This window comes from Ructibacterium gallinarum, from assembly GCF_014982785.1.
Lineage (GTDB): Bacteria > Bacillota > Clostridia > Monoglobales > Monoglobaceae > Ructibacterium > Ructibacterium gallinarum.
In genome coordinates this window covers 1-57,671 of the sequence record NZ_JADCKB010000020.1, presented here as the reverse complement: position 1 = coordinate 57,671, position 57,671 = coordinate 1, and the positions used below count along the sequence as shown (strand labels likewise).

Sequence of the window (57,671 nt, the reverse complement as noted above, 5' to 3'; positions counted from 1 at the left end):
GTATATTCCACATATCAAACGCCTCGTCCATAACCAACATTCCATGCCTGTCGCAGACCTCCAAAAGTGTAAGCGACGGCGGATTGTGCGCGATTCTTACCGCGTTGTAGCCGACGCTTTTAAGCAGGCTGATTTTGCGGTGTATCGCCGCGGGGAACTCCGCGCTGCCGAGGACTCCGTGGTCATGGTGAATACAGCCGCCGCGGAGCTTTGTCGGCTCGCCGTTCAGAAGGAACCCGTTTTTCGCATCAAACGAAATTGTGCGTATACCGAAGGTTACCTCCGCAGTGTCCTCAATTTGACCGTTTGCCCATACCTCGGTACAAAGCGTGTACAGATACGGCGTGTCACAGCTCCACAACTTTGGATTTTTTATATCAAGGCATACATTGCAGCCGTTTTTACCCGCCTTTGCACCAAGGTCAACGCTCTTTTCCGCAACGCATATGCCGTCTGCGTCAAGAGCCTTAACCGTTAATGCCACATCGCAGTCAAAATCCGCACTGACGGTTATGTTCGCATTGATTGCCGCGCTGTCGCCGCGCAGCTCCTTTGTGGTTACAAACATATCCCACGGCTCAATCCTTACGCTGCCGCCCGTCCACAAATAAACATCGCGGTAAACGCCCGAGCCGGAGTACCAGCGTGATGACGGCTGAAGGTGCGATACATCGATGCTGAGCTTGTTGCTCATGCCGCGCCATGCCTTGTCCGACAGGTCAACGAGGTACGGCGTATATCCGTACGGGTGCATATCCAGAAGGTTATCGTTAAGATAAATCCTTGCGCACATATACGCGCCGTCAATATCGAGAATAATGTGCTTTTCGTCCCCGAATTTCATATACTTTGTATAGGATCCCCTTGTCCCGGTAAAAAAGCCTATGCTCGGACCGCCGGGTGAGGCGGCGTCTCTTTTAAGACCTATCACATAATCGTGAGGAATGTCAATGATTTGTTTTCCCTGAATCTCAGGACACGAAAATGTCCAGTCCTTTGAAATACATACCTTTTTCATTTGTTAAAACATCTCCTACAATAAATTTTTATGCCACTTGACTTTGTATTTATATTATGATATAACTATATCATATAAATAAAGACTTATCAATATAATTATTGTTGAAATTATATAATTATATTATCAGAACGGAGGAACTATGAAAACCTATACTTTTAATGCCAAAAAACTGTTTCCGATATATCCGGTTACTGTGGGATTTAATTTTGAGCAGGATGATATAAACCGCCCTCTTGGTGTTGATATGGAGCAGATTTTTGTCGTTTCGGGCGGGATCGGCAGTATAAGCATTGACGGCAGCCGCTCTGCGCTTGAACGCGGGGATATGTTCTTTCTGTCAAAGGGTGTGGCACATTCATACAGCGGAGATGCCGATTTCAGGACCACATTTCTCGGTTTTGACGGTGAGCTGTGCCACAGTATTTTTGAGCATTACGGAGTAAAAAGCAGCAGTGTGTACAAGGGCAAAAACTTTGAACTGTCCCTGCTGCAAATAAAGGAGCTTTACGACGGAACGGAGAGTATGACGGACTCTGCGCTGCTTTCCGCGAACACATACCGTACAGTGGCAGCGTTTTTTGTCGAGGCTCTGAAAAAGGAGCGAACGCCGACCGAGCTTGTGCGCGATTATATAGAGGCAAGTTTCGGCAAGCCGCTGACGCTTGCCGACATTATGGAGTTTTATCCGTATTCCAAAGCAAAGCTGTGCCGTGATTTTTCAGCAAGGTACGGAATAACAATATTTGAAATGCTCACAAAGATACGCCTGGATCATGCAAGGACAATGCTTAAAATCGACCCGTGCATGAAGCTGAAAGCGGTTGCCGCGGCGTGCGGCTTTAACGATACAAGCTATTTTTGCAAAATGTACAAGCGTGTGTACGGAAGAACTCCCGACAGCGAGCGGCAGCGCCGCGGGTTTGAACATAAAGTGGATAAAACATCAACAAAGCGAAATGAAGTAACAAAAGCAAATAATAGTTAAAAGGGCATAGCAAACAAAACTAACGGCGATGGTCAAAAATAATTGGTTAAAAAGTTGTTAGGCAAGTCGTTTTAGAGTTTTCACGCGTTGCGATAAGAAACATCTTTCTTAGTGATAACAGCAGTTAACAGTAACCTTATTCCAATTTGGAACAAGGTTACATTGAAGTTAAACTTTTAGCTAATAAACTCAAAACATGATAATATGAGAGAGCTTGCGGTTAAGCGTTGAAATGTATATGACTAACTGTATATAATCATACAGGCTGACATTTTGTCCAGCGATATTTCCAATTCATTTTCAAGAGGTATAACTTTTGTATTTAGCGGATAAACCGATTTTACCGAACCTCCGCTTATGTTGATAGCCGTTTTGGTTGCTTTATCCGAACAATTCCACAAAATAATATACTTTTTATCACCGGAGTCATATCCAACGCATCTTAAAGGATTATTATATGATGATATTCCGAGCGGAAAAAACGGTATGGAAATTTTTATATCATCTCTGATTTCCTTGTAGAGCGAAACAGCGGTTTTAACGGTGGCAAGCTGCTCTGAACTAAGCTTCATTACTTCGCCGCTGATATACATACAGTTTCGCATAGAGTTCAGCATATTAAATATAATACCGTTTGTATCCTGGCACGCTAACGGGTATGACCAAACTCCGGCTTGTTCGGGCAACAAACCGATGGGCGAGTTGGCAGACACAAGGGAAGTATCGATATAATTCTCCTGATCCGATGTTGATTGCAGATGGAATACGGAAAGAGTAGAATAATCCATACGCATTCCGCCGCTGGCACAGCTTTCGATGATTATTTCGGGGTACTTGTCCATTATTGAGCGAACCCAGTTAAGCATAGCTTTGCCGTGTTCGGACAGTCCGTCGCCAAAGCTGTCGGAATTAAGCTCGGTGCCAACACCTGCGTCAATGTTATAATCAAACTTGAAAAACTTTATATTATAGTCGTTTACCAATCTGTCTACAACAGATGAAAGATATTCGGTAACCCTTTTGTTTCTAAAGTCAAATTGGTAACGGTTACGGTGTATAACTCGCTTGCCGTGACGCATGAAGAAACAGTCGTCGGAGAAAGACGCTGCAACAGGGCAGTGGATCCCCATGACTTCGGGTTCTAACCATATTCCGGGACGCATACCTTTTTCAATAATATAATTGAAAACCTCTTTGAGCTTTCCGTGAAAGCGCGCGCGGGATTCTTTCCATTCGCCGACTCCGTCCCACCAAGAACCATCGCTAAACCAACCGCCGTCAACGCAATAGTATTCCGCTCCTATTTCTGCGGCTGCATCAATGCATGGAATTTCCTTTTCGTATGTTGGTTCCGCCATAAGACAGTTGTTAAAGTCGTTAAATATAACCGGCTGCTTCAGAAAGGCGCTGTTTTTGCCCTTTATTATACGTCGATATTTAGTAATATCCGCAATAACTTCGTTAAAATCTTTGCCGAACGCAACGGTGGATTTAACGCTGCTGAAGGTTTGACCCGGCGTAAGCGTTTTGTGCCAGCCGGTTTCGTCGGAAGGTCCGGAAAGCGACAAATATAGCTCTCCGCAGTCGGCAATTTCCCATTCCCACGAGGTGTTGCTTTCTATTTGCCAAAACATACCGTCAATATATCCGACCGGGAGGTAATCTTTTGTGGATTGTGTTCCGATATTTGATATAAAAATTCTTTTACTTGGCATTCCGTGCGATTTCTTAACTAACCCTAAATCTGCAGGAGAGAAGAAATGCGCGTCAGATTCAGAACACCAACCGTTGTTAACCAACATAATTTTTTCAGGATATTCAATATTGCTCAGGTGAAAGGAGGTAATGTATAAAAGCAACCGATTGCTTTGACTGATATTTTTTACTTCGGTATATGTTTGCAATGCGTTTATTCCGCTAAAAAACTGATAATGTAAAGTGACCTCAAGGTCTTTGCCGCTTAAAACAATTTCAAGTTTTTTGCCGAACTTATTTTGATATTCGTTGTGAGAGCTATAGATATAGCTTTCGCTTTCACTTCCAAATTTTTTGCCCAAAAATCCGTGTCCCGGAACGGTTCCAATGTGAAAAGCGGGCTTAAATTGGTCATTGCTGTTGTCGCTGCCCGCAGCATTCGGATAATTTTCGGTAAGCCCCATATAATCAAGGCAAAATTGATTTTTTGAATTGGTTAAAAAACGTATGGTCAAACCGTTTTCGTTGATTGTTAAATTCATTTGAACACCTCGCATTCTAAGCATTATCGATAATGATTTAACAATTATATAGTAAGTTTAGACTTTTGTCAATAGGTAAAATTTTTGAGTTTCCCCATTTTTTCATCAGCAGCATCGGCTCTTTGTCAAAACCATAACATACAACTAAATTAATGCAATATCTCCTTTGTGGTTTTGTTCAACTGCATTATATCACATTCGGAGTCATATTGCATTATTTTTTGCTCTGATTTCAAATTTTAATTCCTTGTTTTTCGCTTTGTTATGCCGTTTTCAAGACTTCTCTCTTGATTTTTGGGGAAACTCAAAGTAAAATTGGTTTCAAAAAATTAAAATGGTTATTGACAGATAAGACATAATATGATAATATAACATTAACGATAAAGGAAAATCGGAAAGGGGTGTTTACATGGCATTGTGTGACAGCAGCGTTGAATTTTTTGTGCGGATGAATAATTATAACGATCTGAACGCGATGACGCCGGCAAAAAGGTTTGCGAAAAAATTTAGACTTGAATTGGAATCATTGGATTTGGAAATAAAGAATGATGATGAAATCATAGGTTGGTTTAAGTTTGGAAATGAGTGTTCAGATAGGATTTTGTTTGATGATGAAAAGATAGACGAGCATACAAAGGGTATTATGAATATGCCGGAAATATTCGGGAGTAAAACAAATGTTGACAAAGGACATACCCTTGTTGATTATGGTTTTATTTTGAATAACGGACTCGTGGCATACGAAAATAAGATAAATGAAAAAATAAAAAACTATCCCGAAGATGAGTATCTCGCGGCAATGAAAGATACGCTGAGGTCAATTAGGTGTTTTATGGAGCGTATGGCTTCTTTGATTGACGAGCGGATGTCACAGTGTAATTCTGAAGATGTAAAAATGTCTGCAATGAGAGATATGATTAAAAAGGTTCCGTACTACCCTGCGGATACATTTCGCGAAGCGGTTCAATCGGTGTGGATAATTCATTTTCTTTTACCTCTTGCGGAAAATGCATGGTACAGTATATCTCTTGGTAAATTTGATGAATATATGTATCCGTTTTATGCTAATTCACTTAAAAATGGAATGACTCAAGATGAAGCAAAAAAGATAATACACAATTTATATAGACTTCTAAATAGTTATGCTGATGGTGCATGTATGCTTAATATCGGTGGAGATACATATAACGAACTTTCTGAGCTTATTATAGAATGCCAGAAGGAATTTTCTATGCCTGCTCCGATATTGGGAGTGCGTATTGACAGGAATACGCCTGAGCGGATCTGGAATATGTTAATTGATGAAAAATTGTTTTCAATGGGACAACCTACATTTTACGGAGAAGAAGCATGCAAAAAAGCACTTCGGGAGAAAAGTGTAAGCGAAAAAGAAACGGATAACTTTTCAAATAATTCTTGTATGGGGATCAGCATCCCGGCTGAAGAATTTAACAGTATGTGGGGGTGCGTATTTATGGTTCCCGCAGCCCTTGAAGCCGCGCTTAATACCGGTCTACTACTAAGGCATGGATGTGAGATCCGAGTTCCGAATATAGAAGTGCCGGAGAATACAGATGAGGTGTTTGCAAACTTTGAAAAATGCGTGAAATATCTTATGGATATTTGCGTCCGGTCATATGAAGTAAAAGCAGAACTCAGTGAAAAAACAGATCCGGATTGTTTTGTATCAATTTTAACAAAGGGGTGTATAGAAAAGCGTTGCGATAGAATATCGGGAGCAAAATACCATAATGTGACCGTTGAATGCATGGGAATGGCAAATGCTGCCGACGGGATTTGTGCAATAGATAAACTGGTTTTCAGAGATAAGAAATATACTCTTGAAGAAATAAATCAAGCCGTAAAAAGTGATTTTATTGAATACAAAGAGATAAAAGACGATTTACAGTCTTGTATGAAGTATGGGGAAAACTCCGGGGCGGATGAATATGCCGTTAAGACAGCTGAAATAATGCAAAGAATTATAAGAAACTACAATCACGATAATCTGTATTTTCTACCATCACTGCATACATTAGACCATAATGTAATGTACGGCAAAACATGGGGGGCAAGTTATGATGGGCGAAGTGCGGGAAAGCCGTTTGCCAAGAATGCCGGACCTTCAAATGAAGTAAGAAAGAGTGATCCTACCTCAATGGTATTGTCGGCAATAAAGCTGCCGCAATACAAATTTTTCGGAGGGCAGCCAATTGATGTCAACTTTCAGACGGATTTGGTGCGTAATCACAAGAAAGAAATTTCGTCTTTGATTAAAGTATACTTGGAAAATGGTGGGCTGCAGTTTCAGGTGAACTCGTTATCATCAAAACTTTTACGCGAAGCAATCAGTTCCCCGGAAAAATATTCGAATTTGGTTGTCAGAATTGGCGGATTTAGCATCTATTTTAACAGCCTGTCAATTGAATCAAAAAAAGAATTTGCAGAAAGATTTGAGAAAGAAGGATTTTAGATGAAAGAGAATTTTAACAAGATATTTGATCATACAATCTTAAAGCCGTCTGCGACTTCGGAGGACTTGAAAAAGGTTTGCGATGACGCGGTTAAATACGGTTTTTGCTCTGTGGCTGTTAATACGGGCATGGTAAGTAAATGTGCAAAGTATTTGTCAGGGACGGGTGTGCCGGTTGACGCTGCCGTCGGATTTCCGCTTGGAATAACAACCGTTGAGTTAAAATCAGAAGAAACCCGCGAGGCAATCAAGAACGGTGCCGGTGAAATTGATTATGTTGTTAACATAGGCAAGGTCAAGGAAGGTGATTTTGCATATATAGAGCATGAAATGAAATCAATAGTTGAAATATGCCGGAATGCGGGTAAAACAGTAAAGGTTATATTTGAAAACTGCTATCTGAATAATGACGAAAAAATAAGGCTTTGCGAGATAGCAAAGAAGGTAAAACCCGATTTTATAAAGACATCAACGGGGTTCGGTCCGTCATCAGCAACGATAGATGATGTAAGGCTTATGAAAAAATATGTCGGCGATGATGTAAAAGTAAAAGCGGCGGGCGGAATAAGAAATCTTGAAACCTGCCTTGCAATGATTGAAGCGGGGGCAGAACGAATCGGTTGCAGTAACAGCTGCGAAATAGCTGATGAGTATAGAAAGTAATTATTAAGGCATATATTAGCGAGGATACAAAATGAGCATATGTATTATAGAAAGCAATGTTGATAGACTCAGAGATCCATTCGTGTTGGTCGAAAACGGAAAGTATTATATGTATGGAACGGATTGGATAGCATATAAGAGCAACGGAGACTTAACAAGGTGGGAAAAAATAAAAGGTGAATTGGTTATAGTGCCGCCGAATTGCGGAGGAAACAAATGGGCGCCCGAAGTGTATAGGTATAAAGGGGAATATTATATGTTTACCACATATTATTCCTTGTTGACAAAGCATAGAGGTTGTACGGTTATGAAAGCTGATTCGCCCGAGGGACCGTTTTCGGAAATAAGCGGCGGACACATAACGCCTGTTGATTGGGATAGTATAGATGGCACTTTTTTTGTAGATGACGATGGTCAACCTTGGATGGTTTTCGTACATGAGTGGACATCAACAGATGATGGTATTGGGAGAATGGCGGCAGCAAAGCTTGCGGATGATTTAACACATTTTATCTCAGAGCCAATAGAGTTGTTTCGTGCTGATTCTCCAAAATGGTCATCTAATCGTGTGACAGATGGATGTTTCATGTATACTATGTCAGATGGAAGACTGCTGATGATATGGTCTAATTTTGAAGGAGATGAAAACTATTGCGTGGGCATTGCGCATAGTAACAATGGAAAAGTTGATGGGGAGTGGATTCAGGAAGAAAATCTATTATTTTCCAAAAAGATATCTGGAAAATATGATGGCGGACATGGAATGATATTTACAGGTCTTGATGAAAAGAAGTATCTTTCTATTCATTCTCCACAAGATACATCAAATAAGATGTTGAAGGAAAAACCTGTATTTATACCAATAGTAGAAAAAAACGGCAGTATTGAATGCGAAAAAATAGTAAATGAATAAAAGTGATGTTGATAAGGAGGAAATGGAAGTGAAAAGTTATGTGGTTTATAAGGATCAGATGTGTAAAATAGTTGATGGTATGCCGATGCCGAAATATGGAGATTATGATGCGCTCGTAAAGATTGAAAGCTGCGGTGTTTGCAATGGTACTGATACAAAAATTATACACGGTAAATTTAAGGGGATTGACAAGTACCCGGTTGTACTTGGACATGAGGGTGTTGGTCGTGTTGTAAAAAAGGGCAGTAAGGTTACAAGTTTTGAAATCGGAGATTTGGTTTTAATGCCGTACTGGTCTGATGTGCCGGAAGGTTATTCGAGCGGTTGGGGTACATATTCGGAATATAACATAGTAACAGACGCAATGGCACAGGAAAAGGATGGAATTTTACCGGAGGAATTTTCATATGGTCAAAGAAAACTGCCAAAGGACTTTGATCCGGTAAGCTCGGCAATGATTATTACTTTCCGCGAGGTTTTGAGTACAATGAAGGGCTTTGGCTTTTCGGCAAATAAAAGCCTTGTCGTATTGGGACTCGGTCCGGTTGGTTTGAGCTTTGTTCAGTTTGCAAAGCTTACGGGCATGGGGCCGATCATAGCTATAGATATTTCGGATGAAAAGCTTGAGCTTGCTAAAAATCGAGGCGCGGATTTTGTTATAAACAGCAAAAACGAGGATATTGTTAAGTGCGTACGCAGTATATGTCCCGGAGGCGTTGATTTTTCACTTGATGCCGTAGGTGTAACAAGCTTTATTAATACCTCACTCGAAATTATAAAGCCGGATGCAAAGGTTTGTGTTTATGGTATTTCAGAAAATATGACAGAAACGGTAGACTGGAGTAAGTGTCCGTATAACTGGGAACTTCATTTCCATCAGTTCCCTTCAAAAAAAGCAGAGTCTGAAGCACATGATCAGATTGTAAATTGGATTCAAATGGGAATTTTAGATCCATCGGAATATGTATCACATGTATATCCGTTTGAGGATATTGATAAGGCTTTTGAAAACATTAAAAATCATGTTCCCATGATGAAAATGGTAATTAAGTTTTAAGGAATAATATTATGAAAAGATATATATTAGCACATGATTTGGGTACCTCGGGCAATAAGGCAACATTATTTGATGAAGACGGAAAACTTGTTAAAAGTGCAGTCTATCCATATGAATTGTATGTAGGGACAAATAACAGTGCGGAACAGAATGCAGATGATTGGTGGGAGGCTGTATGCGAAACATCAAGGCAACTTGCGGTAGAGGTTGGGAATAAAAATATAGCAGTTGTGTCATTCAGTGGACAAATGATGGGCTGTCTTTGCGTGGATAAATGTGGAAAACCGCTGCGTAATGCGATGATTTGGGCAGATATGCGTACAACTAAGCAGGCGGATTACATAAAGAAGCACATGGATGAAAAAGAATTTTATAAATTAACCGGACACCGTTTGAGCGCTTCATATAGTCTTACTAAGCTTATGTGGATTAGGGATAACCAGCCGAAAATCTATGAAAATACATATAAGATGCTTAACGCAAAGGATTATATAATCTACAAATTGACAGGTAGTTTTGTAACTGAACCATCAGATGCGTCATCAACCTGCATGCTTGATTTGAATACTCTTATGTGGTCGGATGATATTATGAGAGTCAGCGGTCTGGATAAAGATAAATTGCCGGATATAATAAGCTCGGTCGCAATAGCCGGCAGAGTTTCAAGTCGGGCAGCAAAGGAAACAGGCCTTGCGGAAGGAACGGCAGTTGTTTGTGGAGGTGGAGATGGTTGTTGCGCGGCAGTAGGAAGCGGAATTGTTCAGGCGGGGGTAGCTAACTGCTGTCTTGGCACATCATCATGGATATCCGTTGCATCTAAAATACCGATTTACGCCGAAAATATGGAAACATTTAATTTTGCCCACATTGTTCCGGGGTATATTTTGCCATGCGGAACAATGCAGACCGGAGGCGGAGCACTTGGTTGGGCGGTTAAAAACATGTATAGTGGAATTAACGATCAAACCGATTTAGACAATGCTATATACGAAACTATGCAAAATGAAGTTGAATGTTCTTCTGTCGGAGCGAATGGAGTATTGTTTCTGCCGTATCTTATAGGGGAGCGAAGTCCGCGCTGGAATACTAAAGCAAAAGGTGTTTTTAGCGGACTAACTCTAAATAGTAAACGCGGAGACATGATGCGGGCTGTTATGGAAGGTGTAGGCTATAATCTCGATATTATATTGAATATCTTTAAGAACAACGGAGCGAGAATAGATGAACTGATTTTAATCGGCGGCGGTGCAAGAAATAAAATATGGCAAAAAATATTGTGTGATATTTTCAATGCGCCTGTTATAGTGCCAAATTACCTTGAGGAAGCAACTTCTATGGGAGCTGCAGTAGCGGGCGGAGTAGGGGTTGGTATGTTTGAAGATTTTAATGCGATAAGCAAATTTATAGATATAAACGAAAAGAATATACCGGATTTAACAAATGCTCATATTTATTCAAAAATGAAGGAGTTATTTGAGAATACCTATCAAGCGTTAAACGAGATATTTGAAAAAATGTAAGGAGAGTGCCTAAAATGAAAAAATCAACATTATTTGCAAAATTACCTGATTATGTTTCAACTCCGGATGGCATGGCAATTGATAAGGAAGGCAATCTTATACTTGCGTGTCCGAACTATGCTATTCCTGATATGCCGGGTTGCATACTGAAAATTGACAAGGATAAAAATATAAAAAAGTGGTTTGATGTGCCTGCTTGTGAGGAAACAGGAGTGGCGAGACCTATGGGAATTGCTTTTGGTCCTGACGGAGATTTATATATATGCGACAATCAGGGATGGAGCGGTCAGACGGAGTTAGTGAGAAAAGGCAGAATTTTGCGTGTAAGACTTGACAATGACAGAATAGTAAAAACAACTGTTGTGGCAAGAAATATGGAGCATCCCAATGGTATGAGGATTAAGGATGGTTATATATATGTGACACAAAGCACAATGGAGCTTGTAAAGCACCCATCGGGGAAACTGGTTAGTTGTGTATATAGGTTCAAACTTGATGATGAAAACATAAATGTTACAAATACACTGGAAGATAAAAACATTCTGACAACTTTTATTACGCATAATCCTGATGATCAATATGGCGTCGATGGTATAGTTTTTGATCATAACGGAGATTTGCTAATCGGAAATTTTGGGGACGGAGCTATATACAGGATAAAGTTCAACAATGATTTATCGGTAAAGTCGAATGAGATATGGGCGCAGGACCCCGAAAATCTGGTAAGTACGGACGGTATGATCCTTGACGATGACGGCAACATATATATTGCTGATTTTTGCGCAAATGCGATTGTAAAGGTATTGCCTGATGGGACGGTAACAAAGCTTGCGCAAAACGGAGATACGGACGGATTTAACGGCGAACTTGACGAGCCGGGCGAACCGATTATATGGAACGGTAAGCTGATCGTTTCCTGCTTTGATACCGTCACGAACGATATAGTGATAAATACTGCGCATGAGCTTCCGGCGACGCTTGCGCAAATTGATTTGAGGGATTAGAATGTCAAAATTAGACAGATTGAAGGAACTTGTGTTTGAAAGCGACAATGAGGCTTGCTTCATTGAGCGGGAGAGAATACTGAACAGATTGGAAACAGAGTTTTCGGATTATAATGAGCCTGACAGATACGCGCGTATATTTTCTGAACTGATGTCGGAGGTGTCTGTACCGATATATGACTGTGATTATTTTGCGGGTCGGGTACCGGAGGCAGAACCGGATCAAGGAATGAATGCGCCGAACAGGTTGCTTTGTTCAACCGGACATATGAACTTTGACTATGAAACGCTCCTTAATAGTGGACTGAAAGGAATACTTGCGTCTATAAAACATAGTGCGGAAGAAAAAGGAGATACGCAATCAAAGATTTTTGCGATGAATGCGGAGATAGTGGTTGAAGCCATCCGCAATTATGCTGCGAGATATTCTGCAGAAGCGAAAAGACTCGGACGAATGGAAATGGCAAAGGCGCTGGAAGTGGTCCCATACGAGCCGGCTTATGACTTTTATTCGGCGTTGCAAAGTATATGGATCATACATATGATAGCAAGTTGTTATGTTGGAAACCGCGATTATGCTTTTGGAAGATTTGATGAGTATATGCATCCGTTTTATACGCATGCAAAAGAGAACGGAATGTCCAATGACAAAATCTGCGAGCTTTTATCAGGATTTTTTATAAAAACAAATGAAATATGTGGTAGAGGAACATGGAATTATAAAGAAAAACCGGTTTTATGTCAGGCGTCTAAACAGTATATCAATATAGGCGGCGAAACACCTAATGAGTTTTCAAGGGTTGTGCTGAAAGCGGCGGTTATGAATAACATGGCTCAACCGCAGATTACCGTATTATTAAAATCAAATGCTGATGAGGTATTTTTGGAAGAAGTGTTTAAGGCGATGAGCGTGCTGACAGATAAATTGCATGTATATAATTATAACTTAGTTCTAAATACGCTTCTGAAAAAAGGTATTCCATACAATGTTGCTAAAGAGTTTACTTATTCAGCATGCTGCACATTTGATTTGAATTATCATTCGTATCGTTTGGAATATTTTGTGCCGGTGCTTCAGTTGTTTTTGAAGATATTAAAAGAAAATGAGTATTCCAATATAGACGATATAAAGAGGGCATTGAAAACAGCTATACGAGATGATATTCAAAGTGATATATCAGAAAAAGAGTGTTCGTTTTCTGATATGGAATTTGCCAGAAAATATTTTGTTCTGGATGGTCTTTTTCTTACAGATACAGCTGAGGAGAGTAGATATCCTTGTGATGGCAACTCAAAATATGTGGTGTTTAATGTATTTTGCCCAGGAATTGCAACATTGGGAGATTCACTTATGGTGCTTGATAAACTTGTTTTTAGGGAAAAACGGTATACTTATGCTGATTTTATAGGTATATTAGATAGTAATTTTGAAAACAAGGATGAGCTTTGTTGTGAGATAAAGAGTTATACGAAATTCGGTAATGATACAGATATGGACGAATACACTGCTGAAGCAGGGAAGGTTTTTCTTGATGCAGTAGATATGCTTGACCTGAAAGATAACTACTATGTAATAGGCGGATTTTATTCACTAGAAAGAGAGAATGTATGGAAGGTTGGAGCGACACCTGACGGAAGGAAAGACGGCGAGGTATTCAGCGAAAACCAATCGCCAACATACGGAGCAGATAAAAACGGAATAACCGCATTGTTGAAAAGTTTGTCAAAACTTCCGTTTGACAGGACAGCAACAGGAGGATTAAATATTACTTTTTCTCGAAGTGTATCGCCCGAAATTCTGAAGGCACTTACTATATCATATTTTGAACTTGGCGGATTACATATAGGGATAAGTGTTGTTAATTCGGAGGAATTAAAAGATGCCATGAAAAATCCGGACAGGTACAAAAGCCTTACGGTGAGGATGTATGGTTTCAGCGAGTATTTTATAAGTCTGCCCAAGTGGCAGCAGATTGCGATTATAAACCGCACACAATATAAAGCATAGGGTGATTTTATGAACGGAACAGTTTTCAACATACAAAGATTTTGTGTAAATGATGGTCCCGGGATACGGACAACGGTATTTTTGAAGGGGTGTCCTTTGAAGTGTGTATGGTGTCATAATCCGGAATCTCATAAAGCTGAACCTGAACTTATGTTTTATAAGAATAAGTGCGTAAATTGCGGCAGATGCGTTGTAATGTGTAAGTCCGGTTGTCATAGTCTTTGCAACAGCAGTCATATATTTGATCGACATAAGTGTATAAAGTGTTTTGAGTGTACTAAAACAAATTGTAATGCGTTAGAAAAGGTTGGACACGAAATCTCATCTGATGATATAATCACAGAAGTCATGAAAGATAAAATCTTTTATGATAATTCCGGCGGCGGAATAACTGTTTCCGGCGGCGAACCACTTTTTCAATTTGATTTTTTATTGGACATATTAAAAAAAGCGAAAGCACACGGATTACATACTATAATCGAAACTTGTGGTTTTACAACGCAAATTAGAATAAAGCAAATTTCAGAATATGTAGATTTGTTTTTGTTTGATTATAAGGAAACTGACGCAAAATTACATAAAGAATTTACCGGTTTTGATAATATTATTATACTGAATAACTTAAAAACCTTGAATTCAATGGGAAAAAGTATTATTCTTCGATGTCCGATTATTCCGGGATACAATGACCGGGAGGAACACTTTAACGGAATAGCTAATATTGCTGACAGTATGGAAAACATTGTGCATATTGAAATTGAGCCATATCATTCTTTAGGAAGTGCAAAATATGATTCCTTGGGTATGAATGAGAGAAAAATCACATTGCCTGATGAGAACGATAAGAAAATATGGCTTGCAAAGATTTGTGCAGGAACAAGGAAAAAGGTTTTACTTGCTTAATTTCTTTCTTGAAAAGCACAAAAAATAAGGTATTGTTATATATACATTAACGATAAGGAATGAGGCGATGACTATATATGTTAAAAGAATATATTTTGAATAAAGAGCATTATAAATTCAGACGCGAAGCAGGTGTGGTTGACTTAAAAGACAGCGATAGTATTGCGGAACGAGTATGCAAGCGTTTCGAGAAAATGTGTGCGCTTGAAACCCCTGTAATATTACCGGGTGAAAAGATTTGCTTTATTAGGACTGTGAAGAATCTTCCGGAAATTATATCCGATGAAGAGTGGATAGAAATAAAGAAAAAGCATTTTGTTCATGAATCCGGATTTGTGTCTAATATGTGTCCGGAGTATGGTGAAATAATCAAGGATGGATTGCTTAAAAGAGCGGAATTTGCAGATGAATATGGGAAAAGAGAAATTGCAGCTATAATAGATTTGGCTGACAGATATCGTGCCGAAGCTGAAAAGCAGGGACGGACCGATATAGCAGAATCATTGGTGAATATACCGCGGTACGGCGCAGCAAATTTTAGAGAGGCATTGCAGTTTTTGAGAATATTACACTACGCACTTTGGCTTGAGGGGAGCTATCATAATACTGTAGGAAGATTTGATAAATATATGTATCCGTATCTTAAAAAGGATATGGATGGCGGAATATATACGGAGGACAGCGCTCTTGAACTGCTTGAGGACTTTTTTATATCGTTTAATAAGGACAGTGATTTGTATACGGGCGTTCAGCAGGGCGATAACGGACAAAGCATGGTTCTCGGCGGTGTAGACGAGAATGGAAACTATGTGTTTAACTTACTGTCAAAGCTGTGTTTAAGGGCAAGTAAAAATCTGATGATGATAGATCCCAAAATAAATCTGCGCGTAAATAAAAATACACCCATGGAGATATTTGAACTCGGCAGTGAATTGACAAAGGCCGGGCTTGGGTTTCCGCAGTATTCAAATGATGATATTGTGATAGAGGGACTTGAAAGAGTCGGCTATGACAGGCGGGACGCAGCGGAATATGCCGTTGCGGCGTGTTGGGAGTTTATAATACCGGGGAAGGGTGCAGATATTCCCAATATCGGTGCGCTTTCGTTTCCCAAGGTTGTAAACAAGGCAATGTACGAGCATTTGATGTCCTGCGAGACCTTCGATGATTTTGAAGGAAAGGTTTATGATGAGATTGCAAAGGAATGTGACTCGATATGCGGCGAGATAAAGGATATATGGACTATTCCGTCACCGCTTATGAAGGTTTATATGCCCGAAATAAAATATCATAACTTTGGTATACACGGGACGGGAATAGCAACGGCAACCGATTCGTTGTATGCAATAAAAAAGCACATTTATGAGATTCGGGACATACAAAAGGAGGAATTGATTGAGGCGGTGCAGAGCGATTTTGAACTGCACAGTGAGCTTTTGCCCAAGCTGCGATTTCATACAGAGAAGATGGGTAATGATATTGACAGGGTTGATAATATAGCAACCGGCCTGCTGAAATGCTTTTCGGATAATTTAAGCAAGCGCAAAAACTGCATGGGCGGGAGTTTCAGAGCGGGAACGGGAAGTGCGATGTATTATTTGTGGCATGCGAATGAAATCGGCGCCTCGGCAGACGGAAGAAGAAAAGGCGAGCCGTTTGGAACTAATTTTTCACCGAGCCTTTTTGCAAAAATAAACGGACCGTTTTCTGTAATCAAGTCGTTCACAAAACAGGATTTTGTTAATGCGGTAAACGGCGGTCCGCTGACACTTGAATTTCATCACAGTATGGTGTCTGATGATGAGTGTGTAAAAAAGGTTGCGGCTTTGGTTAAAGCATACATAACTTTTGGGGGTATTCAGTTACAGCTGAATGTGGTCAATATAGAGAAAATGAGGGACGCACAAAAGCACCCGGAGAAATATCCGCAGTTGGTTGTGCGTATCTGGGGTTGGAGTGCATATTTTGTTGAGTTGGACAAGGAATTCCAAAATCATGTTATAAAAAGACAGGAATATACCCTATGAACGGAACGATTTTTGATATTAAAGAATGTTCGATGCATGACGGACCGGGAGTAAGAGTAACGGTATTTTTGAAGGGGTGTCCGCTGCGGTGCATGTGGTGTCACAATCCTGAAGGATTAAGCCGTGAACCGCAGTTGATGTTCAAAGAAAATCGCTGCTGTCGGTGCGGAAAATGCCGCATTAAGTGTAATCATGATATTTGCCAAAGATTTAATAGGTGCGTATATGCCTGCCCAAACGATTGCCTGTCGGTCAGCGGAAAAATGATAGGTGACGCGGAGCTTGCCGAGTCTTTACTAAAGCAGAAGAATATGTTACAATTTATTAATGGAGGAGTAACATTTTCGGGCGGTGAACCATTGCTGCAATGGGAGTTTGTTTGTGCGGTTATTGACAGAATAAGCGAACTTAATATTGCAATACAGACAAGTGGTTTTGCGGAAAGCAATGCCTACAGGAGTGTGGTTGACAAGGTAGATTTTGTTATGCAGGATATAAAAATAATGAATCCGGAGAAACATAAGCTGTATACGGGCGTAGAAAATTCCAAGATTTTGGATAACATAGATTATTTAAAAAAAAGCGGTAAGAAATTTGTTTTCAGGGTGCCGCTGATACCGGATATAACGGATACGGAGGAAAATCTTAAAGAGATTTCCAAATTTGTGGGGGGACACAGGACGGAGCTTATGAGATATAATACCTTTGCAGGAGTGAAATATCCTATGCTTGGAATGAAATACAAGCTGTCAGACAGAGAAAGCCGAAAAGACGATTATACAAAATATTTTGAAAATGCAGTATTGTTATGATAAAAGGAGATGGGAAAGCGGATATGAACAGAGTAAACATTTTAAGCAGGCTTTTTGACTTTAAGGTAGTTACTAATACCTGCGACGGAAGAAGCGCGGAAAATAAAATTGATTTATACGAGGGAAAATACGGTAATGTTTCTGCGGTATTTGTAAGCGGAATGGCGGAGAGGGCAGGAGACCTTAGCGAAAACGGTTCGTTTGACCCGGATAACGGAATTGTTATTAAGCTGCACGCAAAGGCTGCACAGGAGGGGTATGTTTCGGTATATAAATACGGTGAGTTTTGGAATGAGCCGTATTTCGGAAATAATCTGAGTGATGTTCCGGACGAAACGCAGCTTTTAATTATCAAAAAAAGTGACAATAAGTATATCGTTTTGTTGCCTGTTTGCGGCGAACATTTTAAGTGCGTTTTTGTCGGCGGCGATCAAGACGGTGAATTATCCGCACGGGTTTTTTGTTGGAAGAAAAATGTTTATGTTTGTGATGATTTGGCGTTTGTCTGTGCCGAAGGCGAAAATCCGTATGTGTTGGTTAAGTCATGTGTTGATACAGCGCTGAAAGCAATGCAAAGTCCCGTGAATACCATAGAAAACAGAAACTATCCCGACATTTTTGAATACCTTGGCTGGTGTACCTGGGACAGTATGCAGATACGCGTATCAGAGGACGGAATTATTGAAAAGTGCGATGAGCTGAAGGAAAAATCGGTACCGGTCAAGTGGGCAATAATTGATGATATGTGGGCTCATGTGAAGGATTTTTATGATCGTGAATATGATGATGATACGGGAATGTTTGACATAATGCACCGTTCGGCGCTGTACGATTTTGAGGCAGACCCAAGAAGGTTTCCGGACGGACTGAAAGAATGTATTTCAAAAATAAAGGAATACGGTTTAAAGGTGGGAATGTGGTATCCGACAACCGGTTATTGGCGTGGGATAGACAAATACGGACCCGCTTATGACAAACTGAAGGACTATCTGATTGAAACGTCAAACGGCTATGTTGTTCCCGATTGGAAGAGAAATAACTCATATATGTATTATTATACCGTATTTGAATTTTTCAAAAAATGCGGGGCGGACTTTATAAAAATCGATAATCAGTCAATGACCAGACGCTATTATTACGGACTTGAAACGGTAGGAAGGGTTGCGCGCGAATATCACGGCGGACTTGAGGCTGCTGCCGGCGAGTTTTTTGATGGTTGTATGATAAACTGTATGGGAACATCAAGCGAGGATATGTGGAACAGGACAACCAGCCCCATTACAAGAGTGTCGGGTGACTTTCTGCCGGAAAATAAAGAGTGGTTTTCCAACCATGTTATGCAGTGTGCATATACATCAATATTGCAAGGACAGTTTTATTACTGCGATTGGGATATGTGGTGGACGGACGACGGACAGAACGAAAAGAACAGCCTGATTCGTGCAATAAGCGGCGGACCTATATATGTCAGCGACAAGATAGGCAGAACAAGGTCTGATGTTTTAAAGCCGCTTATATTAAACGACGGAAGAATTCTCAGGTGCGACAACGTATGTATGCCGACCGAGGATTGCCTTGTAGTAAATGCGTTAGACAGCGGAAAGGCGTTAAAGCTGCAAAACATGGCGAATGGCTGCGGAATAATGTCTGTGTTGAATGTGGACGAAAAAAATCGTGCTGTTGATGCGGAAATAAGCGGAAAAATGGTTTGCGGATTTGAGGCGGACGAGTATTTGGCATACGAATACTTTTCAAGAGAGGTTAAGGTACTCAAAGAAAGAGAATCGTTTAAAATACGGCTTGACGATAATGATGAATATAGGCTTTATATATTTATTCCGCTTAAAGACGGATATGCGCCGATAGGCAGAGTTGATAAGTTTATTACACCAAAATCAATAGAATATGTTTGTGACAAAAAAATCAAACTTGTTGAGGACGGCCCATATGCGTATTATGATAACGGCAAGCTGAATATTGTTGAATAAAAAATTTATAAAGGAGCGATTAAAGTGTTATACTGTAATGTTATTCACAAAATTTCCAATGACAGTTCTGTTGATTATACAATAGAGCCTTTAAAGTTTCAACAGGACGAGGCGCACAAACTCGGATTAAAAACTACGCTTCTTGTCAGCTATGATGTGCTTTTTGTGGAGGATTATGTAAAATATTGCATAGAGCAGTCGGAAAAGTACGGCGATGAACTTGGATTAAATATGCAGTTCTTAATAGGCGAAAAGTATTCGGAATTCAGTAAAACCAGAGAGGGTCAGCTGCATCTGATGCCGTTTGAACAGCAGAAAATTATGGTTGAGGAGCATTTTGAAAGGTTTAAGGCGGCGTTCGGATATTATCCGAAATCGGTTGCGTTTTATTATATGTCTGCACCTATCCTTATTTGGATGAAGGAAAAATATCCGGAGTTTAAGATAGCAATAATGAATTGCTTTGAGGAAGGCATACATATGTACGATGGTAACCGCCACGGCTGGAATCTGTTTTGTGAGGGCAGTCCGTGGGGAGCGTACTATCCGTCAAAGAAAAACAGTATGTGTCCGGCATATGATGAGGCGGACGCTATCGGAATAGTGGCGGTGCCGCACCTTAACAGGGATATGATGATGGCGCACATAGGGCGCGACGACTGCTTTTCCAGTCATTCCGCCAATGTACAGCGCGGCATGGTGAACGAAGGGAACAAATGTAAGTATTTGTATGACTTTTTTGATGAATGGAAAAAGCAGAGCAGTTACAACAAAGCCGTATATTATAATACTCTTGTAAATGCGTTATGGCTTGATGAAGGCAAAAATTTTGAAGAAACTGTTGAGGATTCAAGAGATTTGTATTGTCAGACGCTTAGAATTTATAAAGACAATGAGGATAATGGTGAGGCAAAGGTTTGCACTATGGCAGAGTATGCCGATATACATAATAAGCTGTGTAATTATGACACGGCGGATATTAACCTTTGGAACGATTTGCTCATGGGAAGTAAAAGGCAGCTGTTTTGGTGTTCAAGAAGTGAATACCGAATAACAATAGACCCGAACCTCGGCGGCGCTATTGTTGATTTAAGACCGTATGCGGGAAGATTGAGCATTGTTCCGGGACCCGACAGCGATGTTATGTGGACAGGGAGTTATCCGTATGTGCTGCATAATTGGCACAGAGAATCATGCCATACCTGCTTTATAAACGGCGAGAACCTTTTTGAACATAGGACAACAGCGTCCGTAAAAAAAGAAGAAAACGGGGACATAGCGCTGATATTGGAGCCTGTGGAGCTGGACGTTGACAATGCGACTATTGATGTACAGAGCATATTTTTAATCAAAAAAGATGGCAGAATTGCAATTAGGAGAAAGATTTTGTCATCATCAGAGCCTCAGAAGGAATACAGTGTTAAAGAACAGTTCCGCGGAACTAAAGGAACGGGGGTTCTACCCGAAGATTACAAAGGAACAAGGCTGTATATAGATGATAAAAACGGTGAATTGAGCCTCTCTGCAAATTATGAGGACAGAAAAATCGCATCGAATAATGCGTCATGCGTGGGGTGTTATGTTCCGCAGCTTAATACAACCGTTGAGCTGATAACCGAGGATAAAAATGCGCGCTTTACGGCAGAAGAGGGCTATATGTTCCGTCCGTATTATACAATGATCTGTGAACATACTACGGTTAAAGCGGGAGAGGAGGTTGTGACATGGCTGAAAATAAGGTAATCCGGTGTCCCGAGTGTATGCGCAGGGATATTGATTCGGAATTGTTTTATGATAAGAAGGATGATGAGTATTATTGCAGACTGTGTTGCTATAGCGCTGATGAGGAAACGGCGTTTGGCGACTTAAAAAAATTTAAAACAGAGAAGTATAAGTCATATAAATACAGTAAATAAAACCGTACGGGCGCAGAGCTGCAAAACGGCAAAACGGCGAGAGCATCAAACGCTCTCGCCGCATAACAGACGGGATTAAAGATGTTTATTCTCACAGGTGCTTTCTCTTGCAATCAGCTTTGTCGGCAATATGTGTTGCTGCGGAGCGGTGAGTTCTTTGTTTATCAGACCTACGAGTGTGTCAACGGATTTTAACGACATTTTTGTTTTTGAGGTAGATACGCTTGTGAGAAGAATCGGAAAATGGTATCTTGACGCAATGTTATCAAAGCCGACAACGGAAATGTCGTCGGGAATGTTTAACCCGGATTTTCTTACAAGGTACATGACCTCAAGCGCGATAAAGTCGGAAAAGCAGATGATTGCCGAAAATTTGCCTTTTTCCTGATTTAAAACCTGCTCTATAGAGGCGGTGTCGCTTTTGGTGTCAATTTCTTTTACAATCAGATTTGATACAGGAATATTGTTTTCGACGAACGCCTTGATGATGCCTTGACGACGCTTTTTTGCACTTGATATATATTCGTTGGTGTTAATGTATAATATTTGGGTGTGTTTTAATTTAATAAGATAGTCGGCGGCGGAATACCCGCCCTTAAAGTCGTCGCAAACAACATAATTAGAGTTGTCGTTCTCGTAGTTACGGCCAAAGAATATATAGGGAATGTGCTGCTTGTTTAACAGCTTGGTAACGCTTGCGTTTTTTTGTGTGGGACAGATAATTATGCCGTCCACGTTTTTGCTTATTGCAGATATAACTGCGGACTTTTCGTTTTCGCTGCTTTCGTCTGTGTTAAAAACAATAGCCGTATATCCGTACTCTTTCAGCTTATTTTCCATTTCCTTAATCATTATGGAAAAGTGAGGGTTTGAGATATCGCCTACTATAATAGCGACGCTTTTGCTCTTTCCGGAACGCATTGCACTCGCATAAGAATTGGGAATATACCCCATTTCGTCCGCGGTTTTAACAATGTATTCCTTTGTCTTTTTTGAGATATCGGGTTTATCGTTCAATGCGTGCGATATTGTATTTACGGAATAACCGGTTTTTCTTGCTATATCTGCCAATGTTACACTCATACCAGAAATTGTCATTATTCAGCAATCAGAATATAATGACACTCCTTTCGTTAAAGTTAAATATAAATATCCAATCATAATAATACAGTAATCGGCAGATTTTGTCAATGTTTTATATTGAAAAAGTTTTAAAGCTAGGATGCGCAAGAGTGTTTTTACTCAAAATTTTATTATAAAATTGCTCAAAAAACAAAAAAATATTGTTGACAAATATGTATATATGTGATATGCTAACATTACAAAAAACATTATCGTTAACGTTAATATGGAAAGGCAGTAAAAACATGGAATATAAAAGTATAATTGATGTTATCAGACCAAAGATAGAGCGAAGAATGAATAATAATCCGCCATATTCCGAACTGTATGAAAAAGAATCGGTTAATCAGGATCACAGGTACGAACCGGGGTATTTTAACATGGAGCAGGGCGACGGCTGGACGCGTTCTTTTTTAAACGGTGCGGTAGCGCTTTTATACTTTCACTATAAAGATGAAAAGTATCTTGATTATTTGAAAAAGGCATTGCCAGTATATGAGGAACATTTATATTCAAAGCTTGATGACATAAGTCATGATACAGGATTTACATATACTCTCGGAACAGTCGCTTACTATAAAGTGTCGGGCAGCGAGGCGGCGCGCAGAGTTTCGCTGAAGGCTGCGGATGAAATGATCAAGCGTTTTAGAATTAAAGCAGGTATAATTCAAGGTTTTGGGAGAGTAGATTCGCCGCGTGCTCAAACTATAGTTGATGACATGATGAATCTTGCTATTATTATGTGGGCATATTCCGAAACAGGAAATAAGTTTTACAAACATGTGTTTGAATCGCATATACAAAAGATATATCAATATGTAATGAGAAGTGATTATAGCTTTAGACATTCGTTTTTGTTTGATATATACAGCGGTACCCCGATAGGTGAATTGAATTACTGCGGGTATTCAATCGGCTCGTCGTGGTCGAGAGGACAGATGTGGGCGCTTTATGGCGGAATAAATGCGCTTGCGGCAACATCGGATACGGAGTTGTATTTGCCTACGATTAACGGTGAAATAAATTATTTGTATTCAAAAATAAAAGACCGGTTTATACCGACATGGGACTTTAACTGTGTTGGAGCAAGCACGGATATGATAGATACATCGGCGGCAGCAATAATGGCTTCTGCGCTGCTTAAACTGGGGTATGGAGATAACAAATGTAGGCTTACCGGGCCGGTAGAGAATTGCATTCAATTAGCGGATGACATTTTGTCGGTGTTACTGGCGGAATATATGGCATCCGATGATGCGGATAATATATTGGAAGGGGGTCAGTGCGGTCTGCATAACGCGGGTTGTGTATGGGGAGATTATTTTTTGATTGAAGCATTGATGAGAAAAATCTACAAAAATAATATGCCTGATTTTTGGGCATAAAGAAAGGAAATGAATTTTATGAAGTTATTTAACAAGGTTGTATGTGGAATGCTGGCGGCAGCTCTGTGTGTATCTGTGACAGGCTGCGGTAAAAAAACAGTAAGTGATGAGGTGCCGGAATTTAAGCTTTCGGATAAATATCCAATCGAAACTGATGAAACATTAAGAGTGTATGTTAAGAATTTTACTCCGAATCAATATGTGAGTTCTTTGAATGACACCGAATTCAAAAAATATCTCGAAGAAGCGACCGGTATTAAAACCAATTTTGAATCTGCGCCGGTTGGCAGTGAAGATGATGGATTTAATCTGATGCTTGCATCGGATGACCTTCCTGATGTTATTATATGCGGGGGTTGGAGAAATCCTGAGGCCGACTCGTATCTTGATGATAAAACGCTGACTGATTTAACGCCGTATTTAAGCGGTGGAGCAATGCCCAATTTGAAAAAAATTCTCGATGAGAACCCTGAATACGATAAGCAGACAAAAGCTCTCAGCGGTCGGTATTTTTATGCCCCGATGATTCTGGGTGATGATATTCTCAGAAGCTATATGCTTTATGTAACACGCCAGGATTTGCTTGACAAAGCCGGACTTCAGGCTCCGGAAACTGTTGACGAGTGGGAGAAAACGCTTACAAAGTTCAAAGAAATGGGCGTAAAGTATCCGATAACAATAAGAATAGATAATACTACTGCTCCGTTTTTGAGCGGATTTGGTGTTATGAACGGTTTTTATCATGAGGGCAACACCGTTAAATTCGGAGCCAACGAGGACGGCTATTACGAATATTTAAGAACTATGGCGCGTTGGTATAAAAATGGGTTGCTTGATCCCGAATTTGTTGATCAGACCTCATCAAGAATATCCCAGATTGTTACAAGCGGCGAGTGCGCGTCGTTTTACGGAGCGGTAGGCGGAGGATTAGGCACATATATGAGCGCGGTAAGCAAAGACAGCGGAATCAGATTCGCACCGACAAAGGTGCCGGCGCAGACAAAGGGCGAAAAACCTATGTGGAATATGTCGCAGTCGCGCGTTCACCAGGCAGGTGCCGCAATAGGGTATACCTCAACGAAAAAAGAACTCGCAGCACGCTTTATTGACTTTGGTTACTCAGAAGAAGGACAAAAAATATGGAATTTCGGTAAAGAAGGTGTAAGCTATACAATGAAAGCGGATGAAAACGGAGAAGTATATCCGCACTATACCGATATAATTACCGATCCCGAAAAGCGCATACCGGGAACCTCCATATCTAATGCATTAACAAAATATGCTTCAGTCGGAAATCCGATTTCGGTACAAAGCAAGTGGTATCTGCTTCAGGTAAACAATACCCCGGAACAGCGATTGGGTCTTCAGTATGCAAATGATACGGATGTAGACAAATATATGATGCCGCCGCTTTATATAAGCAGCGATAATGCAAAAAGTATCAATGATTTAACTACACCGATAAACACATATATTGATGAGCAGATTGCAAAAATCATAACAGGTCGCGTTGATACAGAAGAAGGTATCAGCGAAATGCGTAATACATTAAAGAAACTGAAGCTGGATGAGCTTATAAAAATGCATCAGGATGCATATGATACATATTCAAAAAACAACTGATATTTTATAGTGTTGAGAGAGAGGGGCGCGGATGGTGAAGCATGGTTTAACAGCAAGATTGAAACGAGATTTGAGGATAAATAAGGAGTTGTATCTAATTCTTTTAGTTCCGCTTATCTGGTATGTTATTTTTAAGTATATCCCGATGTACGGTACATTGATGTCGTTTCAGAACTATAATATGAGACTTGGTATAAGCGGCAGCGAATGGGTGGGTCTTGAAAATTACAGACGATTTTTCTCTGATCCGTACTTTTCAAGAGATATATGGAACACTATATCACTGAGCTTAAAGGGAATAGTAGTGGGCTTCCCCATCCCCATAATTCTGGCACTTTTAATAAATGAGCTGACAAACAAAACTTTCACAAAGTTTGTTCAAACAGCAACATATATACCGCATTTTATATCTATGGTTGTAATTTGCGGTATGCTGAAAGTGTTCTTGGCAAAGGATGGCGTCATATCATCTATGGTTTCGCTGTTTCCGGGAGTTAGTATAAAAGAGTCACTTTTGAACAATGCAAATTTGTTTGCAACAATATTTATAGGATCTGACATTTGGCAGGAGGCAGCATGGGGATCAATAATATATGTTGCGGCAATAGCAGGTATTGATCAGCAGCTTTATGAGGCCGCTGAAATAGATGGTGCTGGCAAGTTTAGGCAAATGCTTTGCGTTACCTTGCCTTGCCTTGCACCAACAATTATAATAATGCTTATCCTGCGTGTTGGCGCGGTTTTCACAACAAATAATGAAAAGATACTTTTGCTTATAAATTCGCTCAATGCAGAAAAGGCTGAAACATTGTCATATTACATATATAAAAAGGGTATCACGAATGCAGACTATTCATTGTCTGCTGCGGCAGGTTTGTTTAATTCTATAATAAACTTTGTATTTGTAATTGCGACAAACTTTATCAGTAAACATGTATCTGAAACATCATTATGGTAAAAAAGTGAATTAAGTGAGGATTTTATAGATGATTAAGAAAAGTAATTCCCGTAAAGTCTTTGAGGTTTTTAACATTGTTTTAATGTTGTTTCTGTCATTTATTGCGATTTATCCGCTGATTTTTGTTTTGAATGCATCTTTCAGTGATTCAAATGCATTGCTCAGAAACGGAGGCAGACCACTTTGGCTGCCTATAGACGCCAACATTCAGGCGTATAAGATGGTTTTTAGTAATAAGCTGTTATTAACAGGATATATGAATACAATATTTGTAGTTGTTGTAGGTACAATTTTGGATGTGGTTCTGTCGGCTATGTGTGCATATCCTTTATCCAAAAAGGGACCTATGTTAAACTCAATAGCAACAAAGATAATTATATTTACTATGTTTTTTTCCGGCGGACTGATACCAACATATATGCTTGTTAAGAACATAGGTTTGATGGACAACATTTGGGCGTTAATTATCCCTGCCTCAATAAGCACATATAATATGATTATTTTAAGAACAGGTTTTTCTTCCATACCGGAAAGCTTAACAGAGAGTGCGTTGATTGATGGAGCAAGCCAAATAAAGATTCTTTTTAAGATCATGTTGCCGCTTGTAAAACCTACTCTCACAGTTATTGCCTTGTATTATGCCGTAACGCGATGGAATGCATGGTTCGATGCGTCAATATACCTCCAGAGAAATTCTGATAGGTGGCCGCTTCAGTTAATATTAAGACAGATTTTGATACAAAATGATGTCAATACCGGTGAAACAGGTGTTGACCAAATGCAAAATGTTGCAGAATCCATAAAGTATGCGACTATCATTGTTGCTACACTGCCGGTGGTATGTATTTATCCGTTTGTACAGAAATACTTTACCAAGGGTGTAATGATTGGAGCTGTTAAAGGATAGGAGGTTATGTAATGAAAGTATTGAAAAAAGCGGTATGCATGTCGTTGGTAGTTTCAATTTTGTTGGGGACAACAAGTATTGCACCGATAAACGCATATGCAGCAGAAAAAGTTGCGGTTTTAAAGTATGATGGCTTTTCTACATATAAGACTCATCAGAGTATTGATGAATATGTTGCGGGCGCAACAGTAGAATTAGATGGCAATAAAAACAAAGTGTTGCAGATGGTTCTTGGAAGCGACACGAGTGTACTGAGTTGGAACGCCGGAATCCCTCTAATGTCTTATACAGTATCATTCGATATGTATTTAACGAAGAAAACCACTAATGCTGTATTTTTCGGCATTAAGGATAAAAATAATGCTTCGTATGATTTATGTGGAACCAACAAGGCTTGGGACGGTAAAAAATTAAGTGCATATGCTCCGGTAAATAAGTGGTTTCCTGTTGCATTGAGTATAAATACCGAAACAAACAGGTACAGCGTAAGTGTGAACGGCAAAAACATTTTATCAGATTATGTTTTGCCAATCAATAACACGGACATATCGTCAATTTACTCTAACTTTAAAAGTGAAAAGAGCGGAACAATCGTAAAAATTGATAATTTGATGATTAACTCCGGATTAACAAAAGCCAGTGCCTATCCGAGCGAAAAGTATAATAATGAAACGGATGCAGCTGTAAAGGATGAGAAGAAGATACGACAGCCGGAGAATGCGGAATATTTCTTTGAGGATTTTGATAACATTTATGTTCCGATGGAAACAATGCTTAACTATAAAGGTACGCACAGAGAGTTTCAAAGGGTACTTAAATCCGATTCGAACTCTATGAAGGTTTGTACAGAGGAAAACGGGAATAAATATCTTGAGTGTATCAGAAAGGCGTCCGATCCGTACATAAATATTTTGTTTGAGCAGTTATATAACAAAACCGGCAGAATGTTTTACGAGGATATAACGATGTCGTGGGAGGGTTCAAACGGCGGCGAAATATCGCTGTTTACTGCAAAATCCCATGCCGGTGTCGATGTTGGTTTGCTTCATATGACGACAACAGGTGATGTGTACATACCGTCAAACGGCGAGATTATCGGCAAAATTCCGGCAAAGGAATGGGTAAATCTTGTCTGCGAGGTTGACACCGATTTAGGGGTTTATGCAATATATAAAAACGGCAATCTGTTGAAAGGCGAAATTCCACTTAGCTGCGGTACGAACTTTGACACACTGAGACAATGGCGTATTTATATGTGGCCGTACGGAAACGGATCAAAGATTAACATTGATAAGTTGGCGGTATATTCGGCAGAATCAATGGACAAAAGAACGAACGACATGATAAACGGTCATTCATATTACAAGTTTGCCGATGATTCCGTTGCGGTAGAACAAGCGAACGGAGCGGTGGCTTTCAATACATACGCAAAACGTATTTTGGTTAACGGAGAGCGTATTGATGTGTCATCAGCACCTATTTTGGACGATGATGGTTATTGGCTGCCTCAGGAAATTATTGAAAAGGGCTTTAATGCTGCGGTTATTGAGGAAAATGGACAAGTAAAGGTTAACTCGGTTAATGTTAAATCAAAGAAAGTTAATGACTTAATTTATGTCGAAATTGAAGATTTAGCTCAAAATGTGTTGAAACTGAATTACTTTTACGATGGTGAAGGTGCGGAAACAGGGTTTGGTGCAATAGGAAATTCCGATTTTTCAAAATATAAGGAAAATTCATATAACTTCAGAGAAATAAGTAATTATCTTATATTTACAAGACCTAAAAAAGATGAAATTTTAAGGCTTTTTAACAGCATATCAAAAAATCAACATCCAAGATGTGTCTTGGATAAATCCCAGATGGATAATATGCTGTGGCAAATAAAACTGCCCGGTTGGAAAAACACATATGTCAATGATTTGCTTAAAACGGCAGACAGATATGTAACAAGTCCTGAAATCCTGTTGACAAAATCGGATGGAATAAGACTTAGCGACATTGTTACAATCTGGGAGCGGACAATACCGCTTTCGCTTGCGTATTTATACACAAAGGATGATAAGTATAAAAACAGATTATGGCAGGATATGGAACGCATGGGCAGCATGGACGCATGGAATCCGGATCATTTTCTTGATGTTGGCGGCGGTACATTCGGTATGGCAATAGCGTATGACTGGCTGTATGATTATTGGACGGATGACCAAAGAGAAAAATTTGAAACCTGGATATACAATAACGGTATTTCATACGCTTTGCAGGCAGAATTTGATGAATGGTATTATAATATCGTATGGTTGGAGCCAATTGGCGAGGATGATGTACCGCTTGGAAACTGGGCAGCGGTTTGCCAGGCGGGTATGATTATAGGTGCGCTTGCCGTTATGGATAAATATCCGGATGAAGCGGCGCAGGTTATTGAGAGCGGTCTCAGACACATCGAATATATGTGGCCGTCATACGCTCCGATCGGTGCATGGGCCGAAGGCCCGTTGTACTGGGGGTATTGCGGATATTCCGTTGTGAGCTTGCTTGCGGCGCTGAAGTCGGGACTTGGGACAGCGTTCGGTTATGATGATTACAAGCCGCTGAAAAAATCATCGTACTACATGATGGCAATGTGCGGTGCAACAAATATGTTCAATTACGGAGATTGCGATTATTCATGGCAGAACACCACTCCGATGTCGTGGTTTGCAAATGCATATGATGACATAGGAATAGCGGAGTTCAGACTGAACTATCTGAATAAAAAATACGCGGAGGTTGCCGCATACGATTTGGCATTTATGCCTTTTGTTCTCGGTACCGATTCGGTTGAAAAGCTGGCTAAGGATATGTATTTTGAGTATGAAGAAACCGGAATGATGCGTTCGGGATGGACGTCGGAATCCGATTCGTATCTCGGCTATCATTGCGGAACAAATATGGCAGGACACATGAATTATGACTCAGGGTGTTTTGTATATGATATAATGGGAACCCGCTGGATATGCGACTTGGGCAGAGACGGATATAACGGAAATACCTCAACCTATTACAGAATGAGAGCAGAGGGCAACAATGTTTATGTTTTTGACCCGGATGACTCAATGGGGCAGGTAAAGGAAACCTACGGTCAGGGACTTGTTCGGCGCGAGAGCAATGATGAAGATTCTTTTGCTGTTATAGACATAACCGCATCGTATTCAAATGTGGCGAACAAAGCACAGCGAGGTTTCAGACTTACCGATAACCGTAAAGTTGCCGTGATAAAGGATGAGATAGAGCTTAAAGATGATAAAACGCATAAGTTTTATTCATTCCTGCATACCGGAACAGAAATAGAGATTGCGAATTCAAAGACGGCATATTTAAGGGATAAAGGCAAAACAATGCAGGTGAAACTTGATACAAATCAGCCGCTTGAATTTAAGGTCATGGAGGCATATCAGATGGAGACATCGCCAACGCTGGATTATGACCAAAAGGATAACTCAAAGTTTAAGAAACTTGCAATCTGCGGCGAGGTCAAAGGAAACATTGATATCATGGTTACATTGACTCCCCAAATTGGCGGCGTAGATTTTGCATCGGTGCAAAATCAGCCCATGTCCGACTGGGCGCTTGTGCCTGAGAGCGGAACAGAAAAAGCACAGCTGAAACTTGATGGGATTACAATAAACGGCAATCCGTATTCTATGTTTAATGCAGATATCGAAAATTACACCTACTTTGTTTCGGATGGGGGAGGAATCTCGGTTGACGCATATACAACCGATGAAAATGCGGATGTAGTTATAACAAACAATGGCAATGGGGAATATTCGTTTACTGTATATCAGAAAAATTATCCGCTAAACTTTAGAGTATATACGCTTAAAATCATGTCAATGAATACCGGAGTAACCGATGCAACATTGCTCAATCCGTCGGATATTATTGCAAGTCATCAGCCACAGGCGGAAAATGCGATAGGCAATATTATGGATGGTGACAGCAAAACCAGGTGGTCGGCGCAGGGCACAGGGGTATATGCTCAGTATGAATTTGACAAAGAATATGATATATCAAAGATAACGCTTAAAACACATGAAGGAAATAAACGTCAGCAGTTCTTTGATATACAGGCGTCAACGGACGGCATAAATTATACAACGGTTTACAGCGGTAACACAAGCGGGACAACTCTGGATAACGAGGTGTTCGCAATTCCGACAACAAGAGCAAAATTCATTCGCCTTGTTTGCAACAGATGTTATTTCCCCGCAACAGGTGTTTGGAGCGAATGGAATTCTATTATTGAATTCTATGTATATGGTAATTAAGAGGTATAATAATGTCAACCTGTATATGTTTAAGAAAAAACAGAATTTTATTACTTGGGCTGATTGTATTTGTAGTCATGTCATTGTTTGATACTGCCGCTAATGCGGCGGTATCGGACGATGTGACATTCCTGTTCAGACATGATTTTGATGACGCTGTCGATATCGAAAGACTTGGAATTACCGTTGCGGCAAAAGACAGCTTTATCGGATATGATTCGGATGGAATGAACGGAAAATGCATAAGAATGCGGCGCATATCCTCGGATTTATATATAGAAATCGATAAACCGACAAACGCTTCAAAGATTGTTGAGGATGGATATTTTAAATGGAACAACACCGACGGGTATGTCGGAGAGGTCAACTTGTTTGCTGTAAAATATTCCGATAATACCTATTCTGATTTTGTCAAGCTGAAATCAAACGGCAGCTTGGTTACGTATGACGGCATAACAATAGGAAATATCGGCAGCGATTTTGCGCATCTTGAGTGTGTTATAGATTTGGAAAAACAAACTTATGATGTGTACAAGGACGATGTCAGACTTACGAACGGCATACGGTTTAGTAACGGTTCGGCATTTTCAAAATGGCGGCTGTATATGTATAACAAAACCGGAACAGCTAATTTGTATATTGACAAGATTGCGCTGTACGAGGGCGAAAGAAAAGGCAACCTGACATATTCGTCGTACCCGTTTGCGGATAATAGCGTGGCGGTTGCACAGGCAAAGGGCGGTACAGCATTCCACACAATGAGCAAAAAAGCTCTTGTGTCAGGTAAAAGAGTTTCTGTCGAAAACAGTCCGTTTATCGATGATGAAGGCGTGTATTATATTCCGATTGAACTGCTGCAAAAGGGTTTTAATGCGGAAGTAACCGATAACGGCGAAAAAATATTGGTAAATCAAACCGCAGTCGGGTCTGTAAAGAAGGATAACATAACCTATTGTGAGATTTCATCGGCGGCAAAAGCGTTAAAGCTAAATTGGTTTGCAGATACAAGCGGCGCAGAACAAGGCTTTGGAATCATGGGAAAAGGGAGCTTTGACAGTTTTAAGGCTGACTCCCATGAGTACAGGGAATTATCAGGGTATCTTATTTTCGATCGTCCGAAAAGTGAAAAAATACTTGGTGATTTTGAAGACGGCGGAGCGGGACATCCAAGACTGCTTGTCAATAAATCGCAGATGAACCGGATATTGAACGAATGCAAATCAGGCGGCTGGAAGCATACATATGCGCAGCAGTTGCTAAATGAAGCTGATGGATATCTTGATTCAAAGCCGATATATGTCGGCAGGGTTGACGGTAGCGGGCTGGTATGTCCGGATATAGTAACAATTCATAACAGAACTATACCGCTTAGCTTTGCCTACCTTTACACAAAGGACGAAAAATACAAAAACCGGCTATGGGAAGATATGTGTGCCCTTGGGAATGCAGACAACTGGAATCCGGCACATTTTCTGGATACGGCAGGCGCAACCTATGGCATGGCGATAGCATATGACTGGCTTTATGACTACTGGAACGAAAATGAGCGGACAATGCTTGAAACATGGATTGTTTCAAAGGGGTTGGATTACGGATTGCAGGCAGCATACGGTGACTGGCCATATCAGATAAAGTGGCTTCAAAATATCGGTGAAGATGACAAGCTTCTCGGAAACTGGAATTTTGTATGCAACGGCGGTTTAAGTATGGGTGCGATTGCCGTTATGGATAAGTATCCGGAAAAAGCAAGCAAGGTATTGGAAACCGCGCTCAGGAGCATAGAGTATTCGCTTCCGGTATATGCGCCGGACGGCGGCTGGACGGAAGGCGTGTTATATTGGGGCTACGGCGGTTTTCCGCTTGTGTCAATGCTTGCAAGTCTTGAAGCCTCCGCCGGAACAAGCTACGGTTATGCCGATTATCCGCCGCTTTCGCATACTGCGGACTTTATGCAAGCGATGAAAGGCATTGACGGCTATTTCAATTTTGGCGACTGTGCAGATCACGAAATCAGCTCGGCGAATGTTTCGTGGCTGTCAAAGCGTTATTTGAACGACGATCATGCAGCGTTCAGACAAAATGAAATATTTAATGGTAATGCTGCGGTTTCATTTTTTGATTTGGCATATCTGCCGGCGGAAACGGTTGTTGCCGAAAATCAGCCGCTTGACAAATATTTCGTGGGTGTGGAAACAGGTATGATGCGCAGCGGCTTTAGCGAGGACGATTCGTATCTTGGCTATCATTGCGGCTCAAACCTTGATGGACATATGAATTACGATTCGGGGTGCTTTGTTTTTGACGCTTTGGGAACGCGCTGGATATGCGACTTGGGCAGGGACAATTACATTATACCAAATTACGGAGCCGGCACGGCGGAAAATCCGCCTACAGCATACCGCGTCCGCGCAGAGGGAAATAATGTGTATGTCATCAATCCGGATAAGTCCGCAGGACAGCAGCTTGAAACTACAAACCAGAGTCTGGCAGAAAAAAACAGCACATATGATGAAAGCTATGCAATTGTAGATATATCGGATTCATATGCAAATGCAGCCGATTCGGCAAAAAGAGGCTATGCCTTAACAGACAATAGAAAAACCGCGATTGTTTGTGATGAAATCACGCTTAAAAATAAAACGGAAGAAAATGAGTTTTATTCATTTTTCCATACACAAGCGGAGGTGCAGCTTTCCGGAAACACAGCTTATCTTAGAAGAAATGGAGAAACCGTTAAATTTGAGTTTATCTCAAATCAACCGCTTGAGCTGGTCGTTATGGATGCGTATCAGCTTGATACTTCTCCGGCGGCAGATGAAAGGCAATATTCAAATTCGGGCTACAGAAAGCTTGCCCTGCACGGAAGTGTAAAGGGTGATATAAACATAACTGTAAGGATAACGCCTGTTTCCTCAGAGTCCTCGGCTGAACCGATTGAATATATACCGCTTAATGAGTGGAAAAATCAATATTGTACAGAAATAATTGCCTCAAAATTTATATATGGCGATGCGGTGTATTTCCCAAAAAACATGACGGCGGATAAGCTTAAGAGTACGCTTGCGCCGGATAACGGCAATGCGTTAACGGTATATGATTTATCGGATAATGAGGTTGACGGCAGCATTGAAATACAGGACGGATTCAAAGTTGAAGAAAGACGCAGCGGCAATGCATCAACGATATATATTCTCAAAGAGTTGAAAAATTCTATGAGTTTTACAGAAAATTATGATTCCGTGTTGCGCAGCGGGTATGTTGATTTCTCGGATATTGTAACAGAGAATGAGGATGTGGCAATTTATTTTCCCGTCAATCAAAATGGTTCAATCTCTGAATTAAAGAATCAGTATCCGAATATAAAATGGGATTGGTTGAGCGCGTATTCGGTAACGCATGAAGACAACAGTGCAATATCTGTCAAAAAATCGGCTGAAGCAAGCTACCTTGAAATGAATGAGGTTTACAGACCACTGTATTTGAGGATTGCGGAAGAAACAAAATCTGTTAAGGGAAAGTATCTGATTATAGATTACGATTTTGTTTATAACGGAAAGACCTATGAATATGTTTACAATTCGAGCAGTGTGGGTTTAATGAGCTATAACGGTGTGGGACTTGCCAAAATAAGAGCTGCGGACAATATGCTCATTGCCGGTGATGATAAGGAATGCGGTTATATAGACAGCGGCACAGAGTTTCATCTTACCGGAATTGTGAATACGCAGGACAATACCTTTGACTTGTATAAGGACGGTACACGGCTTGCGACCGGTCTGCCTGTAGGCACAAGCGAAAACTTTCGGTACAGTCAGACATATTTGTATGGGGAATCGTACAAAAAACAAGGTAAGAGTCTTATTATCAAAAATATGGGAATATATCGCAGTGACAACGGAAAATACGGAGAATATAACGCTTGTGGGTTTGCTGAAAATGGAACGAAATATAATGTGGATATGCTTTGTATAACCGTTGTGCAGCCGGACTCGTCATTGATTTGCGCGCAATACGATATGGAAGATGTTTTGAAAAAATGCGAGATAAAAGAAATGCAGAAGGTGAATACGCCTGAAACTCCGAAGCAGTATTGCTGGAGTGTTGGAGGCGCAGAAGGAAGCAGTGAATACTTCTTGTGGAATATAAAAAAAATGCTGCCATTGACATACAGCATTAAAAAATGAGAGGAGGAGAAAAATGTACCACGATAAAATAGGAAACGGAAGTGAGTTTGTGAAAAAAGTGATAGCATTCTCTATAATGATTGCCATGATTCTTTCAATGCAAACGATAGCGCTTGCGGAAAACTCAGTGATTTTTTCAGAAAACTATAATGATCCCAATTACGCTTTGGATTGGGAGATGGTAAACGGAAAAAGCTACAAAGTAATGCCAAGCAGGTATTTCCCGGACATGCTCTACATGTCTGAATACCCCGCCAAAGCAGGTGGAACAGTTGATAACAGATGTCTGACTTTCAGCATGAATACAAAGAATATGAAGTTCTTTACCGAGTCAAGCGGAAGTGCGGACACCAATAATGTAAGGCTTCAGAAATCACTTGGCGGTGCCGTTAATTATGCTAAGGACGGAGCTGCCGCGCAAGCGGGAAACGCAGTGGTATATAAGTGGCAGATTATGTTTTCGGCATTTGATTCAATGCAGTTTACGCTTTGCGGCTACAAAGGCAATCAGCGTTTTGCCGTATTTGAGCCGGACGGTACACTTAAAAGCCAGGATGGCGCAGTCGGAACTTGGGAGCCGAATATTTGGTATAATATCGCAGCTGTATATGTATGTGGAAGCGGTAAATACGATTTATACATAAACGGCGATTTGGCGGCGGAGCAGGTGACAACCGCTGATGCAAATTCAACAACCGATGACCGGCTTTACTGTCAGGCCACAGTCAGTGCAAACACAGACTATGACAGTATTGTTCCGTGTAATGTTTATCTTGATAACATATCGGTCGAGTTATATGGCACAAGTGATGATGTTGTGATTCAAAAGCCGTCTGTTAATGCGGAGTATGTTTCCGGTACAAATATATTCTATAAAATGAATGAAGTAAAGACGGCGGCTGATTTAAGAGAGCGGCTAAGCGCTACTCTTTCATCTGACAGTACATTGATTATTAAGGATGAACAGGATCGGCCGGTGGGTGATGAAGAAAAGATTTCTAAGGTTGATGGTTTGTGGGAGGTAACAAAATCGGGCGTGTATGCCTTTAAGGTTATACCGCACTTAACGCTTGTGAATTCTAATCTCGATAAAGGTGATGGGAATGTGGAATTTACGGCAAGCTTGCGGAATAATTCCCGGTCATACGAAACCGCCGTGTTGCTGCTTGCCATGTATGACAGCAGCGGTGCAATGATTGCTGTTACAGCTGCAGAGTGCTCTGCTCCGCCGGGGGCAGAGGTTCCCGTTTCAATAACGCAAAGTCTTTTGGAAAATTGTGATAAAACAGATGTTTGGCTTATTAAGGGATTTGACAGCATAGCGGCTTACTCAAAGGTTATTCAATATTAAAAATATAACATGAGAGGAAGATGTTTTATGAAAAAAATTTGCGCTGTGTGTCTATTGTTAGTTATGTTGATTGGTTGTTTCGGAATAACCGGCTTTGCCGCGGGAACTGAACTGGTAAACGAAACATTTGACATTACCGACCTGACAGGCTGGGATGCTTTTATAGGGAAAGGCGGAAATTATGAGTCTCGTGATTTAAGCAAAATTCCCGGTTTTACTTCATTGGTTTCGGATGATATAGTTGGCAAAGGACTAAAAATTTCGGTTAACAAAGATATTTATAAATCGGTGATAAATAAAAGCGATTTTTATGACAATATCCGAGTAAGAAATAATAATATTACCAGTCTGGGGAATATATTTGAAAAAGGTGATGTTATTACCGTTGAATATCAGATAATGCTGTCTAAAAAAGATGGCATTACCGTTGATGTCAGTCCGCTTAACAGTTGGATGCTCATGCTTAAATTCAATGCAGACGGCAAGATTTATGCGAACAATGGAGCGTCAGCAATATCCGATTGGGAAGCCGGCAGAGTATATAATATAACATATTTATTTAATAACAAATTTGCTTCAAATGAGTTGGCAAATAACCAAAAAAATGAAGTGTCTGTATACATTGACGGAGAAAAGAAAGGAGATATATATTATCTTTGGGGTGCATTGCCGGCAAGTACAGATTCGCCGAATGACGACTATAATAGAATAGTATATTTTTTGCGCCCAACGGCGAATAATTACGAAGAGGTTGGTAGCTGCGACATCTATTTGGATAATGTGCGTGTTACAAGGTATTCAGCAGACGATACGGTTGATATAAAGAAACCGTCATTTAACGCTGATTATGCGTCTGACGGCAAGGTGTATTTCAACGGTAACAATCCGGTAACGGTTAACGAAGTTAAAAATACTCTTAATGCCGCAAGCACATCAACGGTTTTAATGCAAAAGGGTGGAAAAATTCTTAAGGACGAAGAATTTGTAACAGAGGGAACAAAGGTTTATGAAGTAACAGCGGGAAATGTTTTTGAATTTGATGCTGTTCCGGTAGTTAACAAAATGGAAAGAACGGATTCAACTGTAAACACTACCCTTATTACACACCCGAATTTCAGTAAAATGCTGACAGATTCCAATTTAGATAAGATAGAATTTCCGGTGAATGCAACTACCTCAAATAGCACACGGTTAGAAAATGTCAAATCGGTAAGTGAGTTGTATACCGGTACGGATTTTGGTTGGATGAATGATTATGTACTCAGCCAGGATGACGGAAGCACTCTTACGGTAGAAGAAATTGACGCTCAAAAGGCGGCTCTTAGGATTCGTAATAAGTTCCGCGAAGCGTATATTTCATTTAATAAAAATGAACAAACTGTAGATCCTGACAAAAAACTTGTTATTCAGGGAAGCTATATATACAACGCTTTACCTTACAAAAAGTCATGGGATGAACTTAACTCCAATACGCTTATGTCTTACAACGGTGAAGAACTCGTTTCTGTAATGCCGGACAAAAGAATTCAGATAAGCCCGTGGTTTGACAAAATTGATACGGATGTAAAGGTGAGTGACAACACGGAATTCACCGTTGCCGCTATTGTAGATATGAAAAATTGGACCTATGATGTTTATATAAACGGAAGTCCTGCGGCGAAAGATGTCGCAATAAACGGAGTCAACAATAAAAAGGAGTTTGGATATTCAAGAATTTGGCAGAGAGGTGAATCGGCAGGCGAAAATGACAAAAACGAAACATTCAAAGACCTTTATATAACCGATTTCTCGATTTATCAGCCCGACAGCGTTGCTTTGGCGGATATATCCGCGCTGACGCCCGGCACCGCTGCAGCGGCGCCTGTTAAAAAGCTTTCTATTTCTCTGTGGAAAGACACCGATTTGAACAATGTCAGACTTATAAAGTGTTACCGTACGGGAAATGAATTGAATTCCGTAACCCTGGAAAAGCTCGGCAGCAACGGAATTTATTCAGGATACATTATCGGGAATGAACCGGATGGAATATTCCTCTGGGATATGACGGATATCAAACCGTTAACGGACAGTATTAACTGATTACAAGAAGCAAGATTAAAGGCGAAACGCGCAGCATACCGCGGCACAATACCGCGGTATGCATGAAGAAAAGGAGAGTCAGATGAAAAAGATAGTTCAGTTTATTGTATTCTTGATTGTCATCACCATGACAGTGTGTGCGGAATACTCTGTGTCATATGATGAAAACTCATTTGATGTAACTGTAAACGGCCGACTTGACGGAATAAAGAATATATATGTAATTCAAAAGGACGATCCGATAGTTTCGTCCGGGAATATGCCGATATATATCAGGCAGTATGAATTTGAAAATGAAAATTCAAAAACTTTTAATATCGGAAAGAACCTTAAAAATTCTGTTGTATATGCAGTTTATGTTGATAATGACCTTGCGGGTGAATTTGTTTTTGTTGATATAACGGAGCGAAACAGCATTGCAAAAGAGAAGTTTTCTGCGGCGGCGGATGGAAATGACTTGTATTCCATCATAAATGATAACTATGGTAAAATGGGATATGCGCAAAATCCTGTATCGCAGAAGGCAGCAGCTATACTTTATACATTTATTCCTTTTGACGATGCGAAGGACTTTGATGCTAAACTAAAAAAGGCCAATGCTTTAGAATCCTTAAATAATGCAAAAAACAATGAAGAGGTAAAGCAAATTATAGAAGACAATGAAAAAATATTTGGGACGAATATCCAAAGCTTAATAAAAGCTATGACGGAAAAAGAAAGAGGTACTTTCCTTTCTTTGCTTGGAAAGACAAATTTCACAAAGCGCTCTTTTGAGGATGCGGCAGAGGAGTTTGAGGCAGTTGCGAAATGTGTTTCTTCAGAACATTGGACTCAGCTTTCGGATAATTTGAAAAAATATGCTGCAGTAATAAAAAAATATGAGTCGGCACATTCGTTTGATTTGTCTGCATATGATGATTCAAAGATAGAAAAAGTATGTGCAGAAATGATTAAATATCTTTCCGGCGCGGTCAATGCGGATGATATTGTTGATAAGTTCAAAAACAGCCTTAAAACCGTTGAGGGGGCAGGTAACCAGGGCGGTTCGACAAGACCTTCCGGCGGAAATGGCGGAGGCGGAAAAGGCGGCGGTTATGTAATTGATAAATCTTACAATAATGCAACCGATGTTGTTGACCCGGACCGGAATACGGATGACCGGAAGAAATTTTCTGATATGGGTGCATACGATTGGGCGGAAGAAAGCGTTTATGAATTGAATAAGAAAGGTATTATATCCGGAAAAACAGACGATTTGTATGAACCCGGAAGCAACATAACCCGCGCGGAGTTTTCAAAGCTGATATGTAAAATTTTCAATTTTGAAAACAGAAGCGGAAAATTTGCCGATGTTGCAGATGACTCGTGGTATGCGCCGTTTGTATATGCACTTTCATCAAATGGCGTTGTCAGCGGAGCCGATGGAAGATTCTATCCCGAAAATGATATAACGAGAGAGGATGCGGCAGTAATTCTCTACCGTGCATACAATGTTAAAGGAATAAATATCAGCGGGACTAAGTCGTTTGCGGATGATGATAGGGTTTCAGATTATGCAAAAGAGGCGGTTTCGGTTTTGGGAAATGAAAAAGTGATTGCGGGATTTGAGGACGGACGATTTTTGCCGCAGAATAATCTTACAAGGGCGGAGGCTGCAGTTCTGCTTTACAGAGTGTATCGTGAGATAAACTGAGGCTTGGAGGAGAGAGAATGAAAAAAATAATTTCCACAATTTTATCACTTGCAATTTGTTTTACCGTGTTTTATGCTCCGATAAGCGTTAAGGCAGCAGAAATCGAAAATAATGATGAATATGTTCAGATATTGGATGATTTCGGATACAATAATGTAAAGGTCAAGAATGCTGCGCAGCTTTCGAGAGTAGAGTTTATAAAAACACTTTCTATGTTTTTGGGATATACAAGTGACTATGCCATAGATTCGGATCCCTTTGAGGATTTGCATTATTATGATGACGGAGCAAGAGAGGCAGCTTATCTGAAGGGACTTGGGGTTATAAAAGGAGCCGGTGACAACAGGTTTAACGGAAATGAACCGATAACTATGACAGAGGCTTATATTTTTGCGGAGCGCGCTTTGGGATATCTTTATGTGTCAGCTGACAAAATTGGTTTTGGAAATCCAATCACATTGGCTGCAAACATCGGCCTTGACGATGGTATTAAATCAAATGACTCGGTTTTGGTAACATCTGCGACGGCAAAACGTCTTATATACAATATGATGACTGCGGACTGTTTGCAAATTGTGTCGATACAAGATAGCGAGGTTCAATATCAAAGTTCCGGAAAAACTCTGTTTGAAATTTATTATAAAGTAGTACCTGTAGAAGGGATTGTTACAAGAAACACCATAACGGATATAAATTCCCTTACCGGTACTTTAGATGACTTTAAGACAGAAATTGACGGTTATCTGTACGATGATCCGGATAGAAGGTCGCTTGATTTTATAGGGGAAAATGTAAAGGCATTTGTCAATACCGATAACGAACTTTTATACATTTATGAATATAATAATAAGATAATATCTTTAACCGAGGAAGATAAACCGGAGTATGATGATTTCAAAATCAGTTATATGACGGAAAATGGCAAGAAGCGCTCTTATAACCTTAGCAAATCGTATTCATACATATATAATGGTGTGACAAAAGCATTTGATAAAAATGATTTCAATTATGCTTGCGGAACCGTTACTCTTATAGATAATGACCGCGATAATGTTTACGATGTTTTGAAGGTTGATAAATATAATTATCTTATATCAAATGCGTCATCAGTGAAAGATAATGCGATATTTGACTATGAGCGCAAGAGTGTAATCAATTCATCCGGCGAAGCATATGTAATGTTACAGGCGTTTGATGGTAATGATTATACGCCATGTGTGATAACTGATATTGATAACGGTATGTTAATTCAGTATACAGAATCCGAGGATAAGCTTTTTTACAATATTATTGTCAGCAAGAATACGGTAAGCGGTACTTTACAAGAGCTTTCTGACGAATACATGACAGTAAATGAAATAAAGTATAAGCCTGCTGACGGATTTGTAGAAAAAAACAAAAATGTATTGGCTGTCGGAACACAGTATAAGTTTTATTTGAATAATCGTAATTTGATTGTTGATTTTGAGACAAATTTGTCATATGGTGCTTATGATTGGGGTTATTTAATCAATATAAGCCAAAAAAGCAGTTCTATGAATGATGAATTTAAGTGCAAAATACTGCAGTCAGATGGTACAATTAACATATTTGACCTGGCTGACAAAGTGACATTAGATGGTGAAAGACTCAAAAAGGATATAGCAAAGGATGCATTGCTTAAAGATATTGGAGTCAAACGGCAGCTTTTGCGATTTAAGCTGAACAGCACGAATCAAATTGCCGGAATCGATACAGCTGTTTCTGATACTTCTCTGTGGTTCTCCGGTGAGCTGAATGACGATAACAGAAATGTTAAGTTCTATAACAGAGAAAATGTATCTTACAATCCGAGTTGCGGCTTTGAAACACATAAATATATATTAGACAGTACAACAAAAGTTTTTCTGGTCCCGTCAGACATAGGTTTGTCATCTGAAAAGGCAGGTTACGATGATGAAGATTTTAAGGTGATTAGCACAAGCTGGTTCCAACAGATAGCGTATAACTATGATGTTTATAACATATCAAAAAATGGAATTCCGGAGGCGATTGTAGTATATAGTGATATAGACAGAACATTACGCGAGGATAGTCAGTATGCGGTGATATCTGATGTTTTAAGCGCCTTGGATAATGATGGAGAAACCAGGAAGCAGTACACATATTGGAATGACGGGAATTTCAAAACAGCATTTTTATCTGATAACTTATCAAATGAATATGAACCTGGAGATCTGGTAAAATTCGAGCTTGGTTCGGACGGAAAAATCGCCGCTGCAAAATTGATTTATGATCAATCAGCAGAAGCAAAGGCAAGTGATACTTCTGTAAGATTCAGAACATTTCTCGGCAATCCTCTTGTTCTTAACGAAAATACATTAAGGATGAATGTTGACGGTTCATTTATGTTCTTTGATTTATCACAAGCAAATTATGTGGTATATAATAATAGCAGGCAGATTGTAAAGACCGGTAACAAAGAGGATTTAATGAACATTGTCGGATTGGATGACACCGATAAGGTTCGTGTGGCAATAATCTATTTTAATTATAAGGTCACAGGGTGCATAATTTACGATTGATGAATTTTGTTTTATCTGAAAAGAATAGGCAAACGAGACTCGAACACGCATTGCCTGATGATGGATGTTTTTGCAATCTTTCATCTTGTTGGATTTGACAGGCTTGCCGTATTTTCAAGGTGGTTGACGCAATAACGGCGAAAATCTCTGTGTTAAACCAATACGGGTTCGGGTCTCGTTTGCCTAAGCCTTAGGTGTTTGACAGTGAAGACTATGGGGATAGCGAAAACTGTTGTGAAAATCAGAATGTGGTTAAAATCTTCAAATGTTGTATTACAGGGTGATTGACGGTGGTCGGTCACCCTTTTTCTTTAGAAGCAAAAGAAATCCATACTGTGATTATGAAACAAAGCCTTTCTTGTTATATATTACTGCAACCAATTAAATTTTTTGAATTATTTGATTGGAAAAACAAAAACGAGAAAATTCTAAACTTTCCAAAGTTATGAAAGCTTGATACCTTTGCCCTGTATTATAATGATAGGAAATGATGGCAAAGGCTGTGAGAGGTAATTTGGGCGTTTATGAACAGCGTAAAAGTATAAAATCGTTGCTTTCAAAGTGGAGTTTTACCACGGACATGAGGTTAAGTAACTTGCAATATTCACTCTAAATCAGCAAGAAGACATTGAAAAACAACTGCCTTTTCAATTATGGTTATATTTCGACAGCTTTTTCACTCCGGATATGATATAACATGAATATTAAATAAGTTTTATGACTTTTAACAAATAACAGTTTCATTTTATAATAAACGGAGAGTGCAAAAATACAAATAAAAATACGCTGTAAATACAAATCCAGATTACATTATATCCGGCATGGTTAGAACTTGTCGGATTTATTTTTGTCGATTTTTACAGCATTATATACTATCTCAATATATTTTATCAAAATAAGTAGAAAGTGGTGTCTGCGATGCAGCATTTGAAAACAAATCATATGACATTCAAAACTACATATACATAATTTTGGCGTGGCATACCTGCCCGCAAGACATATTCGTTGGGATATGCCGTGCGGTTTGGAGTGAGATTATGACAGGCAATAAGATTATTACCGTGCATAGCATACGACGAGGACGCAGAACACACCGAACAAAAAGAAAAGCTCCTAAACAATCGGACGACTATCACGACGGACATATTAAACACGCTGACCGTACAGCCAAATTTACCCGTGTTTTTCAAACGGGCAAGTTTGACTGTTTTTATTTTCTATGCCTTGTTAAACATAGCCGAGCTCCGCCACGCTCTTTTGTGCAATTTTAACGAAATTTACACGAAAGGGCGATTTTATGAAAATATTTTTTGAAAGTTACAATGGGCTTGTGACATTAGGTGCTACAATGAATTTCGGAAGGAGGTGTAACGGCTGTGACGGGTAAATTGTCTACCTTTGAAAGACGGATAGAAATCCTATTTTTTATAATAAGTTCAAAAAAAGTGACTTTGTCCGAATTATCAAAAAGGTATTCCGTACATAAAAACACGGTATATAACGATATTACCTTTTTAGGTCGTTACGCTCCCATCCGTGCAAAAAGCGGTGTAAACGGCGGAATATTCTTGATGGAGGATTATCACAACAGAGTTTTCCGGTATTTATCCTATGATGAAGAAAGAGTGCTTACTGAAATTATAGACACTCTCGACCAACCGGAGAAAAACATTGTGAGCAACATCATCAATAAGTTTTCAATGCCAAAAACCGCAATATAATTTTTTACAAAGAAAGCACGCAAGATAACGGCGGTGCAGTATAACGGCAAACAGATACATTCCGGTATGGACGAGCCAAGCGGCAGATACGCCAAGACGATAGTTTTTGCTTCTACTTCATCCTTCTTTCAATGATGAAAAATTATCCGAGCGAGAAATATCAATGCCGCAGAGCAAGGCAGCTACCTTGCAGGCGATGACTTTATATCGGGACAATGATACTTCTGCCCAGCCACAGTCCGAGCGGATAACAATTCAGGGCTCCCACAAAAGCATAGCTTTTGTGGGAAAAGAGAGCAATCGCCGATAAGCGATGCTTTTGCCGACAGGCAAAACGAGCCTAAAGGCGAATTGTGAACGCCGTCGCAGGCAATGGGGGCAGCTCGGCTAGAAAAGCGGAGAGGTGAAATTCCTATGGCGTGTTCTTGCAAAACACCGTCTGAAATTGCTTCAAAACAAAGAAAATAAGTTGTACCCGTCTTTCGGGACGGGTACGGCTTAACTTTGATATTAGAAATTAAGGCATTTTATAAGTGCTTTAATTTGTGATATTAAAGCAATGATTTTATGAAGGAGGTTATCGCTATGCTGCCCGAAACAGTAAAACGCAAGGAATATATGAATATGCTGAAAAATTATCCAGATGTGCTGAAAATTAAAGATATGTGCGAAGTTCTCGGCGGTATAAGTGCAAAAACAGGATATAAATTACTTCGTGAAAACAAAATCGAAAGTATAAAAGTCGGTCGAGAGTATTGTATAACAAAAATCAGTGTAGTTGATTTCTTGATGAGAAAAAATAAAACAACATCGTGATTTTTTGCGTTTGGTACCTATTGTTGATATAATAGTAATGTCAATGATAGGTGTTTGTTTTTTCTCTCAAAAAACAAAGGAGGTCTAAAAATTGAGTAAAAATGTAACAGGAACTATACGAGAGAAAAAAGGACTATACTATGCAGTCATAAACTATTATGGAGAAAACGAGGAAAGGAAGCAGAAGTGGTTTCCGACAAAACTCCCCGTGCGTGGCAATAAGAAAAAAGCAGAGGCAATTCTCAAACAGGTTTTATGTGAGTTTGAAATACCGATAAGCAAAGGCGAGAAGGTTAATCTTTGTGTAAATCAAAAAATACAGATTGAGAACACAGGAGATGCCGCCGTAGTAAATGTTAAAAGCGTTATTTCGACAAAAGTGGCAGAGGATATGAGTTTAGATGATTTTCCGAAAGACCAAGTGCAGTTTTTATTGTTTTCGGATTATCTGAAAAAATATGTGCCTTTAACGCTCAAAAGGAAAAAGAAAATCGAAGCGACAACTTATTCAGCTTATGTTGGAAACATAAATAATCCGATAGCTCCTTATTTCGAGGAAAAAGGAATAACACTCGGCGAACTTACCGCCGAGGATATTCAAGATTTTTATGATGTTCAGCTTGAGCGTGTAACGGCAAATACGGTAATTCATTATCACGCAATTATAAGACTTGCGTTGTGCTATGCGAGGAAAATGGGATATATTAAAGAAAATCCCATTGAAGAAGTTGACAAGCCGGAGAAGAATCAATTTGTCGGAAAGTTTTATAACAGCAGCGAATTGAGCGAGGCAATAAGACTGACAAAGAACACAAAATTGGAATTGCCTGTAATTTTCGGAGGCTTTTACGGACTTCGCAGAAGTGAAATCGTGGGACTTCGCTGGTCTGCAATAGACTTTGACAACAATGTTTTCTATGTTAATCACACGGTTACTACGCCGAATATTGACGGCAAAAAGACTATTGTTGCAAAAGACAGGGCAAAAACAAAATCAAGTTTAAGAGCTTTGCCGCTCAATACGGACTTAAAGGACAGACTGCTTGAAATAAAAAAACAGCAGGAGATGTATCAAAAGAAGTTTAAGCGGTCATACGATAAAAAATGGCTTGATTATGTAATGGTAGATGAGCTTGGAGGGTTGATATTACCAGATTATATTACACCGGCGTGGAAACGGCTTTTAGAGAAGAATAATATGCGTGTGATTCGTTTTCACGATTTAAGACATACTTGTGCGTCGCTTCTATTGAACAAGGGCAAGTACGACGGAATAACTCTGAAAGATATTCAAGTATGGCTTGGTCATAGTGATTTTTCAACGACAGCGAATACATACTCACATCTTGATGCAACATCGAAGGTATCGTCGCTCAGCGCATTATCAGGAGCCGTAAGCCTTGCAGGGTGTCCGTGAGGGAACTTTTTGAGGGAACTCATAAAAAAACAAGGTTTTTGCTCTGGGCAAAAACCTTGTAATTGGCGGACGGGGTGGGATTCGAACCCACGTGCCGGAGTTACCGACAAACTGATTTCGAGTCAGCCCCGTTATGACCACTTCGATACCCGTCCTTATATATTTTAGCAGTTTGAAAAAGCTCGTAAAAATGAGGGAACTTTTTGAGGGAACTGCGAAAATAGCAATATTAAATTTTTCAAAAAACCCTTTATTTATGCGGTGTTCAGCCGATAAATGTTCTTAATACATCACTGGATTTCGAGTCAGTCCCGTTATGACCACTTCGATACCACTCCAAATATGAAATTTTGAAAACAGCGTTGTTTGCAGGCGGCTGAACCCGGCCTGAAACGGCGTTTTTTTCTGCCTGTATGGCAACTGTTAAAGTATAGCACAACAGAGATTAAATTTCAAGTGTTTTCCGGAAAATAATTTTTAATCCAAACTAATCCAACTTACTGTAGCAGAGAAAGAAGGAATTCTCTGTCAGACAAATTTCGTTTGGAAGGCAATAGTTATAGTATGTCTGCGGCAGGACGGAAGGGGTTTGACAAACGAGCGGAGATAACATATAATGAAACCAGTTATTTTCTGAAAAACGGCATGTCCGAAAGAAAGGATCGATTTATGGATATTACTCTTGACAGACAGGAGATTCTGCGGTATTTGGGATACCGGGGACAGATGATAGACAACCGCACCCAAAAGGAGCTGGATGGCTGTATGCAGGAACTGCTTGAGACGGCAAAGCCCCGGTATTGCTACCGTATTTTTGAGGTGCGGCAGGATTTGGAAAAGGAAGAGATTGTCCTGCCACAGTGCGATCTTCGGCTTTTGGGCCGGGATATTTATGAGCATCTGCGGGGGAGCCGCAAGTGTGCGGTTATGGCGGCCACCTTGGGGATTGAGGCGGACAACCTCATCCGGATCAGCGAAGCGGAATCCATGACCCGGGCGGTGATTTTGGACGCCTGTGCCGCAGACATGATCGAAAAGGTCTGCGATATGGCGGAAGCGGAGATTGGGGCGCTGGCGGCGGCCGAGGGCTGCGGGCTCACATCCCGGTACAGTCCCGGGTATGGGGATTTTCCCTTGTCGGTGCAGGAGAGCATCAGCAGAATTTTGGATACTGGGCGACAGATCGGGCTGACTGTGACCGAAAACCAGTTGATGATCCCGCGGAAGTCGGTGACGGCGCTGATAGGGTTTAGCCTGCGGCCGGGGTTGAAAAAGAAGGGCAGCCGCTGTGCGGTCTGCTCCATGCGCGGCCGGTGCAAATTTCGGAAGGAGGGGACCTACTGTGGACGTTAGAAAAGCGCTTGCAGAAAAAATATTATTGTTTGACGGAGCCATGGGAACCATGCTCCAGGCGGCGGGGCTTCCAGCGGGGGGACTGCCGGAGATTTATAACCTGACCCATCCGGAGATTGTGCTTGGAATTCATAAGGACTACGTGGCGGCCGGATGCGACGTGGTGACTTCCAATACCTTTCAGGCAGGAGAGCTGAAGCTGGCCGGAAGCGGCTATACGCCGGAAGAAGTGATTGCGGCCGGGGTAAGGCTGGCCAAAGAGAGCGGGGCAAAATACACGGCTCTTGACATCGGCCCGCTGGGACAGCTGATGAAGCCCATGGGCACTCTGTCCTTTGAGGACGCCTATGCCATGTTCCGGCGGCAGATAGAGGCCGGAGCGGCAGCCGGGGCAGATCTGATTTTGTTTGAGACCATGTCAGACCTTTTAGAGGTCAAGGCAGGCGTGCTGGCGGCCAAGGAATGCTGTGACCTGCCGGTGTTTGTCACCATGACCTATCAGCAGGACGGCCGCACTTTTGTGGGATGCAGTCCGGAATGTGCGGCGCTGACCCTTTCTGGGCTAGGAGTGAATGCCCTGGGCGTCAACTGTTCTTTGGGGCCGGAGGAGCTAATGCCTGTGGTGGAAACCCTTCTTGAATGGTCTAGAGTTCCAGTTATGGTACAACCTAATGCAGGTTTGCCAAAGATGAAGGATGGCAAAACGGTTTATGATATTTCCACAGAGGAATTTGCGAATTTGACGTCAGCTTTTGCGGCCAAAGGGGCGGCGGTGCTTGGTGGATGCTGTGGCACTACCCCTGCGTTTCTTTCCGCTTTGCGGAAAAAGATAGACGGTATGGATCGTGTTCTGCCGAAGCAGAAGCCAATCACGGCAGTTTGTTCCGGAACCCGGACGGCGGTGCTGGACGGCGGGGTCAGCGTGATCGGAGAGCGGATCAACCCCACCGGGAAAAAACGGCTGAAAGAGAAACTGCGAGAGCAGGATTTTGACTATATTGCTGGCGAGGCCATCAGTCAGAAACAGCACGGTGCGGATATTCTGGATGTGAACTGCGGCCTGCCGGAAATTGATGAGGCAGCGGTTTTGTGCCGGGCTGTGGAGGAGGTACAAGCGGTTACTGACCTGCCCCTGCAGATCGACAGCTCCGATCCAGAGGCCATCGCCCAGGCGGTACGGCGGTATAACGGAAAACCCATTATTAACTCGGTCAGCGGCAAGGCGGAGAGCCTCCAGACCATTTTGCCCATTGCGGCCAAGTACGGGGCTATGGTGGTTGGACTGACCCTAGACGAGACCGGGATTCCGGAGACAGCGGAGAAGCGGTATGAAATTGCGCAGCGGATTGTCCGGGAGGCAGAAAAATACGGAGTACCCCGTCAGGATATTTTGATCGACTGCCTGGTGCTGACCGCCTCAGCCCAGCAGGAGTTGGTTATGGAGACACTGCGGGCTATTCAGTTGGTCAAGGCGGGACTGGGGGTCAAGACGGTGCTCGGTGTCAGTAATGTGTCTTTTGGTTTGCCCAGTCGCCCGGTGCTCAACAGCGTGTTTTTGGCGGCGGGCTTCGGTGCAGGACTGGATGCGGCTATTGTTAACCCTCTTTCAGAGGAGATCATGCAGACGGTGCGGGCGTTTCGGGTACTGAATGCCCAAGATAAGGATGCGGCAGCATATATTGCAAATGCATCGGTTGAGGAAAAGCCGGTGGTTAAGGCGGAAACGCGCACCTTAAGTGACAGTATTATGGAGGGCAGAGCTGAGGAGACTGCAGCTGGAACCCGGAAGCTTTTGGAAACCACGGCTCCCATGGAGATTATAGATCAATGGTTTATTCCAGCCCTCGATAAGGTAGGAGAGCAGTATGAACAGGGGCAGCTGTTTCTGCCCCAACTGATCCGCGCGGCGGAGGCGGTTAAAAGTGGATTTGAGGTGCTTCGGGCCGCTATGCCTGAAGGTGGTGCGGATAAGGGAACGATTGTAGTGGCAACGGTGGAAGGTGATATCCATGATATTGGAAAGAACATCGCCAAAATGCTGCTGCAAAACTATGGCTACCGGGTGATTGATCTGGGTAAGGACGTGCCAGTGGAAAAGGTGGTGCAGGCGGCCATGGAGAGTGGCGCGCCGCTGATAGGACTTTCTGCCTTGATGACCACCACAGTAACCAGTATGCGGGATACCATTACTGCATTGCGGAAAGCGGGATGTACCGCCAAAATTATGGCTGGTGGCGCGGTGCTCAATGAAGAATACATCCAGTACGTGGGTGCGGATTATTATGCCCGTGACGCTCGAATTGGGGTGCAGATTGCCGCCCAGGTGTTTGGAGGACAGCAGTAGATGAAAAAGTTTGTGGTGGGCCGGAATGATGTCGGGCAGCGGCTGGATCGGTTTTTGGAAAAGCTGATGCCCGGGGTGCCCCGGGGGGAGATTTACCGATCGCTGCGGAAGAAAAAGGTAAAAATAAATCAAAAACGGATAACTGCCCCGGATCTAAGGCTTAAGGAGGGGGATGTGGCAGAGCTGTATATCAGCGATAGCCTGTTCCCGGAGTTAGAGCAGCCTTTTTGGATGGGATTGCGGCCGGAGGTGACAGCGGTTTATGAGGATGCGCATATCCTGATTTTGAACAAGCCGTCGGGGCTTATCTGCCAAGCGGAAGCGGAACCTTCCCTGGAAGGGTATATGCGGGCCTACCTTTGGAAGAAAGGGGAGTTTGACCCAGCAAAAGAGCATGGGTTTTTGCCCTCTCTCTGTCACAGAATCGACCGGAACACGGCGGGGCTGGTGATTGGGGCCAAGGACGCGGAAAGTTTGCGGATCCTGAACGAAAAGATACGGCGGCGAGAGATAAAAAAATTTTATCTATGCGAGACCGAGACGCCGCCCCGACCGGCGGAGGGAGTGCTCTCTGGCTGGCTTTGCCGCGATGAGAAAAGACGGAAAATGGTTCCGGCAAGGGAAGATGACCCCGATGCGGTGCGGTATGAGACTCGCTATCGGGTACTGCGAATGTCCCGGCCCGCGCTGGTAGAGGCGGAGCTGATGACTGGCAGGACTCACCAGATCCGTGCTGGGTTTGCAGCTGCGGGGTATCCTTTGGCAGGGGATGTGAAATACGGAGCAAAAAAAGACGGCACGCGGCGATATCAGCATCTGGCGGCGTATAAGATTGTGTTTGCATTTACCAGCGACAGTGGAATTTTGGAATATTTGACCGAAAAGGAAATTGCCCTTTCGACGGAGGAGGCAGGATTTTGAAAAAGATAGAAGCGGTTATTTTTGATATGGACGGGGTGCTGGTGGATTCGGAACCAGTGATCATGCGCGCGGCAACAGAAGCATTGGCGGAAGAAGGGATCCCGGCGGGATATGAAACTTTCCGGCCTTATATTGGTGCGGGTGAGGAGCATTTCATTTTGGATCCTGGCAGGCAGGCGGGTAAGGAGGAGAAAATCCATGCCATGATGGCACGGATGTATGAACTTTATGCTAAGTATGCTAAAATAGATTTAAAGGTATATCCCTCGGCGGTGCAAGTTATTACCCAGCTACGCCAAAGGGGTTTGCATCTGGCGCTGGTGAGCAGTTCCCAGCGGCAGAAATTGTTGGTTTCACTGGAGGCAGCGGGAATTGATGCAAAGCAGTTTGATCTGATTTTATCCGGCAGTGAGGTCACAAAGAAAAAACCGGATCCGGAGCCGTACCGTCTTGCAGGGGAGCGACTGGGTGTTCTGCCTAAGTGTTGTCTGGTGATTGAGGACGCACTCAGCGGTATTGCCGCGGCAAAAGGAGCAGGAATGCAGTGTGCCGCAGTTACCACATCTTTTTCGGCATCGGAACTGATGGCTGCAGGAGCAGATGCGGTGATGGAAGATATTATGGAAATTTTGGATATACTGAATGAAAAGGAATGAGAAAGGAGCCTGCTATGCTGGAATTGATGCTTGGACCATCCGGTGCTGGCAAGACACAGATGGTGTATGAGGAAATCGCACAGCGGCTGGAGCGGAATAAGATGTCTTGGATTCTGGTACCGGAACAGTTTTCCCTGTTTACAGAAAAGGAAGTACTTCGGCAATTTGGTTTGCCAGCGCAGACCCGGGTAAAGGTGATTAGTTTTTCCCGGCTGTGCAATATGGTATTTCATCGGCTGGGGCCGCTGCGGATGCGGTATATTGACGGCGCAGGCAGGCAGCTGATTGCTTCACGAACCTTACAACTGCTGGAAGGAAAGTTAAAAGTCATGAGCAGGAATGCAAGGCAGAAGGGCTTTTCCAAGGTTCTTGCCGAAACAGTGTCCGAGTGCAAGAGGTATGGGGTTTCGCCCCAGACCTTGCGGTTTGCGGCGTCCCAGATGGAAAGTGAAGAACTGGCCGATAAACTGGAGGATCTGGCGCTGTTGTATGAGACCTATCATGGATTGATTGAGGAGCAGAGCGCAGATGCAGAAGATAATTTAACACTGATTTGCCCTCGGCTTAAGGATTGTGATTTTCTTGAAGGAAAGCTGTATATCCGGTATTTTCGTTCTTTTACCCCAGTGGAATACCGGGCCATTGGAGGATTGCTCCACCGGATGGATCTTTGTGTTGTATTAGACTACAGTAGTGAGAATGAATATAGAAGCTTGTTTCAGCCGGTGGCAAATACAATTCGCCGCCTGCGGGAGACAGCTGAGCAGGAGGAAATTGAAGAAAAACCGGTGCGTATTCTGGATGAGCCGGCGCCGGAGGGACCGCTGACGTATCTGCGGAGGTATTATTTTGCCCCTTGGGCGAAGACTGCGGAGGGTGTTGACGCAGTGGGAATTTATGAATCCCAGACCCGTTACCGGGAGACCGAGGCGGCGGCGGATCTGGTTCTGCGGCTGTGCCGGACAGAGGGGTACCGGTTTCGGGATATTTTAGTTTTAACCCGAGATGAGGGTGGCTATGATCGAATCCTGCCGGCGGTGTTTGCGCGGCGGGGAATCCGAGTGTTTTTGGATGTCCGGCGCAGCATTGCGGCAAAGCCTATGATCCGTCTGCTTGGCGGTATTTTGGATATTCTGGCCTATGGCTATTCCTATGAGCGGGTGATGGCCATTGCGGGAGCGGAGTTGATGGATCTTCCCCGATTGGAAGTAGACGAACTGGAAAATTATATCTTGGCGGCGGCGCCTTCCCATGCTATGTGGAACGCGGAGGCTTGGGACTATATGCCCGGCCGGGGCGACTTTGATTTAGATCGGATCAACCATGCCCGGAATGTATTGCTGTCCGGCGTGCGGTATATGGAAGAGAAGATCAGCGGCACAAAAACTGGCGGCGAAATCAGCACTGCTTTACTTGACTGGATTAGGGAAAGCGGGCTTGACTGCCGGGTGGAACAAAAAATGTCTGTGCTGCTGCAGGCGGGTCGTCAAGAGGAGGCTGAGGAATACCGTCAGGTGTATCAGGCGGCAGAATCCATTTTGGCGCAGCTTTCTGCGGTGATGAAGGATACCCCTTTGTCTTACCGGGGGTTTGCGGAGTTGTTTCACGAGGCCTGCGGGGGGGTGGAGGTTGGAATGATTCCACAGACGCTGGACTGTGTTACCTTCAGCCGAATTGACCGGTTTCGCAGCAGCGGAGCAAAAGCTGTACTGGTGTTGGGTATGAATGAAGGCGTTTTCCCAAAAGGGCATATGACGGAAGGCCTGCTGTCCGATACAGAGCGGATGCAGATGAAAAAGATGGGAATTGAACTTGCTCCCGGGCGGGAGGCCAAACGCCGGGAAGAACAATTGCTCATTTATGCGGTGCTGGCGGCGCCCAGAGAAAAACTATTTTTCTTTCGGTATACCATGAATGAAAAAGGGGAGGCCATTGCGCCTTCTGGGATTTTAAAACGGGTGCAGGAACTTTTGTCCGATGTACAGCCGGTACAGTTAGACGGAGAGCTTCTGGCTGGTACCGAAGGTTGTGCGGGAGCTTTTGACCTTTTGGCAGCGGCGTTAGCGGAATACGGCGGGCGGGCAGAACTGTTGCCTGGACCGTTAAAAGAACTGCATCATTGGTTTTCCCGGCAGGAAGAATACAAGCAAAAGCTGGAACATCTCCATCATGCCATCACATCGGCTTTGCCGGAACGGCTGACACCGGAAATGACAGAGAAGCTCTATGGCAGGCCGCTGATGCTCAGTGCGTCTCAGCTGGAGACCTATAATGGCTGTGCGTTTCGTTATTTTCTCACGTATGGGCTGCTATTAAGAGAAAGAGAGCATGCCGGAGCAGAACCCCGGAGTATGGGGAGTGTCCAGCATGCAGCGCTTTACCGGTATTTCACTGAGTTAAAACAGAGCGAGGCGGAATTTTCCGCCATCAGCCAGGAGGAATGTTTTGCCCGGGTTGGAGAAGCCGTGGAGGAAGAAGCCAAAAAAAACGCGGAATTGCTGTATGAATCTTCGGCGTACTATCAGTATATCGTCATGCAGATGAAGGGGATTGCTGCTCGGACGGCGTGGGAAGTGGTAAAATTTTATCGTTCCAGTGCGTTCCGGCCCTATGGCTATGAGCTGAAGATCGGCACTGGCGGTCCTGTCCCTGCTTTGACAGTGGAGGGTGAGACAAATCAGACAATAGCGCGGGTTCGGGGGCTGATTGATAGGGTAGATACCTGTCCGGCGGAAGATGGAACATGGGTCAGCGTAATCGATTATAAATCCTCGGCCAAAAATTTGGAGATTGAATTAGTAAAGGATGGCATTACGTTGCAGCCATTGTTGTATACCGATGCGGTCTGTCGGAGTATTCCGGGCGCGGTTCCCGCAGCTATGGTCTATATGCAGATGAACGATCCTATTTTGGATGAGAGCAAGGCCGGAAAGAATCCGGACAAGGAACGGAACAAGCAGATGCAGCCCCGGGGATGGATTGTAAATGATGCAGAAGTGATCAGCGCTTATAGCCGTAATGTGGACGGAAAGCAGGAAAGTTATTTACCCTCTGGCAAAACAGCTATGATTACCCGTCAGGAAATTGAGGAGCGGATCGAAATGGCCAATGCGAACATAAAAAAAGCCGCCGCGTCCATTGCGGGCGGAGAAATTGGTGCCCATCCTTATCAAAGTGGAAAGCACGACGCGTGTGCCTATTGTATGTACAGCGGTATTTGCCGGACGGAAAAGAAGAAATAAAAAGGAGGAATTTGTTATGAAAGAAGCGCTTATCTGGGCTGCGGGCGGCACCGGATTTACCTTTTTGATGTCGGTGCTGGGCGCGTCCCTGGTATTTTTTTTCAAGAACCGGGTCAGCACGACTTTTCACCGGGTATTTTTGGGGTTTGCGGCCGGGGTGATGACGGCGGCGTCGGTCTTTGGCCTTTTGGTTCCCGCCATGGACGAGACCCAGGCGGCCGGTGGTATTGGCTGGATTCCGGCGGCTGGCGGCGTGGTGCTGGGCATTGCGTTTTTGATGGTGATGGACGGACTTTTGCCTCACCTGCACCTGGGCGAAAGCCAGCCGGAGGGAATGCGGTCGTCCTGGAAACGGACCACCCTTTTGGTATCGGCGGTGACCCTTCATAACATTCCGGAGGGAATGGCGGTGGGGTTGTCCTTTGCGCTGGCGGCTCAGCACGGGGCAGAGGCGGGCGTCTTTGTCGGGGCGGCGGCGCTGGCGTTGGGAATTGGGATCCAGAATTTCCCTGAGGGGGCGGCGGTCTCGCTGCCTCTGCGGCAGGAGGGCTTTTCCAGAGTGAAAGCCTTTCTCTACGGCGGCCTGTCCGGGATCGTAGAGCCGATCTTTGGCATTCTGGTGGTGCTGGCGGCGGATCTGATCCGGCCGGCCATGCCGTGGCTGCTCAGCTTTGCGGCAGGATCCATGCTCTATGTGGTGGTAGAAGAACTGATTCCGGAGGCACACCTGGGAGAACATACCCATGCGGGCACCCTTGGGGTCATGGCAGGGTTTTTGGTGATGATGATTTTGGACGTTGCCTTGGGATAAAAAGAACGGGGACAAACCGCAGCTGGCTATTTTACAGTTTGTCCCCGTTTTCTAATTTTCAGAAGAATGCACAGCTGTGCGATCAAAAGTGCGGTGCTTGCGGTCACGGCCATGCCGCAGAGACTTCCTGCAATTGAAAGAATGGGATCGCTGTGCAGCAGGCCGAAAAATACATACATAGAGCCAGTGTCGCCGCCGTCAGGAAGTAGAAGGAAGGACAAAAGATTGCTGATCCAGGAAAAACAGAAAGAAGCTTCAAAGAAGGGGCTTCTTCCATTTATCTGGCAGAAAAAATTTCAATCAGCAGAAAAACCAGGCTATACAGGAACGGCAGATCCAGCAGTATTAAAAAATTCGGATCAATGGGAAGGTAATATTTTCTAATGGTCTAAATATTGTCACGGCCAACAATTTTGACGGCGATCATCTTATGAGACAAAAGCTTTTTGATCGTAGAATTTAGGGTATCATTTTGGTTGCGGGAAAAGGTCTTTTTTTTAAATTTGTTTGTGCCGACGAGCTGGATCCTTCGGCCGCAGGGCTCCCGCAAAGCCGTTGGTTTTGTGGGAAAGAGGAGGAGCAGCAGGCGATAAAGCGAAGAAAAAACAGCTCCCGGGATCTTCGGGCGCAGGGCTCCTGAAAAGTGACGGCCGGTGGCCGCACTTTTTGGGAAAAAGGAGGAACGAC

Annotated in this window: 39 protein-coding genes and 1 tRNA gene (1 of these 40 running past the window's edge); 35 read left to right on the top strand and 5 right to left on the bottom strand. The window is 42.1% G+C overall.

The window, feature by feature from the left end:
- Window positions 1–1,018 carry the 5' portion of a glycoside hydrolase family 2 TIM barrel-domain containing protein gene (locus tag INF28_RS09555; RefSeq protein ID WP_226393247.1) on the bottom strand. Its footprint begins 1,343 nt before the window's first position, so only the first 1,018 of its 2,361 coding nucleotides appear in the window; it begins with the start codon at window positions 1,016–1,018; its stop codon lies off the left edge, out of view.
- Window positions 1,019–1,160: 142 nt separating this feature from the next.
- On the opposite strand from INF28_RS09555, the gene INF28_RS09550 reads away from it, so the two are divergent.
- Complete coding sequence (locus INF28_RS09550; RefSeq protein ID WP_226393246.1) at window positions 1,161–2,006, top strand: AraC family transcriptional regulator; 846 nt, start codon at window positions 1,161–1,163, stop codon at window positions 2,004–2,006.
- A gap of 242 nt (window positions 2,007–2,248) precedes the next feature.
- On the opposite strand, the gene INF28_RS09545 is transcribed toward INF28_RS09550, so the two are convergent.
- The gene (locus INF28_RS09545; RefSeq protein ID WP_226393245.1) at window positions 2,249–4,243 is read right to left on the bottom strand and encodes a glycoside hydrolase family 36 protein; all 1,995 of its coding nucleotides are present in this window, start codon (window positions 4,241–4,243) and stop codon (window positions 2,249–2,251) included.
- Window positions 4,244–4,691: 448 nt separating this feature from the next.
- Here INF28_RS09545 and INF28_RS09540 point away from each other — a divergent pair, with 448 nt between their 5' ends.
- The 13 genes from INF28_RS09540 (at window position 4,692) to INF28_RS09480 (ending at window position 21,527) form a co-directional block, all read left to right on the top strand.
- Window positions 4,692–6,716, top strand: coding sequence for a glycyl radical enzyme domain-containing protein (locus INF28_RS09540; protein WP_226393244.1), 2,025 nt, complete (start codon window positions 4,692–4,694; stop codon window positions 6,714–6,716).
- Window positions 6,717–7,379 (top strand): deoxyribose-phosphate aldolase, encoded by a 663-nt coding sequence (deoC, locus tag INF28_RS09535; RefSeq protein WP_226393243.1) that lies wholly within the window; start codon window positions 6,717–6,719, stop codon window positions 7,377–7,379.
- A 31-nt stretch (window positions 7,380–7,410) separates the two neighbouring features.
- Window positions 7,411–8,292 (top strand): family 43 glycosylhydrolase, encoded by an 882-nt coding sequence (locus INF28_RS09530; RefSeq protein ID WP_226393242.1) that lies wholly within the window; start codon window positions 7,411–7,413, stop codon window positions 8,290–8,292.
- Window positions 8,285–9,349 carry a zinc-dependent alcohol dehydrogenase gene (locus INF28_RS09525; RefSeq protein WP_226393241.1) on the top strand — a complete coding sequence of 355 codons (1,065 nt, stop codon included), beginning with the start codon at window positions 8,285–8,287 and terminating at the stop codon, window positions 9,347–9,349. Before INF28_RS09530 ends, INF28_RS09525 begins: the two co-directional genes overlap by 8 nt.
- A gap of 11 nt (window positions 9,350–9,360) precedes the next feature.
- Window positions 9,361–10,869, top strand: coding sequence for a xylulokinase (gene xylB, locus INF28_RS09520; protein ID WP_226393240.1), 1,509 nt, complete (start codon window positions 9,361–9,363; stop codon window positions 10,867–10,869).
- Window positions 10,870–10,883: 14 nt separating this feature from the next.
- Window positions 10,884–11,873 carry an SMP-30/gluconolactonase/LRE family protein gene (locus INF28_RS09515; protein ID WP_226393239.1) on the top strand — a complete coding sequence of 330 codons (990 nt, stop codon included), beginning with the start codon at window positions 10,884–10,886 and terminating at the stop codon, window positions 11,871–11,873.
- Between the two features lies 1 nt (window position 11,874).
- Window positions 11,875–13,881 (top strand): pyruvate formate lyase family protein, encoded by a 2,007-nt coding sequence (locus tag INF28_RS09510; RefSeq protein WP_226393238.1) that lies wholly within the window; start codon window positions 11,875–11,877, stop codon window positions 13,879–13,881.
- Between the two features lie 9 nt (window positions 13,882–13,890).
- Window positions 13,891–14,784 carry a glycyl-radical enzyme activating protein gene (locus INF28_RS09505; RefSeq protein WP_226393237.1) on the top strand — a complete coding sequence of 298 codons (894 nt, stop codon included), beginning with the start codon at window positions 13,891–13,893 and terminating at the stop codon, window positions 14,782–14,784.
- A gap of 77 nt (window positions 14,785–14,861) precedes the next feature.
- Entirely contained in the window at window positions 14,862–16,811 is a 1,950-nt protein-coding gene (locus INF28_RS09500; RefSeq protein WP_226393236.1) for a pyruvate formate lyase family protein, read from the top strand.
- Window positions 16,808–17,623: a glycyl-radical enzyme activating protein gene (locus INF28_RS09495; RefSeq protein ID WP_226393235.1), complete on the top strand. Its 816-nt coding sequence runs from the start codon at window positions 16,808–16,810 to the stop codon at window positions 17,621–17,623. Before INF28_RS09500 ends, INF28_RS09495 begins: the two co-directional genes overlap by 4 nt.
- Window positions 17,624–17,646: 23 nt before the next feature.
- A complete protein-coding gene (locus INF28_RS09490; RefSeq protein ID WP_226393234.1) occupies window positions 17,647–19,611 on the top strand; it encodes a Sip1-related alpha-galactosidase in 1,965 nt (654 codons plus the stop codon).
- A 24-nt stretch (window positions 19,612–19,635) separates the two neighbouring features.
- The gene (locus INF28_RS09485) at window positions 19,636–21,354 is read left to right on the top strand and encodes a hypothetical protein (protein ID WP_226393233.1); all 1,719 of its coding nucleotides are present in this window, start codon (window positions 19,636–19,638) and stop codon (window positions 21,352–21,354) included.
- Window positions 21,336–21,527 carry a hypothetical protein gene (locus tag INF28_RS09480; protein ID WP_226393232.1) on the top strand — a complete coding sequence of 64 codons (192 nt, stop codon included), beginning with the start codon at window positions 21,336–21,338 and terminating at the stop codon, window positions 21,525–21,527. The genes INF28_RS09485 and INF28_RS09480 overlap by 19 nt, the downstream gene beginning before the upstream one ends.
- 75 nt (window positions 21,528–21,602) lie before the next feature.
- On the opposite strand, the gene INF28_RS09475 is transcribed toward INF28_RS09480, so the two are convergent.
- The gene (locus INF28_RS09475) at window positions 21,603–22,610 is read right to left on the bottom strand and encodes a LacI family DNA-binding transcriptional regulator (RefSeq protein ID WP_226393231.1); all 1,008 of its coding nucleotides are present in this window, start codon (window positions 22,608–22,610) and stop codon (window positions 21,603–21,605) included.
- A 284-nt stretch (window positions 22,611–22,894) separates the two neighbouring features.
- Between INF28_RS09475 and INF28_RS09470 the strand changes: the two genes are divergently transcribed.
- From INF28_RS09470 to INF28_RS09405, 14 genes are all read left to right on the top strand, one after another.
- Window positions 22,895–24,034, top strand: a complete 1,140-nt coding sequence (locus INF28_RS09470; protein WP_226393230.1) for a glycoside hydrolase family 88 protein — start codon at window positions 22,895–22,897, stop codon at window positions 24,032–24,034.
- Between the two features lie 18 nt (window positions 24,035–24,052).
- The gene (locus tag INF28_RS09465) at window positions 24,053–25,657 is read left to right on the top strand and encodes an extracellular solute-binding protein (protein WP_226393229.1); all 1,605 of its coding nucleotides are present in this window, start codon (window positions 24,053–24,055) and stop codon (window positions 25,655–25,657) included.
- A gap of 31 nt (window positions 25,658–25,688) precedes the next feature.
- Window positions 25,689–26,615: an ABC transporter permease gene (locus INF28_RS09460; RefSeq protein ID WP_226393228.1), complete on the top strand. Its 927-nt coding sequence runs from the start codon at window positions 25,689–25,691 to the stop codon at window positions 26,613–26,615.
- 28 nt (window positions 26,616–26,643) lie between these two features.
- The gene (locus INF28_RS09455; RefSeq protein ID WP_226393227.1) at window positions 26,644–27,522 is read left to right on the top strand and encodes a carbohydrate ABC transporter permease; all 879 of its coding nucleotides are present in this window, start codon (window positions 26,644–26,646) and stop codon (window positions 27,520–27,522) included.
- 11 nt (window positions 27,523–27,533) lie between these two features.
- Entirely contained in the window at window positions 27,534–31,832 is a 4,299-nt protein-coding gene (locus tag INF28_RS09450; protein WP_226393226.1) for a discoidin domain-containing protein, read from the top strand.
- Window positions 31,833–31,843: 11 nt separating this feature from the next.
- The gene (locus INF28_RS09445) at window positions 31,844–36,016 is read left to right on the top strand and encodes a hypothetical protein (protein WP_226393225.1); all 4,173 of its coding nucleotides are present in this window, start codon (window positions 31,844–31,846) and stop codon (window positions 36,014–36,016) included.
- A 13-nt stretch (window positions 36,017–36,029) separates the two neighbouring features.
- Window positions 36,030–37,367, top strand: a complete 1,338-nt coding sequence (locus INF28_RS09440) for a LamG domain-containing protein (RefSeq protein WP_226393224.1) — start codon at window positions 36,030–36,032, stop codon at window positions 37,365–37,367.
- A 27-nt stretch (window positions 37,368–37,394) separates the two neighbouring features.
- Complete coding sequence (locus INF28_RS09435) at window positions 37,395–39,446, top strand: hypothetical protein (protein ID WP_226393223.1); 2,052 nt, start codon at window positions 37,395–37,397, stop codon at window positions 39,444–39,446.
- 82 nt (window positions 39,447–39,528) lie between these two features.
- On the top strand, window positions 39,529–41,139 hold the full coding sequence (locus INF28_RS09430) for an S-layer homology domain-containing protein (protein WP_226393222.1): 1,611 nt from the start codon (window positions 39,529–39,531) through the stop codon (window positions 41,137–41,139).
- A gap of 17 nt (window positions 41,140–41,156) precedes the next feature.
- Window positions 41,157–43,703, top strand: coding sequence for a hypothetical protein (locus INF28_RS09425; protein ID WP_226393221.1), 2,547 nt, complete (start codon window positions 41,157–41,159; stop codon window positions 43,701–43,703).
- Between the two features lie 1,376 nt (window positions 43,704–45,079).
- A complete protein-coding gene (locus tag INF28_RS09420; RefSeq protein ID WP_226393220.1) occupies window positions 45,080–45,424 on the top strand; it encodes an HTH domain-containing protein in 345 nt (114 codons plus the stop codon).
- Window positions 45,425–45,587: 163 nt separating this feature from the next.
- Complete coding sequence (locus INF28_RS09415) at window positions 45,588–45,734, top strand: hypothetical protein (RefSeq protein WP_226393219.1); 147 nt, start codon at window positions 45,588–45,590, stop codon at window positions 45,732–45,734.
- Between the two features lie 275 nt (window positions 45,735–46,009).
- Window positions 46,010–46,240, top strand: a complete 231-nt coding sequence (locus INF28_RS09410) for a helix-turn-helix domain-containing protein (protein WP_226393218.1) — start codon at window positions 46,010–46,012, stop codon at window positions 46,238–46,240.
- Window positions 46,241–46,331: 91 nt separating this feature from the next.
- Window positions 46,332–47,657: a tyrosine-type recombinase/integrase gene (locus INF28_RS09405; RefSeq protein ID WP_226393217.1), complete on the top strand. Its 1,326-nt coding sequence runs from the start codon at window positions 46,332–46,334 to the stop codon at window positions 47,655–47,657.
- 63 nt (window positions 47,658–47,720) lie between these two features.
- Here INF28_RS09405 and INF28_RS09400 read toward each other — a convergent pair.
- Window positions 47,721–47,812: transfer RNA gene (locus INF28_RS09400), tRNA-Ser, on the bottom strand.
- Window positions 47,813–48,200: 388 nt separating this feature from the next.
- On the opposite strand from INF28_RS09400, the gene INF28_RS09395 reads away from it, so the two are divergent.
- The 7 genes from INF28_RS09395 (at window position 48,201) to INF28_RS09365 (ending at window position 57,368) form a co-directional block, all read left to right on the top strand.
- Window positions 48,201–49,010 (top strand): vitamin B12 dependent-methionine synthase activation domain-containing protein, encoded by an 810-nt coding sequence (locus tag INF28_RS09395; protein WP_226393216.1) that lies wholly within the window; start codon window positions 48,201–48,203, stop codon window positions 49,008–49,010.
- On the top strand, window positions 49,000–51,354 hold the full coding sequence (locus tag INF28_RS09390) for a homocysteine S-methyltransferase family protein (RefSeq protein WP_226393215.1): 2,355 nt from the start codon (window positions 49,000–49,002) through the stop codon (window positions 51,352–51,354). The genes INF28_RS09395 and INF28_RS09390 overlap by 11 nt, the downstream gene beginning before the upstream one ends.
- Window positions 51,355–52,275, top strand: coding sequence for an RluA family pseudouridine synthase (locus INF28_RS09385; RefSeq protein WP_226393214.1), 921 nt, complete (start codon window positions 51,355–51,357; stop codon window positions 52,273–52,275).
- Window positions 52,272–52,931, top strand: a complete 660-nt coding sequence (locus tag INF28_RS09380; RefSeq protein ID WP_226393213.1) for an HAD family hydrolase — start codon at window positions 52,272–52,274, stop codon at window positions 52,929–52,931. The genes INF28_RS09385 and INF28_RS09380 overlap by 4 nt, the downstream gene beginning before the upstream one ends.
- A gap of 14 nt (window positions 52,932–52,945) precedes the next feature.
- Window positions 52,946–56,173: a PD-(D/E)XK nuclease family protein gene (locus INF28_RS09375; protein ID WP_226393212.1), complete on the top strand. Its 3,228-nt coding sequence runs from the start codon at window positions 52,946–52,948 to the stop codon at window positions 56,171–56,173.
- A 16-nt stretch (window positions 56,174–56,189) separates the two neighbouring features.
- On the top strand, window positions 56,190–56,984 hold the full coding sequence (locus INF28_RS09370) for a ZIP family metal transporter (RefSeq protein ID WP_226393248.1): 795 nt from the start codon (window positions 56,190–56,192) through the stop codon (window positions 56,982–56,984).
- A 66-nt stretch (window positions 56,985–57,050) separates the two neighbouring features.
- Window positions 57,051–57,368 carry a hypothetical protein gene (locus INF28_RS09365; RefSeq protein WP_226393211.1) on the top strand — a complete coding sequence of 106 codons (318 nt, stop codon included), beginning with the start codon at window positions 57,051–57,053 and terminating at the stop codon, window positions 57,366–57,368.
- A 4-nt stretch (window positions 57,369–57,372) separates the two neighbouring features.
- Here INF28_RS09365 and INF28_RS09360 read toward each other — a convergent pair.
- Window positions 57,373–57,671 (bottom strand): hypothetical protein (locus INF28_RS09360; RefSeq protein WP_226393210.1); only part of this gene is annotated, 299 nt, incomplete at its 5' end.

Excerpts from the sequence above, each read along its gene's own strand:
- INF28_RS09540 (WP_226393244.1), top strand. The coding sequence starts at position 4,692 with ATGAATAATTATAACGATCTGAACGCGATGACGCCGGCAAAAAGGTTT.
- INF28_RS09365 (WP_226393211.1), top strand. The coding sequence starts at position 57,051 with ATGCACAGCTGTGCGATCAAAAGTGCGGTGCTTGCGGTCACGGCCATG.
- INF28_RS09465 (WP_226393229.1), top strand. The coding sequence starts at position 24,053 with ATGAAGTTATTTAACAAGGTTGTATGTGGAATGCTGGCGGCAGCTCTG.
- INF28_RS09375 (WP_226393212.1), top strand. The coding sequence starts at position 52,946 with ATGCTGGAATTGATGCTTGGACCATCCGGTGCTGGCAAGACACAGATG.
- INF28_RS09530 (WP_226393242.1), top strand. The coding sequence starts at position 7,411 with ATGAGCATATGTATTATAGAAAGCAATGTTGATAGACTCAGAGATCCA.
- xylB (WP_226393240.1), top strand. The coding sequence starts at position 9,361 with ATGAAAAGATATATATTAGCACATGATTTGGGTACCTCGGGCAATAAG.
- INF28_RS09415 (WP_226393219.1), top strand. The coding sequence starts at position 45,588 with ATGCCGCAGAGCAAGGCAGCTACCTTGCAGGCGATGACTTTATATCGG.
- INF28_RS09450 (WP_226393226.1), top strand. The coding sequence starts at position 27,534 with ATGAAAGTATTGAAAAAAGCGGTATGCATGTCGTTGGTAGTTTCAATT.
- INF28_RS09455 (WP_226393227.1), top strand. The coding sequence starts at position 26,644 with ATGATTAAGAAAAGTAATTCCCGTAAAGTCTTTGAGGTTTTTAACATT.
- INF28_RS09430 (WP_226393222.1), top strand. The coding sequence starts at position 39,529 with ATGAAAAAGATAGTTCAGTTTATTGTATTCTTGATTGTCATCACCATG.
- INF28_RS09440 (WP_226393224.1), top strand. The coding sequence starts at position 36,030 with ATGTACCACGATAAAATAGGAAACGGAAGTGAGTTTGTGAAAAAAGTG.
- INF28_RS09460 (WP_226393228.1), top strand. The coding sequence starts at position 25,689 with ATGGTGAAGCATGGTTTAACAGCAAGATTGAAACGAGATTTGAGGATA.
- INF28_RS09500 (WP_226393236.1), top strand. The coding sequence starts at position 14,862 with ATGTTAAAAGAATATATTTTGAATAAAGAGCATTATAAATTCAGACGC.
- INF28_RS09490 (WP_226393234.1), top strand. The coding sequence starts at position 17,647 with ATGAACAGAGTAAACATTTTAAGCAGGCTTTTTGACTTTAAGGTAGTT.
- INF28_RS09545 (WP_226393245.1), bottom strand. The coding sequence starts at position 4,243 with ATGAATTTAACAATCAACGAAAACGGTTTGACCATACGTTTTTTAACC.
- INF28_RS09510 (WP_226393238.1), top strand. The coding sequence starts at position 11,875 with ATGTCAAAATTAGACAGATTGAAGGAACTTGTGTTTGAAAGCGACAAT.
- INF28_RS09445 (WP_226393225.1), top strand. The coding sequence starts at position 31,844 with ATGTCAACCTGTATATGTTTAAGAAAAAACAGAATTTTATTACTTGGG.
- INF28_RS09550 (WP_226393246.1), top strand. The coding sequence starts at position 1,161 with ATGAAAACCTATACTTTTAATGCCAAAAAACTGTTTCCGATATATCCG.
- INF28_RS09515 (WP_226393239.1), top strand. The coding sequence starts at position 10,884 with ATGAAAAAATCAACATTATTTGCAAAATTACCTGATTATGTTTCAACT.
- INF28_RS09385 (WP_226393214.1), top strand. The coding sequence starts at position 51,355 with ATGAAAAAGTTTGTGGTGGGCCGGAATGATGTCGGGCAGCGGCTGGAT.
- INF28_RS09495 (WP_226393235.1), top strand. The coding sequence starts at position 16,808 with ATGAACGGAACGATTTTTGATATTAAAGAATGTTCGATGCATGACGGA.
- INF28_RS09525 (WP_226393241.1), top strand. The coding sequence starts at position 8,285 with ATGAATAAAAGTGATGTTGATAAGGAGGAAATGGAAGTGAAAAGTTAT.
- INF28_RS09410 (WP_226393218.1), top strand. The coding sequence starts at position 46,010 with ATGCTGCCCGAAACAGTAAAACGCAAGGAATATATGAATATGCTGAAA.
- INF28_RS09370 (WP_226393248.1), top strand. The coding sequence starts at position 56,190 with ATGAAAGAAGCGCTTATCTGGGCTGCGGGCGGCACCGGATTTACCTTT.
- INF28_RS09425 (WP_226393221.1), top strand. The coding sequence starts at position 41,157 with ATGAAAAAAATAATTTCCACAATTTTATCACTTGCAATTTGTTTTACC.
- INF28_RS09470 (WP_226393230.1), top strand. The coding sequence starts at position 22,895 with ATGGAATATAAAAGTATAATTGATGTTATCAGACCAAAGATAGAGCGA.
- INF28_RS09475 (WP_226393231.1), bottom strand. The coding sequence starts at position 22,610 with ATGAGTGTAACATTGGCAGATATAGCAAGAAAAACCGGTTATTCCGTA.
- deoC (WP_226393243.1), top strand. The coding sequence starts at position 6,717 with ATGAAAGAGAATTTTAACAAGATATTTGATCATACAATCTTAAAGCCG.
- INF28_RS09480 (WP_226393232.1), top strand. The coding sequence starts at position 21,336 with ATGGCTGAAAATAAGGTAATCCGGTGTCCCGAGTGTATGCGCAGGGAT.
- INF28_RS09435 (WP_226393223.1), top strand. The coding sequence starts at position 37,395 with ATGAAAAAAATTTGCGCTGTGTGTCTATTGTTAGTTATGTTGATTGGT.
- INF28_RS09505 (WP_226393237.1), top strand. The coding sequence starts at position 13,891 with ATGAACGGAACAGTTTTCAACATACAAAGATTTTGTGTAAATGATGGT.